Annotated in this window: 53 protein-coding genes (2 of these 53 only partly in view); 43 read left to right on the top strand and 10 right to left on the bottom strand. The window is 65.8% G+C overall.

Features of this window, described 5'->3' with window-relative positions:
- The 7 genes in view from RDV64_RS05395 to RDV64_RS05365 are tightly spaced (at most 51 nt apart) and all read left to right on the top strand, a layout consistent with a single transcriptional unit that may run on beyond the window.
- Positions 1-817, top strand: the 3' portion of a protein-coding gene (locus RDV64_RS05395; RefSeq protein ID WP_309198253.1) for an ABC transporter substrate-binding protein. Its footprint begins 434 nt before the window's first position; only the last 817 of its 1,251 coding nucleotides appear in the window; the start codon falls outside the window, past its left edge; its stop codon occupies positions 815-817.
- Between the two features lie 51 nt (positions 818-868).
- A complete protein-coding gene (locus RDV64_RS05390) occupies positions 869-1,807 on the top strand; it encodes an alpha/beta hydrolase (protein ID WP_309198252.1) in 939 nt (312 codons plus the stop codon).
- A complete protein-coding gene (locus tag RDV64_RS05385) occupies positions 1,807-2,523 on the top strand; it encodes an ABC transporter ATP-binding protein (RefSeq protein ID WP_309198251.1) in 717 nt (238 codons plus the stop codon). Before RDV64_RS05390 ends, RDV64_RS05385 begins: the two co-directional genes overlap by 1 nt.
- The gene (locus RDV64_RS05380) at positions 2,516-3,298 is read left to right on the top strand and encodes an ABC transporter ATP-binding protein (RefSeq protein ID WP_309198250.1); all 783 of its coding nucleotides are present in this window, start codon (positions 2,516-2,518) and stop codon (positions 3,296-3,298) included. The genes RDV64_RS05385 and RDV64_RS05380 overlap by 8 nt, the downstream gene beginning before the upstream one ends.
- On the top strand, positions 3,298-4,230 hold the full coding sequence (locus RDV64_RS05375) for a branched-chain amino acid ABC transporter permease (protein WP_309198249.1): 933 nt from the start codon (positions 3,298-3,300) through the stop codon (positions 4,228-4,230). The genes RDV64_RS05380 and RDV64_RS05375 overlap by 1 nt, the downstream gene beginning before the upstream one ends.
- Positions 4,227-6,257 (top strand): hypothetical protein, encoded by a 2,031-nt coding sequence (locus RDV64_RS05370; RefSeq protein WP_309198248.1) that lies wholly within the window; start codon positions 4,227-4,229, stop codon positions 6,255-6,257. Before RDV64_RS05375 ends, RDV64_RS05370 begins: the two co-directional genes overlap by 4 nt.
- Positions 6,254-7,711, top strand: coding sequence for a 2-hydroxymuconic semialdehyde dehydrogenase (locus RDV64_RS05365; RefSeq protein ID WP_309198247.1), 1,458 nt, complete (start codon positions 6,254-6,256; stop codon positions 7,709-7,711). Before RDV64_RS05370 ends, RDV64_RS05365 begins: the two co-directional genes overlap by 4 nt.
- 59 nt (positions 7,712-7,770) lie before the next feature.
- Here RDV64_RS05365 and RDV64_RS05360 read toward each other — a convergent pair whose 3' ends face one another.
- Positions 7,771-8,691 carry a rhodanese-related sulfurtransferase gene (locus RDV64_RS05360; protein ID WP_309198246.1) on the bottom strand — a complete coding sequence of 307 codons (921 nt, stop codon included), beginning with the start codon at positions 8,689-8,691 and terminating at the stop codon, positions 7,771-7,773.
- A gap of 418 nt (positions 8,692-9,109) precedes the next feature.
- On the opposite strand from RDV64_RS05360, the gene RDV64_RS05355 reads away from it, so the two are divergent.
- From RDV64_RS05355 to RDV64_RS05295, 13 genes are all read left to right on the top strand, one after another.
- The gene (locus RDV64_RS05355; protein ID WP_309198245.1) at positions 9,110-10,357 is read left to right on the top strand and encodes an NAD(P)/FAD-dependent oxidoreductase; all 1,248 of its coding nucleotides are present in this window, start codon (positions 9,110-9,112) and stop codon (positions 10,355-10,357) included.
- 28 nt (positions 10,358-10,385) lie between these two features.
- A complete protein-coding gene (locus RDV64_RS05350; RefSeq protein ID WP_309198244.1) occupies positions 10,386-10,832 on the top strand; it encodes a type II 3-dehydroquinate dehydratase in 447 nt (148 codons plus the stop codon).
- On the top strand, positions 10,829-11,764 hold the full coding sequence (locus RDV64_RS05345) for a glyoxylate/hydroxypyruvate reductase A (RefSeq protein WP_309198243.1): 936 nt from the start codon (positions 10,829-10,831) through the stop codon (positions 11,762-11,764). Before RDV64_RS05350 ends, RDV64_RS05345 begins: the two co-directional genes overlap by 4 nt.
- 72 nt (positions 11,765-11,836) lie before the next feature.
- Positions 11,837-12,862: an ABC transporter substrate-binding protein gene (locus tag RDV64_RS05340; RefSeq protein ID WP_309198242.1), complete on the top strand. Its 1,026-nt coding sequence runs from the start codon at positions 11,837-11,839 to the stop codon at positions 12,860-12,862.
- A 67-nt stretch (positions 12,863-12,929) separates the two neighbouring features.
- Positions 12,930-13,781, top strand: coding sequence for an ABC transporter permease (locus tag RDV64_RS05335; protein ID WP_309198241.1), 852 nt, complete (start codon positions 12,930-12,932; stop codon positions 13,779-13,781).
- A gap of 1 nt (position 13,782) precedes the next feature.
- A complete protein-coding gene (locus RDV64_RS05330) occupies positions 13,783-14,592 on the top strand; it encodes an ABC transporter permease (RefSeq protein ID WP_309198240.1) in 810 nt (269 codons plus the stop codon).
- Positions 14,582-15,706 (top strand): ABC transporter ATP-binding protein, encoded by a 1,125-nt coding sequence (locus RDV64_RS05325; RefSeq protein WP_309198239.1) that lies wholly within the window; start codon positions 14,582-14,584, stop codon positions 15,704-15,706. Before RDV64_RS05330 ends, RDV64_RS05325 begins: the two co-directional genes overlap by 11 nt.
- Complete coding sequence (locus tag RDV64_RS05320) at positions 15,703-16,689, top strand: NAD(P)H-quinone oxidoreductase (RefSeq protein ID WP_309198238.1); 987 nt, start codon at positions 15,703-15,705, stop codon at positions 16,687-16,689. Before RDV64_RS05325 ends, RDV64_RS05320 begins: the two co-directional genes overlap by 4 nt.
- Before the next feature lie 33 nt (positions 16,690-16,722).
- A complete protein-coding gene (locus tag RDV64_RS05315; RefSeq protein WP_309198237.1) occupies positions 16,723-17,139 on the top strand; it encodes a RidA family protein in 417 nt (138 codons plus the stop codon).
- Positions 17,140-17,194: 55 nt separating this feature from the next.
- Positions 17,195-17,869 (top strand): DUF1028 domain-containing protein, encoded by a 675-nt coding sequence (locus RDV64_RS05310; protein ID WP_309198236.1) that lies wholly within the window; start codon positions 17,195-17,197, stop codon positions 17,867-17,869.
- Between the two features lie 52 nt (positions 17,870-17,921).
- Positions 17,922-18,848: a LysR family transcriptional regulator gene (locus tag RDV64_RS05305; protein ID WP_309198235.1), complete on the top strand. Its 927-nt coding sequence runs from the start codon at positions 17,922-17,924 to the stop codon at positions 18,846-18,848.
- A gap of 3 nt (positions 18,849-18,851) precedes the next feature.
- Positions 18,852-20,039 (top strand): acetylornithine deacetylase, encoded by a 1,188-nt coding sequence (gene argE / locus RDV64_RS05300; RefSeq protein WP_309198234.1) that lies wholly within the window; start codon positions 18,852-18,854, stop codon positions 20,037-20,039.
- Between the two features lie 54 nt (positions 20,040-20,093).
- Complete coding sequence (locus RDV64_RS05295; RefSeq protein ID WP_309198233.1) at positions 20,094-21,182, top strand: mandelate racemase/muconate lactonizing enzyme family protein; 1,089 nt, start codon at positions 20,094-20,096, stop codon at positions 21,180-21,182.
- Positions 21,183-21,199: 17 nt separating this feature from the next.
- Here RDV64_RS05295 and RDV64_RS05290 read toward each other — a convergent pair whose 3' ends face one another.
- Genes RDV64_RS05290 through RDV64_RS05275 form a run of 4 tightly spaced genes read right to left on the bottom strand, consistent with a single transcriptional unit; the run spans position 21,200 to position 24,793 of the window.
- Positions 21,200-22,477, bottom strand: a complete 1,278-nt coding sequence (locus RDV64_RS05290; protein WP_309198232.1) for a TRAP transporter large permease — start codon at positions 22,475-22,477, stop codon at positions 21,200-21,202.
- Positions 22,474-23,022, bottom strand: a complete 549-nt coding sequence (locus tag RDV64_RS05285) for a TRAP transporter small permease (protein ID WP_309198231.1) — start codon at positions 23,020-23,022, stop codon at positions 22,474-22,476. The genes RDV64_RS05290 and RDV64_RS05285 overlap by 4 nt, the downstream gene beginning before the upstream one ends.
- On the bottom strand, positions 23,019-23,804 hold the full coding sequence (locus RDV64_RS05280; protein WP_309198230.1) for an Asp/Glu racemase: 786 nt from the start codon (positions 23,802-23,804) through the stop codon (positions 23,019-23,021). The genes RDV64_RS05285 and RDV64_RS05280 overlap by 4 nt, the downstream gene beginning before the upstream one ends.
- Positions 23,805-23,809: 5 nt before the next feature.
- Positions 23,810-24,793 (bottom strand): TRAP transporter substrate-binding protein, encoded by a 984-nt coding sequence (locus RDV64_RS05275; protein ID WP_309198229.1) that lies wholly within the window; start codon positions 24,791-24,793, stop codon positions 23,810-23,812.
- 387 nt (positions 24,794-25,180) lie between these two features.
- On the opposite strand from RDV64_RS05275, the gene RDV64_RS05270 reads away from it, so the two are divergent.
- From RDV64_RS05270 to RDV64_RS05235, 8 genes are all read left to right on the top strand, one after another.
- A complete protein-coding gene (locus RDV64_RS05270; protein WP_309198228.1) occupies positions 25,181-26,113 on the top strand; it encodes a LysR family transcriptional regulator in 933 nt (310 codons plus the stop codon).
- 87 nt (positions 26,114-26,200) lie between these two features.
- On the top strand, positions 26,201-26,521 hold the full coding sequence (locus tag RDV64_RS05265; protein ID WP_309198227.1) for a metal-sensing transcriptional repressor: 321 nt from the start codon (positions 26,201-26,203) through the stop codon (positions 26,519-26,521).
- Position 26,522: 1 nt separating this feature from the next.
- Positions 26,523-27,908: an MFS transporter gene (locus RDV64_RS05260; protein ID WP_309198226.1), complete on the top strand. Its 1,386-nt coding sequence runs from the start codon at positions 26,523-26,525 to the stop codon at positions 27,906-27,908.
- A gap of 264 nt (positions 27,909-28,172) precedes the next feature.
- Positions 28,173-28,982, top strand: coding sequence for a DUF2092 domain-containing protein (locus RDV64_RS05255; protein WP_309199435.1), 810 nt, complete (start codon positions 28,173-28,175; stop codon positions 28,980-28,982).
- Complete coding sequence (locus tag RDV64_RS05250; protein WP_309198225.1) at positions 28,982-29,206, top strand: hypothetical protein; 225 nt, start codon at positions 28,982-28,984, stop codon at positions 29,204-29,206. Before RDV64_RS05255 ends, RDV64_RS05250 begins: the two co-directional genes overlap by 1 nt.
- A 366-nt stretch (positions 29,207-29,572) precedes the next feature.
- Entirely contained in the window at positions 29,573-31,186 is a 1,614-nt protein-coding gene (locus tag RDV64_RS05245; protein ID WP_309198224.1) for a sulfatase-like hydrolase/transferase, read from the top strand.
- Positions 31,187-31,423: 237 nt separating this feature from the next.
- The gene (locus RDV64_RS05240) at positions 31,424-32,149 is read left to right on the top strand and encodes a transporter (protein ID WP_309198223.1); all 726 of its coding nucleotides are present in this window, start codon (positions 31,424-31,426) and stop codon (positions 32,147-32,149) included.
- Between the two features lie 208 nt (positions 32,150-32,357).
- Positions 32,358-33,410, top strand: coding sequence for an AraC family transcriptional regulator ligand-binding domain-containing protein (locus RDV64_RS05235; RefSeq protein WP_309198222.1), 1,053 nt, complete (start codon positions 32,358-32,360; stop codon positions 33,408-33,410).
- Between the two features lie 11 nt (positions 33,411-33,421).
- Here RDV64_RS05235 and RDV64_RS05230 read toward each other — a convergent pair whose 3' ends face one another.
- Entirely contained in the window at positions 33,422-35,356 is a 1,935-nt protein-coding gene (locus tag RDV64_RS05230) for a mechanosensitive ion channel family protein (RefSeq protein WP_309198221.1), read from the bottom strand.
- Between the two features lie 264 nt (positions 35,357-35,620).
- On the opposite strand from RDV64_RS05230, the gene RDV64_RS05225 reads away from it, so the two are divergent.
- The 5 genes from RDV64_RS05225 (at position 35,621) to RDV64_RS05205 (ending at position 42,370) form a co-directional block, all read left to right on the top strand.
- Positions 35,621-37,564: a cytochrome c3 family protein gene (locus tag RDV64_RS05225; protein ID WP_309198220.1), complete on the top strand. Its 1,944-nt coding sequence runs from the start codon at positions 35,621-35,623 to the stop codon at positions 37,562-37,564.
- Positions 37,565-37,712: 148 nt separating this feature from the next.
- Complete coding sequence (locus RDV64_RS05220; RefSeq protein WP_309198219.1) at positions 37,713-38,555, top strand: hypothetical protein; 843 nt, start codon at positions 37,713-37,715, stop codon at positions 38,553-38,555.
- A 71-nt stretch (positions 38,556-38,626) separates the two neighbouring features.
- Positions 38,627-39,622: an HAD family hydrolase gene (locus RDV64_RS05215; RefSeq protein WP_309198218.1), complete on the top strand. Its 996-nt coding sequence runs from the start codon at positions 38,627-38,629 to the stop codon at positions 39,620-39,622.
- 514 nt (positions 39,623-40,136) lie between these two features.
- Positions 40,137-41,345: a mandelate racemase/muconate lactonizing enzyme family protein gene (locus tag RDV64_RS05210; RefSeq protein WP_309199434.1), complete on the top strand. Its 1,209-nt coding sequence runs from the start codon at positions 40,137-40,139 to the stop codon at positions 41,343-41,345.
- Between the two features lie 2 nt (positions 41,346-41,347).
- The gene (locus tag RDV64_RS05205; RefSeq protein ID WP_309198217.1) at positions 41,348-42,370 is read left to right on the top strand and encodes a beta-propeller fold lactonase family protein; all 1,023 of its coding nucleotides are present in this window, start codon (positions 41,348-41,350) and stop codon (positions 42,368-42,370) included.
- Between the two features lie 82 nt (positions 42,371-42,452).
- Here the strand turns inward: RDV64_RS05205 and RDV64_RS05200 are convergent, their stop codons facing one another.
- Positions 42,453-43,577: a zinc-binding dehydrogenase gene (locus tag RDV64_RS05200; RefSeq protein WP_309198215.1), complete on the bottom strand. Its 1,125-nt coding sequence runs from the start codon at positions 43,575-43,577 to the stop codon at positions 42,453-42,455.
- A 212-nt stretch (positions 43,578-43,789) separates the two neighbouring features.
- On the opposite strand from RDV64_RS05200, the gene RDV64_RS05195 reads away from it, so the two are divergent.
- The 10 genes from RDV64_RS05195 to RDV64_RS05150 all read left to right on the top strand — a co-directional run bounded on the left by RDV64_RS05195 (position 43,790) and on the right by RDV64_RS05150 (position 53,728).
- On the top strand, positions 43,790-44,749 hold the full coding sequence (locus RDV64_RS05195; RefSeq protein WP_309198214.1) for a cyclase family protein: 960 nt from the start codon (positions 43,790-43,792) through the stop codon (positions 44,747-44,749).
- A gap of 11 nt (positions 44,750-44,760) precedes the next feature.
- Positions 44,761-46,044: an ABC transporter substrate-binding protein gene (locus RDV64_RS05190; RefSeq protein ID WP_309198213.1), complete on the top strand. Its 1,284-nt coding sequence runs from the start codon at positions 44,761-44,763 to the stop codon at positions 46,042-46,044.
- A 53-nt stretch (positions 46,045-46,097) separates the two neighbouring features.
- Positions 46,098-47,003, top strand: a complete 906-nt coding sequence (locus RDV64_RS05185; RefSeq protein WP_309198212.1) for a branched-chain amino acid ABC transporter permease — start codon at positions 46,098-46,100, stop codon at positions 47,001-47,003.
- A gap of 1 nt (position 47,004) precedes the next feature.
- Positions 47,005-47,979, top strand: coding sequence for a branched-chain amino acid ABC transporter permease (locus RDV64_RS05180; RefSeq protein WP_309198211.1), 975 nt, complete (start codon positions 47,005-47,007; stop codon positions 47,977-47,979).
- Positions 47,976-48,725, top strand: coding sequence for an ABC transporter ATP-binding protein (locus RDV64_RS05175; RefSeq protein WP_309198210.1), 750 nt, complete (start codon positions 47,976-47,978; stop codon positions 48,723-48,725). The genes RDV64_RS05180 and RDV64_RS05175 overlap by 4 nt, the downstream gene beginning before the upstream one ends.
- Positions 48,725-49,402: an ATP-binding cassette domain-containing protein gene (locus tag RDV64_RS05170; protein WP_309198209.1), complete on the top strand. Its 678-nt coding sequence runs from the start codon at positions 48,725-48,727 to the stop codon at positions 49,400-49,402. Before RDV64_RS05175 ends, RDV64_RS05170 begins: the two co-directional genes overlap by 1 nt.
- A gap of 114 nt (positions 49,403-49,516) precedes the next feature.
- Positions 49,517-50,263: an SDR family oxidoreductase gene (locus tag RDV64_RS05165; RefSeq protein WP_309198208.1), complete on the top strand. Its 747-nt coding sequence runs from the start codon at positions 49,517-49,519 to the stop codon at positions 50,261-50,263.
- A gap of 128 nt (positions 50,264-50,391) precedes the next feature.
- Positions 50,392-51,564 (top strand): acyl-CoA dehydrogenase family protein, encoded by a 1,173-nt coding sequence (locus RDV64_RS05160; protein WP_309198207.1) that lies wholly within the window; start codon positions 50,392-50,394, stop codon positions 51,562-51,564.
- Positions 51,561-52,895 (top strand): MmgE/PrpD family protein, encoded by a 1,335-nt coding sequence (locus tag RDV64_RS05155; protein ID WP_309198206.1) that lies wholly within the window; start codon positions 51,561-51,563, stop codon positions 52,893-52,895. The genes RDV64_RS05160 and RDV64_RS05155 overlap by 4 nt, the downstream gene beginning before the upstream one ends.
- Complete coding sequence (locus RDV64_RS05150; protein WP_309198205.1) at positions 52,892-53,728, top strand: MaoC family dehydratase N-terminal domain-containing protein; 837 nt, start codon at positions 52,892-52,894, stop codon at positions 53,726-53,728. Before RDV64_RS05155 ends, RDV64_RS05150 begins: the two co-directional genes overlap by 4 nt.
- A gap of 10 nt (positions 53,729-53,738) precedes the next feature.
- On the opposite strand, the gene RDV64_RS05145 is transcribed toward RDV64_RS05150, so the two are convergent.
- From RDV64_RS05145 to RDV64_RS05135, 3 genes are all read right to left on the bottom strand, one after another.
- The gene (locus RDV64_RS05145) at positions 53,739-54,671 is read right to left on the bottom strand and encodes a LysR family transcriptional regulator (protein ID WP_309198204.1); all 933 of its coding nucleotides are present in this window, start codon (positions 54,669-54,671) and stop codon (positions 53,739-53,741) included.
- 82 nt (positions 54,672-54,753) lie between these two features.
- Entirely contained in the window at positions 54,754-56,241 is a 1,488-nt protein-coding gene (locus RDV64_RS05140; RefSeq protein ID WP_309198203.1) for a fumarate hydratase, read from the bottom strand.
- A protein-coding gene (locus RDV64_RS05135; protein WP_309198202.1) for a CoA ester lyase crosses the window boundary here: on the bottom strand, positions 56,238-56,712 show its 3' portion. The gene runs 332 nt beyond the window's last position; only the last 475 of its 807 coding nucleotides appear in the window; its start codon lies beyond the right edge, outside the window — the gene reads right to left on this strand; its stop codon occupies positions 56,238-56,240. Before RDV64_RS05135 ends, RDV64_RS05140 begins: the two co-directional genes overlap by 4 nt.

Here is a 56,712-nt window from a genome sequence, read left to right as displayed (position 1 = left end):
GCCGAAAGAATACAAGTACACGCACCACTTCTTCTTTTCGGTGCCGGATCTCGTCAAGAACCACATCGGCATGATCAAGGCGCTGCCGGGCGACTTCAACGGCCGCATCGGCTACCTCTACCCCAACGACCCGGACGGCGTGGTGTTCGCCTCCCTGTTCGACCCCGCCTACAAGGGCGAGGGCTGGAGCCCGGTCGACCCGGGCCGCTTCGAGCAGGGCCTGCCGGACTTCTCGGCGATCATCAACCAGTTCAAGCGCAACCGCGTGGAAGTCGTCACCGGCGTCCTCGCCCCGCCCGACCTGCAGAACTATTTGCAGCAGGCTGCGCAGGCCGGCTTCAAGCCGAAGATGTACATCATCGACAAGGGCACGGGTTATCCGGAGCCGATGCGCGCACTGGGCGATTTCGGCATCGACATCCTGTCGGTGAACTTCTGGTCCCCCGCTTTCCCCGGCACGTCGAAATATGGCGACTATGACGGCGCCGCGCTGGTGGAAGCCTACGAAAGCCAGAACCCCGGCAAGATGTACTCGCCGCCGCTCGCCTGGTCCGACGCCTCCTGGGACGTGCTGTTCGACGCGCTCCAGCGTGCCGGCACCACCGATCGCGACGCACTCCTCAAGGCGATCCACGAGACCGACCTCGACACTGTCGTCGGCAACATCAAGTTCAACGACCAGAACTTCGGTGTGTCCCCGCTCGGCGGCGCGCAGTGGCAGAAGGACGAAGACGGCAACCTCGTGAAGCAGAACGTCTTCAACGAAGTCTACCCGGAGGTGAAGATCACCGGCGAGATGAAGCTCTACCAGCAATAAGGCTGAAGGAGACGGGGTTCGCCCCGTCTCCCCCTCCGACCGCGACAGGCCATGACAGCGCTCTACCGTAACTTCACCACGCAGCGTGATCTGGACGCCGCTTACGATGTCGAGGCCGCCGTGCCCGACTTCATGGCCTACGCGCGCCAGTTCGTGACGGGTTCGGCCGAGTTTCGCGCGCGCACAAGGTGCAGACTCGGCGTGCGCTACGGGCCGACGGTGGACGAATACGCCGATATCTTTCCGGCGGATCGCCGCGGGGCGCCGATCCTCATCTTCATCCATGGCGGGTTCTGGCGGTCGCTTTCGGCGGGCGACTTCTCGTTCTGCGCCGAAGGCCCGCAGCGCGCCGGGATCACCACCGTCGTCGCCAACTACACGCTGGCGCCGAAGGCCACCATGGGCGAGATCATCCGCCAGATGCGCGCGCTGGTGGCATGGACCTTCCGCCATGCCAAAGACATCGGTGGCAATGAGAGCGAAATCTACGTCTGTGGCCATTCCGCAGGCGGGCATCTGACCGCCGAGATGATGCTGACCGACTGGGCGCGCGACTACGGCCTGCCCCCCGGGCTCATCCGCGGTGGCATCCCCATCAGCGGCCTGTTCGACCTCGAACCCATCAAACTCCTCTCCTTCGTCCAGCCCGATCTGCGGCTGACGGACGGTGACGTTGCCGCCCACAGCCCTGCCGCCCATGTGCGAGGTGGCCAGCCGCCAACGCTCCTCACCTATGGCTCCGACGAGCCGTCCGAGTTCCTGCGCCAGTCGGACGAGTTTCTTGCCGCGTGGCGGAAGGCTGGCAACCGCGCGAGCTTTCTCCCCCAGCTCGGCCGCAACCATTTCACTGCCATTACCGAGCTTGCCGATCCCGCAAGCACGCTCTGCCGTGCGATCTTCGACTTCATGGGCCACACGCCGCGCCGGGTTCCGACCGGATGCCGCAGCGCGGTGCCGAGCGTTGCCAGCCTCATGCGAACCGCATCCTGATGGCGGCGCTGCTGGCAGCAGAAGGTCTGCACAAGGCGTTCGGCGCCGTGAAGATCGCGGCCGATATCTCCTTCACCGTGGCCGAGGGCGAGGTGGTCGGCATCATCGGCCCGAACGGCGCGGGAAAAACCACGCTGTTCGGCCTCCTCTCAGGCAACGTGCCGCTCGACAAGGGCCGCATCCGCTTCGACGGACTGGACGTGACGGGCCTTCCCAACCATGCCAGAGCGCGCGCCGGGATCGCTCGCACCTACCAGGTGCCCCGCCCGTTCACCCACATGACGGTTGCGGAGAACCTGCGCGTTGCGGCCATTTTCGGCGGCGATCTCGACGAGGCGGAATGCGACGACTGGGTGGCGCAGGTGCTCGCCTTCACCGGCCTCACCACGCGCGCACCGCTTCTGGCGGGCCGGCTGGGGCTGCTCGACCGCAAGCGGCATGAGCTTGCCCGCGCGCTCGCCACCCGCCCCAGCCTTCTCCTCATCGACGAGGTGGCAGCGGGCCTGACGGACGGCGAGGTGGACGACTTCATCGCACTGGTCGGCCGCATCAAGGGCGCGGGCATCACCGTGGTCTGGATCGAGCACGTCATGAAGACGATGTTGAAGGCGACCGACCGGCTGATCGCGCTTGCCGGCGGCGAGATCATTGCGGAAGGCGCGCCGGACGTGGTGATCGCCGACCCCGGCGTACGGCGGGTGTATCTCGGTGCGTAAGGGGAGCCTTTTTGCCAAACCCGGACGCGGCGGCCGCGTCCCGATGCTCACCGTGGAGGGGCTCAGCGCCTGGTACGGCGAGCTGAAGGCGCTGCACGAGCTGAGTTTCAGCGTCAATTCGGGCGAGGTGCTGGCGATCATCGGCGCCAACGGGGCCGGCAAGTCGACGCTCCTGCGCTCAATCGTCGGCATGATGAACCGCGGCCGCACCGCCCACATCGAGGGGATGATCGAGTTTCAGGGCCGCCGGCTCGACAAGCTCCGCACCGAGCGGATCGTTGAAACCGGCGTGACCATGGTGCCGGAGGGCCGCAAGCTCTTTCCGCGGATGACGGTGGCCGACAACCTCATGGTCGGCGCCCACCTGCCGCGCGTGCGCGAGGCGGCCCGCGAGCGGATTGTGGAAATGTTCGAGTTCTTTCCGCGTCTTGCCGAGCGGCGGGACCAGCTCGTCAGCCAGATGTCGGGCGGTGAGCAGCAGATGGTGGCGATTGCCCGCGCGCTGATGTCCTCGCCGCAGTTGGTCCTCTTCGACGAACTGTCGCTCGGCCTCGCGCCCATCATCGTCGACGACATCTACGCCAAGGTGCGCGAGGTGAATGCCGCCGGCGTCACCTGCGTCGTCATCGAGCAGGACATGCGCCGGGCGCTTGCCGTCGCCGACCACGTTCTCGTCATGCTGGAGGGCCGCGTCGTGCTGGACGGATCGCCGGGCTCGCTCGCCGAGGAAGACATTGTCGCGGCCTATTTCGGCTCCAAGAAGGGCGGGCACTGATGGAGCCGCTCCCCTTCAACGAAGCGCTGTACTGGACCTTCATCGACATCGCCAACGCGCTTTTGACCGGCACCATGATCGGCGGCTACTACGCGATGCTGGCGTTCGGCCTCGCGCTGTCGTTCGGCGTGATGCGGCTCGTCAACCTCGCGCACGGCGAGTTTCTGGTGGTCGGCGCGTATCTGTCCTCGGTCATCTTGCAGGTGGTGCCGGTGCCGCCGTTTCTGGTGCTGATCGTGGTGGTGCCGATCATGTTCTGCATCGGCTACGGCCTGCAGCGGTTTCTCCTCAACCGCGTGTCGGTGCAGGCAATGGAGCGGCGCGGCATGTCGGCCAATTTCGGGCTGATGGCGCCGATCCTCGTCACCTTCGGTCTCGGCATCTTCATCTCGCACCTGCTCCTCGCGATCTTCGCGTCCGACGCGATGAGCATCAAGAACGGTCTCGCCTTCTCCGCCATCCGGCTGACGCAGGACCTGTCGATCTCGACCTTGCGCCTCATCTTCTTCTTCGTCGCCATCGCGACGCTTATCGTCCTCACGCTGTTCCTCAAACGCACGCTCACCGGCCGCGCGATCCGCGCCGCGGCAGACGACCCCGAATATGCCGCCCTCATGGGCATCCGAACCGACCACATCTTCGCGGTGGCGCTCGGCATCTCGCTGGCGATCTCGGGGCTCGCGGGCTTCATGATCGGGATGACGCGCACCTTCCAGCCGTTCGACGGGCCGCAGTTCATCCTGATTGCGTTTGGCGTCGTCATCATCGGCGGCCTCAACTCGCTGCCGGGGAGCCTGATCGGCGGCATCCTGCTTGGTGTCACGCAGGTGCTGGCAGGCACCTATTTCGGGCCGTCGGCGCAGCTTGTGGGCGGCTACATGCTGGTGCTCGGCGTGCTCGCCTTCTTCCGCGAGGGGCTGTTTTCGAAATGATTGGCCGCACGCTCAATACCCTGTTCGAACCCCGCGTCGGACGCTGGCTCCTTGCGGCGCTGCTCGTCTTCCTCATCGCCATGCCGTGGCTGCTGGGCGAAGCCGGCCAGTACTACACCGTGCTCCTGATGACGGTGTTCATCTTCGCCGTGCTAGGCCACTCGTGGAACCTCCTTGCCGGTTTCTGCGGCCTCCTCTCCTTCGGCACGCAGCTTTACGTCGGCCTCTCCGGCTTCACGGTGGCGATCCTCAGCTATTATTTCGGCGCGTCGGTCTGGTTCGGGATGCTGATGGGCGGCGTGGTTGCGGCGCTGTTCGCGTGGCTCCTGGCGGCACCCGTGTCGGACCGCAAGGGACAGCGCAGCACGTGGATCGGCATCGCGGTGGGCGTTGCGTTGTGGGTGATCTACGAGATCGTGATCGCGCAGGTGCCGGCGGCGGACGTGTTCGGCGGGGCCTACATTCGCCGGGTCATCATCCTGTTCGGCCTGTTCCTCTACGCGCTGCCGCTCCTCAAGCTGGAGGGTGCCTATTTTGCGGTTGCAACGTGGCTGATTGCGGCGGCTGTCGCCTCCATCTTCAACGAATGGCGTGTCGTGGGCGCGGGCGGGGGGATGACAATCGCCTCCGACACCACCATCACCCAGCGCTACTATGCGGCGCTCATTCTGGTGGTGCTGGCGACGGCGGTGGTGTGGTGGCTCCTGAAAAGCCGCTACGGGCTGGCGCTGACGGCGGTGCGCGACGACAACGAGGCCGCATCCTCCATCGGCATCGACATTCGCCGCGTGAAGACGATGGTCTTCGTCATCTCCGCGCCGATGGCCGCCATGGCCGCAGGGCTTTACTATATCGACCAGGTGACGATCACGCCGCCGGATGCGTTCCACATCCGCTGGTCGGCCTATGTGGTGTTCATTGTGGTTGCCGGCGGCATGGGCACGCTGGAAGGGCCGCTGATCGGCGCGGTGCTGTTCGTCATTGTCCAGCGCATTCTGGTGGGCGTGTGGGGCGGCGGCGAGCTGACGCTCGGCATCGCGGCGGTGGCGCTGATCCTCATCCTGCCGCGCGGCATTGCCGGTTTCATCGCGGATCGCCGCAACGCTGCACGGGTCGCGCAGCCGGGGGACGGCGACGCGCCGGGGGCAGGTGCGGACATCGAGGCAGCGCCCGCCCCGCCTGCTGCACGGCAAAAGCGCACTGGCCCCGGCGGCGTTGCAGCCGCACTCCTGCTGCCGGCAAGCCCGCTCCCCTATCTGAAGCCCGAGGCCAAGCCGTGGGCGGCTCTGGCGCGGGCAAGCCGTGCCGCGTCCGGGCGCATCGGTGCAGCCAGCCCCGATGCCATCGTGCTGATGGTGAACGGCTGGACCACCGCCAGCGGCGTGCCGCTGATGGCGCAGTCTCGCCTCAAGGGCGCGCGCACCGATGACACGTTCCACGCCTTCGGCCCCATCGATTACGACCTGCGCATCGACCGGGACCTTGCCCGCGCCATCGCTGGCAGCAGCGCAGGCCGCAATGCCGCTGCGCATCTGGTGGATGACACCCACTACGCCGTGGATATGGGCATCATCCTCGCCGCAAAATGGCTCGCCGCAGGATCAACGCCTTTTGTGGTGATCGGCCGCCCCGCAACGGCGGACGCCGCACCGCTGGGCGCGGCTGTTGCCGCTGCGGCACGGGCGGCAGGCAAGCGGATCGCCGTGGTGGGCGTCGGCGCACTCTCCGTGCCGCCCACAGCGCCGGAGGCGAACGCCGCGCACGATGCGATCGACACGGCCGCCAGCGATACATTCAACCGCCGGGTGCTGGGCCTGATGGAAGCCGGCCGCACCGGCGCGCTCGCAAGCCTTGCGCCCGACGCCGGGGTGCGCGTTGACGGGGACGGCGCGCACATCGCGTTTCTTGCCGGTGCCGTGGAGGGCCGCGCGCTGGGGGCCGACATTCTCGCCTATGGCGCAACCATGGGGGCAGGCGCCGCCGTGGCAGCCTTCCGGTTGGCGCCGGGCAACGGAGATAAAGCGTGAGCGACATCCTCAACTTCATCGACGGTGCGTATGTGGCTGGCGGCGGCCGCTGGTTCGACGTGGTGAACCCCGCCACTGGCCAGCCCCACGCCCGTGCCTCTGAAGCCGCCGAGGCCGACGTGGACCGCGCCGTTGCCGCCGCCCGCCGCGCGATGGCAGGCCCCTGGGGCCGCACGAGCGAGGCGGACCGCACCGCCATGCTGAACGCCATTGCCGACGAGATCGACCGCCGCGCCGAAGATTTTCTCGCCGCCGAAATTGCCGACACGGGCAAGCCGCTGAGCCTTGCCGGCACCGTCGATATCCCGCGCGGCGCCGCCAACTTCCGCATCTTCGCCAAGATGATCGGCGCGGAGGCGGAGCGTCTTTACGAAATGGCGACGCCGGACGGCGCAGGGGCGCTGAACTACGCCATCCGCCGCCCCAAAGGCGTTGTCGCCGTCATCAGCCCGTGGAACCTGCCGCTTCTCCTGATGACGTGGAAGGTGGCGCCAGCCTTGGCGTGCGGGAACGCCGTCGTCTGCAAGCCGAGCGAGGAGACGCCCTCCACCTGCGCGCTTCTGGGCGAAGTGATGCGCGCGGTTGGCCTGCCGGACGGGGTGTTCAACGTGGTCCACGGCTTCGGGCCGGGGAGCGCAGGCGCTTTCCTCACCGCCCATCCGGATGTCGACGCGATCACCTTCACCGGCGAAACGCGCACCGGCGAGGCGATCATGAAGGCGGCCGCGGTCGGCACGCGCGACATCTCGTCAGAACTCGGCGGCAAGAATGCCGGCGTGATCTTTGCCGATTGCGACCTTGAGGCCGCGATCGAAGGCACGGCGCGCTCCACCTTCACCAATTGCGGGCAGGTGTGCCTGTGCACTGAGCGGCTTTACGTGGAGCGGCCGATCTTCGACGCATTTGTGGCCGGGCTGAAGGCGAAGGCAGAGGCGCTGGTGCCCGGCGCCCCTTTCGACAGCGCCACCACAATCGGCCCGCTGATCAGCGCCGAACACCGCACCAAGGTCATGGGATATTTTGAGACCGCTGCGGCGGACGGCGCCACGGTTGTCACCGGCGGCAGTGCCTTTGCGCTCCCCGGCGACCACGAAGGCGGCTTCTTTGTGCGGCCGACGCTCTGGACCGGCCTTGCCGAGGACAGCGCTGCGGTGCGCGAGGAAGTGTTCGGCCCGGTGGCCCACATCGCCCCGTTCGACAGCGAGGCGGAGGCGATCGCCCTTGCCAACGACACCCGCTACGGACTTGCAGCCACGCTGTGGACGCGGGATCTGTCGCGCGCGCACCGGGTTGGAGCGGCGTTGGAGGCGGGCATCATCTGGGTGAACACCTGGAACCTGCGGGACCTGCGCACGGCCTTTGGCGGTGCAAAGCAGAGCGGCATCGGCCGAGAGGGCGGCGCCTACTCGTTCGATTTCTATTCAGAGACGCGGAATATCTGCATCAAGCTGTAGGGGTGCGCTCGGGCAGGCCGCGCCGGATCAGGCGGAGAGCGGTGTGCCGTTCTCAGAGCCTATGCCCCGGACGGGTCGCGGGGCGGGCCAAGGTGGGAGCCGCCCCGCGCCTGCGCCAGTTCGGTCTGGCGCTGGCGCTCTCGGAAGCGGGCGCGGTCGCTCTCGGTGTAAGACTCCGCACAATGATGACAGGCGACGCCCTCCTCGAAGTCGGGATGGGCGCGGTCCTCTTCGCTGAGCGGATGACCGCACGCGCGGCACAGGGCAAATGGCATCGCCTCCAGCCCGTGGCCGAGGGCAACCCGTTCGTCGAAGACGAAGCAGGCGCCGCGCCAGTCGCTTTCCGCCTCCGGCACCGTTTCGAGATATTTCAGGATGCCGCCCTTCAGATGGTAGACGTCCTCCACGCCGCGCGATTTGAGAAACGCCGTCGATTTTTCGCACCGGATCCCCCCGGTGCAGAACATTGCAATGCGCTTGCCGGCAAACTCGGCGTGGTTTGCGTCCCACCAGGCGGGAAAGTCGCGGAAACGCCGGGTTCCGGGGTCGACCGCGCCAGCAAAGGTGCCGATGTCCACCTCGTAGGCGTTGCGCGTGTCGATGACGGCAACATCGGGCTCCCGGATCAACGCGTTCCAGTCCTCGGGCGGCACATAGGAGCCGCCGGTTTCGGTGTTCAGCGAAGGTTGTCCCATCGTGACGATTTCAGCCTTCACACGCACCTTCAGCCGCGCAAACGGCATCTCGGCCGCCGCGGATTCCTTCCAGCTCAGTGTGCCGAAACCGGGTTCGCGGCGGACGGCGTCGATGACGGCACGGACCCCATCCGCGGTCCCGGCGATGGTGCCGTTGACCCCCTCGCCGGCGAGGATCAGCGAGCCCTTGACCGCAGCGGCTTCCGCCTCGGCGCGAAGCGTTGCGGCAAGTGCTTCGGGGTCAGGGACCCTCGCGAAATGATAAAGTGCAGCGACGGTGATCATGGCCGATCAGGTACAAACTCGCAGCGCCGCGCACAAGCGATCCCGCAGCAGGATTTTCCGCCCAGAACGGCGCGCATACGGTTCAGTGCTCCTGCGCGGCAGGCATTGATCCCTCCGCGTTTGCGGCCGGCATGAGAACTTCCGGCGTGGCGCCGCTGATCCCATCAAAGGATGCCGCTATCAGTTGGAAAAGGAAGAACCCGGAGGAGGATCGCTTCTGCATCGAGGCAAGCGACGGGCAAACGCGCATTTTTCCTGCGCCTTGATAAGGAATTTACTTCTTTCCTCCTGAGGCCGAAGCCCGCACTTTTCGTTTAGCGAAAATTCGATGGCAGCAACCGCAGTCCTCAGCGCCGAGCGTGCAGCAGAGGGGGGCCGCGTTTGCGCCGTGGCGAGACTCCCAATCCAGGACGTGAAAATGACTGCCGAAAAGACTGACACGCTTATCGTCGGTGCAGGTCAGGCCGGGATTGCGATGAGCGAACACCTGACGGCGATGGATATTCCCCACATCGTCCTGGAGCGCAGGCGCGTCGCGGAAAGCTGGCGGTCGCAGCGCTGGGATTCCCTCGTCGCCAACGGCCCCGCCTGGCACGACCGCTTCCCGAACCTCGAGTTCGACGACGTGGGGCCAGACACTTTTCCGCCGAAGGAGCGCATGGCGCGCTACTTCGAGGACTACGCCGGAATGATCGACGCGCCGATCCGCACCAACGTCGAAGTCAAGCGCGTCAGCCGGTGCGAAGGCCGTCCGGGTTTCATCGTGGAGACGTCAAAGGGCGAGATCGAGGCGCAGCGTGTGGTGGCCGCCACCGGCCCGTTCCAGGTTCCGTCCTATCCGCAGATCGTTCCGGAAGACGCGGGCTTCGATCAGATCCACTCGTCAAGCTACCGCAACCCGGATGCGCTGGCAGACGGCGCCGTCCTCGTCGTCGGCGGTGGCGCATCGGGCTGCCAGATTGCCGAGGAACTGCGGCGCGCCGGTCGCGAGGTCTATCTGTCGATCGGTGAGCATTATCGCCCGCCGCGGTCCTATCGCAACCGCGACTATGTCTGGTGGCTGGGCGTTCTGGGCAAGTGGGACGAGATCAAGACAACCCCGAAGAAGCACATCGCCTTCGCGGTCAGCGGCTATGATGGCGGCCGCACGGTCGATTTCCGCCGGCTCGGCCACGCCGGCATCACCGTCCTTGGCATGACCGTTGCCTACGATGACGGCGTGCTCCAGATCGCCGACGACCTCATCGAAAACATCAAGTTCGGCGACGAAGCCTATCTCGACGTTCTGCGCGAGGCCGACGCCTATGTGGAGCGTAACGGCATCGACCTGCCGCCGGAGCCGGAGGCCTGGACCATCGAGCCGGACCCGGACTGCGTGAAGAACCCGCTCCACGAACTGGATCTGGCGAAAGCCAACGTGAAAACGATCATCTGGGCGACCGGCTTCAAGTTCGACTTCAGCTGGCTTCAGGTGAATGCGTTCCACGAGGACGGAACGCCGTTTCACAAACGCGGCATTTCTGCCGAGACCGGGATCTACTTTCTCGGCCTGCCCGAACTCACCAACCGCGCATCGTCGTTCATCTACGGCTGTTGGTACGACGCAAAGTATATCGCGACCCACATCGGGGTTCAGCGCGCCTACGTCGCCTACGAAAAGGCCTAGTCCGCACTCACACCCAAGGATCACTTGCATGAAGCAGGTCATGTTCCTCAACGGTCCGAATGCCAACCTTTATGGCCTCGACCGCAGCGGCACCTACGGGAGCGACAGCTTTCCCCAGATCGAGGCGGCCTGCCTTGCGCGCGCCGCCGAGCTTGGCTTTGCGCTCGACTTTCGCCAGTCGAACCATGAAGGCGTGCTGATCGACTGGATCCAGGAGGCGCGGCAGAGCTGCGCCGGCCTTTTGATCAACGCCGCGGGGCTGACCTACACCTCGATCCCGATCCTCGATGCGCTGCTCTCCTTCGATGGCCCGATCATCGAGTGCCACATGAGCAACATCTGGAAGCGCGAGCCCTTCCGCCACCATTCATTCATCTCCAAGGCTGCAACCGGCGTGGTCGCCGGCCTCGGCCTCAGGGGCTATCTCCTCGGTCTCGCCGCAATGGGCGAACTGATCGACGAGCCCGCCCAATGACGGACACGCTCGTTTTCTACAGCGAACCGGACCCGTTCGAGGTCTGGCGGGACGCGCTTCTGCCGCATCTGGGCGACCATGTGCGGATCGAGAAGGCGGGGGCCGTCACCGACCCCGAAGCGGTTCGCTTTGCGCTGGTGTGGATGCCGCCTGCGGGGTTCTTTGCCGGCTACCGGAACCTCGAGCTGGTCATCAACCTTGGCGCCGGGGTGGACCGGCTTGTCGCGCGGGACGATCTGCCCGACGTGCCGATCACGCGCCTGTCGGACCCCGAGATGGGCCGGATGATGGCCGGCTTCGTGCTCTTCTCGGTTCTGCGCCATGCCCGCGACATTCCGAACTTCCAGGCGGCGCAGACCCGGCGCGAGTGGGCCTACAAGCACCCGCGTGGCGCAAGCGAGACCACAGTCGCAGTCCTCGGCCTTGGCGAACTCGGCGCGCTGGCCGCAACCGAAATTGCGCGGCAGGGCTACGACACCCACGGCTGGGCGACACGGCCGAAAGATCTTGAAGGGGTGACGGTCCACACCGGCGACGATGCTCTCGGCGGGCTTCTCGCCATCGCCGACATCGTGGTCTGCATGCTGCCGCTCACATCCGGCACCGGCAACCTCATGGACGAGGCGGCCTTCGCGGCGATGAAGCCGGGCGCCGCATTCGTCAACGTGTCGCGCGGCGCTGTGGTGGACGAGCCGGCACTCGTGGAGGCGCTTCGGTCGGGGCACCTTTCCGGCGCAACACTCGACGTCTTCGCCGCCGAACCGCTTCCCGCAGACAGCCCGCTGTGGACGCTCCCCGGCGTGCTGATCACGCCGCACCTCGCCTCGGTCGCACTGCCGAAAAGCGCCGCGCCGCAAATCGCCGCCAACATCCGCGCCGTTCAGACCGGCGGCGAAGTCATCAATCAGGTCTCCCGGGTGCGCGGTTACTAGGCCGTGACTGGCGCACAGGCGGCAAGCCGCTGGAATGCCGCATCAAACTCGTCAACCAGAAGGATACTGCGAATGAAACGTCTCCTCGCTACCGCTGCCGCGCTTACGCTCCTTGCGCAGGCCGCATCCGCCGAAACCCTCGTCGTCTCAAGCTGGGGCGGCAGTTTCCGCGACCTGATTGCCGACACCATCGGCAAGAAGTTCACCGAAGACACCGGCGTCGAGGTCGAGTTCATCACCGGCGGCACCATCGACCGGCTGAACCAGGCCAAGCTGAGCCGCGACAACTCCGAAAGCGACGTGACCTTCACCACGTCCCACATCGGCTGGCTCTACCGCAATGACGGGCTGTTCGAAGACCTCGACCTGTCGAAGATCCCGAACGCCGCAAACCTTGTCGAGCAGGCCAAGATCAGCCCCTCGCACATCGGCGCCTGGGCCTACGTCTACACCATCGGCTACCTGCCGGACATGGTGCCCGAAGGCATCACCTTCGAGAGCTGGAACGACCTGTGGTCGCCCGAGCTGAAGGACATGATCGCAGCGCCCGACTTCGACCCGTCGCACATCATCGCCGTTGCAGCCAAGCTCGATGGCGTCAGCATCGAGAACTGGAAAGAGGCGACCGGCAAGCTCCTGGCGCTGAAGCCGAACTTCAAGGCGTTCTACACCAACGACGCCAACTCGCAGCAGCTGCTGGCAACCGGCGAGACCCCGGTGCAGATCCTCCTGTCGATGAATGCCTACTACATGCAGTCGCAGGGCCTCGACGTGCAGCTTGCGATCCCGAAGGAAGGCGCTGTCCTCGGCGTTGACACCATGGGCATCACCACCGGCACCGACAAGGAAGAGCTTGCCTACAAGTTCCTCAACGCCGCGCTCGACCCCGAGGTCCAGGCCAGGATCGCCGAGATCAAGAAGGGCAGCCCGGTTGTCTCCAATGTCGAGCTGCCGGCAGAGCTTGCGGCGCTGCCCGGCATCTTCACGACGCCCGAGCAGTGGGAAAGCCAGACCCTTATCATCCCGCACGAGCTGCGCGCGAAGATGACCGCCGAATGGCGCCAGTGGTTCACGGAAAACATGATCTCCGGCAACTGAGCACAACCCGTCCCGGCGGCACCCCCGCCGGGACACCCCGTCCGCAATTTCAGGAGCACCCGACGCGATGTCGAAGCGCCCTTTCCTTGGCTGGTTCGCCTCGCCGTCGATCCTGATCGCGGTGGCGATTGCGGCGTCGTTCCTCGCCATCGTGCAGTACAGCCTGCGCGCCCACATTGCGGGCGAACTCGACCCCGGCGGCTATACGCTGGAAAATTTCACGACACTGTGGAAGGCGGTCTACGGTCAGGCCTTCGTCACCACGGTGATGCTCTGCTTCTGGACAGCGCTGTTCACGCTCCTCATCGGCTACCCGCTGGCCTATGCGATGGTCCGTGCCAAGTCCGCCACGCTGCGCAGCGCCATCCTCCTGATTTCGCTCACTCCGCTCTTTCTGGGCGAGATCGTGCGCACCTATTCGTGGATGATCGTGCTCGGGAACCGCGGTTTCGTGAACACCGTCCTGACATCGGTGGGCCTCATCGACCGGCCGATCAGCTTCATGTTCACGGTGACGGGCGTGGTGATCGCGCTGGTGCACTTCACCTTGCCGATTGTGGTGGTGATGCTGGCCGCCGCGCTCTCTCACATCGACCGCAACCTCGAACGCGCCGCCACCTCGCTTGGCGCCGGGCGCATCCGCACCTTCCTCACCGTCACGCTGCCGCTTTCGATCCCCGGCATCGTGGCGGCGACCTCGACCGCGTTCGCGTGGACCTTTTCGGCCTTTGCCACGCCGCAGATGATCGGCGGCGGCAAGGTGCAGACCATATCGACCATGGTCTACCAGGTCGGTTTTGCCTCGTTCAACTTCCCGCTCGCGGCCTCGCTGTCGCTGGTCGGGCTGCTGTTCACGGTCGCCGTGCTCACCGTTTTCAACACCGGCATCCATCGCCTCGAAAAGATCGGAGCCCACTGACGTGAAAAAGACCTTTCTCGACCATGTGCTCGACTGGGCCGGCCGGATCGCGATCACCGCAATCCTGGGCTTCGTCCTCTTGCCGTTCGTGGTGGTCGCCATCGCGTCCTTCAACGACAGCGCCATCTTGTCCTTTCCGCCGAAGGACTGGTCGCTGCGCTGGTACGCCAACGTCTTCGAATATCGCGATTTCGCCGAGGGCTTCGTCAACTCGCTGAAGGTTGCCGCCATCGGCGCGACCATCGGACTGGTCGCGGGTGCCGGCTTCGCCTATGTGCTCGACCGCTACGACTTCGCGCTGAAAGGCCTCCTCAACGGCGTGCTGATGTCGCCGCTCATCATCCCCAACTTCACCATCGGACTTGGGCTTCTGATCCTGTCGGCCGCAGCGTCCCTGCCGCGCTCGCTCTGGCTGGTGGTGACGGTTCACGTCATCATCGTGCTGCCGTTCGTGGTGCGCTCGGTTTATGTCTCGCTGCGCAACTTCGATCGCCGGTTCGAGTATGCCGCCGAAAGCCTCGGCGGCACGCCGCGGCACATCTTGTTCACCATCACGCTGCCGCTTCTTTTGCCGGGGCTCGTCTCGGGCGGAATGTTCGCCGCGATCCTGTCGTTCAACGAGTTCACCGCATCGCTCTTCGTGGTGAACCAGAGCACCCAGACGCTGCCGGTCGCCATGTACAATTACGTGCGCGAATACGCCGACCCGACGCTGGCGGCAGTGTCCGTCCTCTACGTCGTTGTGGTCGCCGCAACGCTCATTGTCGTCCACAAATTCTTCCGCCTCGAAAAGGTTCTCAATGTCGAGTGAAATCGCGCACGAGATGCCGCAAGCATCCGAGGAGTCGCCCGCCGTCAAGATCGACGGCGTCGCGAAGTCGTTTTCCGGCGCGGTGGCGCTCGAACCGGTGTGGCTGAAGATCCGCCGCGGCGAGTTCCTGACGCTGCTCGGCCCGTCGGGCTGCGGGAAGACGACGCTCCTCAACCTGATTTCGGGCTTTCTGGAGGCTGATCGGGGCGAGCTTTTCATCGGCGATGAGCTGGTCACGCAGGTGCCGCCGCACCGCCGCGAGATCGGCATCGTGTTCCAGAACTATGCGCTCTTCCCGCACATGAACGTGGCGCAGAACGTCGCCTACGGCCTCAGGACGCGACGGGTTCCGCGCGCTGAAACCGCCGAACGGGTGCGCGAGGCGCTGGCGCTGGTCAAGCTGCAGGATTTTGCGGACCGCCGGCCGAAACAGCTTTCGGGCGGGCAGCAGCAGCGCGTTGCGCTGGCGCGTGCACTGGTGATCCGCCCGCGCGTGCTGTTGCTGGACGAACCGTTCTCCGCGCTCGACCGCAACCTGCGCACCGCGATGCAGGTGGAGCTGAAGGAGATCCAGTCCCGCCTCGGCCTCACCACCGTTTTCGTGACCCACGACCAGAGCGAGGCGCTCAGCCTGTCGGACAGGATTGCGGTGATGTCGCGTGGCCAGATCCGCCAGATCGGCACGCCGAGCGAAATCTACGACCACCCGCAAAGCCACTTCGTCTCGCAGTTCGTCGGCGACGCCAACATGTTTCGGGCGACACGCCAGCCTGCCGCCGGAACCGCGGTGGCCGTGGACGTCGGCGGTACGTCCTACGGTTTCACGCCCTACCAGAACGATCTTCCCGCCGCCGGTCCCGTGACGCTCTTCGTCCGCCCCGAGCAATGCCGCCTGACTGCGGCAGGTGAGGGCGGCGCCGTCCCCGCGACCGTGGCGCTGTCGGTCTACCAGGGGAGTTACGCCGAGCTTCATCTGGAATGTGCGGCTGCCGAGGAAGGCCGCGTCATGCTGCGTGTTCCCGCCAGCGAGGCGCTTGCAGCCGGTACGTCCGTCGGCATCCACCTGCCCGAAAACGGCGCAGCCATCTTCGCCCCCGAAGGAGACGCCGCATGAGCCAGACCATGAAGGCCGTCATCGCCGCCTCCGCCGGTGGACCCGAGGTCCTGAGCGTGGTCGAGCGTCCGTTGCCCGCGCCCGGTCCCGGCGAAGTGCTGATCCGCGTCGCCGCAGCGGGGGTGAACCGCCCCGACGTCATGCAGCGCGCAGGCGCCCTGCCGGCGCCGGCCGATGCCTCCGACATCCTCGGCCTCGAAGTCGCGGGTCACGTCGAGGCGGTGGGGGAGGGCGCTGGCGGGCTCACGGTTGGCAGCACGGTCATGGCGCTGGTGAAGTGCGGCGGCTATGCCGAAGCGGTGGTTGCCAAGGCCGACCAGTGCCTGCCGGTGCCAGACGGGATCAGCCTCACCGAGGCGGCGGTCCTGCCCGAAGGCCTCTTCACCATCTGGCACAACCTTTTCGATCGCGGCCGCCTTGGCGCCGGTGATCGCGTCCTGATCGAAGGCGGTGCCAGCGGCATCGGCACCCTTGCCTTGCAACTGGCCCTCGCCAGGGGCGCGAAGGTCATCGTCACCGCGGGCGGGCCGGAAAAATGCGCTGCGCTCGAAGCGATGGGTGTTGACGCCATCGACTACCGCGAGGCCGACATTGCCGCCGAAGTGATGCGGCTGACCGATGAGCGCGGCGTCGACGTGGTGCTCGACATCCTCGGCGGTGACGCAATCAACCGGCATCTCGCCTGTATGGCCCCCGGCGGCCGTCACATCGGCCTTGCTTTCATGACGGGCATGGTCGCGCCGGTGGATCTCGGCCTTCTGATGCGCAAGGGCCTGTGGCTGAGTTCGTCCACGCTGCGCCCGAAGAGCGATGCCGAAAAGGCCGCAATTGCGACAGACGTGCGGTCGCACCTGCTGCCGCTGATCGGCCCCGGCAAGGTGCGTCCGGTGATGTCCGAAACCTTCCCGCTGGCGGGTGCCGCCGCCGCACACACGTTGCTGGAGAGCGGGCGCAATCTCGGCAAGATCGCCCTCATCGCCTGAACCGGCCCCTCCATTTCACACGAAAGTCGATCCATGGCGCATCTCCGTCACCGCAAGTTCAACACCCGCGACACCTACCCGGAGCAAAAACTCGACAACGATCTGGCGCAGGCCGTGGTCGCCAGAGGCGGCACCACCATCTTCCTGCGCGGCCAGTGCCCGCAGGATCTCGATACGGCGGAAAACATCACGGGCAACGACCCGGTCGAGCAGACCCACAAGGTGATGCGCAACATCCGCCAGCTGGTCGAGGAATGCGGCGGACAGATGGAGCATGTCACCAAGCTTGTGGTCTACCTCACGGACGTTCGCCACCGCGAGGCGGTCTACCGCACGATGGGCGAATACATCAAAGGCGTGCACCCGGTCTGCACCGGTCTCGTGGTGGTCGCGCTGGCGCGGCCGGAATGGCTGGTCGAGATCGACGCCACCGCCGTGATCCCCGACTGATCCCCCCACCGCACCTGACAAGGCGGCGCAGACCGCAATCCTCCCGGGAGTTCTCATGACGTTTTCCATCATCGGCCACTGCACCGACACCGGCATGTTCGGCGTCGCTATCTCGTCTTCGTCGCCTGCGGTGGCGGCGCGTTGTTCGTTCGCCCGTGCGGGCGTTGGCGCGGTGGCAACGCAGAACGTCACCGACCCGCGCCTCGGCCCCCATGCGCTCGACCTGATGGAGCGCGGCGCAAGCCCGTCCGAAGCGCTGGCGATCATCGAGCGGAGCGGCCAGCACATGGCCTACAGGCAGGTCCTTGCCGTAGGCCGCACGGGAGAGAGCGCGATCTACTCCGGCGGCAACGTGCTTGGCCTGTGGTCCGAAACGGAGGGGCAGGACTGCGCCGCGGCCGGCAACCTTCTGGCCGACGCCGCGGTGCCGGAAAAGATGGTTCAGCATTTCGGATCGGCGAAGGGCCACCTCGGGGCGCGCCTTCTCGGGGCGCTTCAGGCGGGGCTGGACGCTGGCGGCGAGGCCGGGCCGGTCCATTCGGCCGGTCTCCTGTTGGTCGACAAGCAGAGCTGGCCGCTGGCGGAATTGCGGATCGACTGGACGCAGGACTGCCCGATTGCGGCCCTTGCTGCGGCATGGACCGTCTACGAGCCGCAGATGGACGCCTACGTCACGCGCGCGCTCGATCCGCGGGAGGCCCCGTCCTATGGCGTTCCCGGCGACCAGTGACTAATCTGTGCAGGCGCTCGGCTCCACCGCCCATCCGGCTCAAGGTCGCTCCATGCCCCTCAGGTTCACGTTGCGACAACTGGAATATTTCATCGCCGTCGGTGAGGCCGGCAGCATCGCTCTGGCGTCCGACAAGGTGAACGTGACGGCGCCTTCCATGTCATCGGCCATTGCGCAGCTCGAAGCCGGGTTCGGGGTCCAGCTTTTCACCCGGCGGCACTCGCAGGGCTCGGTCCTGACCCCCACCGGAGAGCGGTTCCTCGAACAGGCGCGCGAGGTTCTGAAGGCGGCCGCCGCGCTCAACGACATGGCGAACATCTACACCGGCAGCGTCCGCGGTTCGCTGCGGGTTGGCTGCATGCGCACGTTCGTCCAGCTGATGGTGCCGCAGCTGCGCCGCAGTTTTGAGGAAAAATACGCCGACGTCGATTTCGCCCAGGTGGAGCTGGATCAGGCGCAGATCTTCGAGGCACTGGGATCGGCCCGGATCGACCTTGCGCTCACCTATGATCTGTCGCTGACCAGCGACATCGACTTTCAGCCGCTTCAGTCGCTGCCGCCCTTCGTGATGGTCGACGAGGCGCATCCGCTCGCCGGGCGCAAACAGGTGACTGTCGAGGACCTGACCGATCACGCCATGGTCCTGCTCGACCTGCCGCACAGCGCCGACTATTTCCTGTCGCTGTTCCGGACCCTCGGGCGCCGCCCGCGGATTGCCGAACGCACCGGCGGAATCTCCATCCAGCGCAGCCTGGTCGCCAACGGGTTCGGCTTTGGCATATCGAACATGCGCACGGTCTCTCAATCGTCGATGGACGGCAAACCGCTGAAATTCATCCCGCTGACAACCGACGTGCCGCCGCTTCGGCTCGGCATTGCGATGGCGCGCGCCGCGCACGTCTCGCGCACGATCCAGGCCTTCATCGACCACTGCCATGAAGCCGCCGACGCCGGCAAACTCCCCGGCCTCGTGAGCTGAACCATGCCCCCGATCCCCGACGTTGCCGACATTCTCGCCCGCCTCGTGGCGTTCCCCACCATCTCGCGCCAGTCGAACCTTGCGCTTCTGGGCATGGTGGAGGGCTTGCTCGCCCCAGCCGGCGTTCGACTGGAGCGGTTCCACAGCGAAGATGGCACCCGCGCCAACCTGTGGGCCAGTCTCGGCCCCGCGGGATCGGGCGGGGTGGTTCTCTCCGGCCATTGCGATGTTGTCCCCGTCGAGGGACAGGACTGGACCGGCGATCCCTTCGCGCTCCGTGCGGAGGGGGACAGGCTGTTCGGTCGCGGCACCGCCGACATGAAGGGCTTTCTGGCGGTGGCGATCCACGCGATGCTCCGTGCAGCGTCACGGCCGCTCGCCCTGCCGCTTCATCTGGCGATTTCCTATGATGAGGAAATCGGCTGCCTCGGTGTGCGCGGGATGCTCGACGTGCTTGGCACCCGGCCCGAGCATCCGGCGCTTTGCATCATCGGCGAGCCGACGGGGATGCGCATTGCCAACGGCCACAAGGGCAAGCGCGCCCTGCGGGCCTGTTGTCACGGGCAGGAAGGCCATTCGGCCATGGCGCCCGACGCGCTCAACGCGCTTCATCTGGGAGCAGCGTTCATCGCGCGCCTTCAGGACCGGCAGGACCAGCTCAAGGCCACCGGCGCGCGCGACGATGCGTATGACATCCCTTACTCGACCGTCCACGTCGGGATCATGCACGGCGGTACCGCGCTCAACATCGTCCCCAACCGCTGCGATCTCGAATTCGAGATCCGCAACGTTGCCGCCGAAGATCCCGACGCGATCCTCGCCGGCATTTTTGAAGACGCCGAAGCCGTCGCAGCGCCCCACCGCAACCGCTTTGCGGATGCGCGGATCGAGGTCGAGGCGGTCTCCGGCTATCCCGGCCTCCAAACCGCGGCAGACAGCCCCGCGGTGGCGCTCCTGCAATCGCTCCTGGGGCGCAACGATCCCCTCATCAAGGTCGCTTTCGGGACCGAGGGCGGCCTGTTTCAGGAGGCGCTGGACGTCCCGGTGCTGGTTTGCGGTCCGGGTCACATGGCGCAGGGCCACAAGCCGGACGAGTTTGTCAGCGTGGACCAGCTTGCCGAGTGCGAGAGGCTCCTCTTTGCAATCACCGATGCCCTGGAAGAGGGCGGAACACCGGCCCTCGCCTCCTGAACCGGGCAAGACGCCTGCGTCCGGCTGAAAATCCAACACCTTGGAGAACCACCCATGAAGATTACCGACGTTTCGGTCAGCACGCACCGTTTTGACACTGTGCTGCCGGTGGTGGATCGGCCGGGCCCGTCCGAGGTGCGCGTGATCTGCACGATTTCCACCGACACTGGCCTCACAGGCACCGGGATGACGGCGCGCTTTCTGCCTGCGGCCGTGGCGGCGGCGATCCAAAGCCACCTCGGCCCGGCCATTGTCGGCCTCGACCCGTGCCGGCCGGCCATGGTGACGGGCCGCCTGATGCCGCTCGTCTCAGAGCGCGGCATCGCCAATGGCGTCAACCGCGCGGCGCTGTCGTGCATCGATCTGGCGCTCTGGGATATTACCGGCAAGGCGCTTGGCGCGCGGGTCTCGGACCTCTTCGGCGGCTTCGCCGACGATGCACCCGCCTACGTTACCTGCGGCTTCCCGAACCTTGATCGTGACGAGCAGGCGGCGCTCTGCAAGGCGATGGTGGGGGAAGGGTACGGGACCATCAAGATGGTGGTGGGGCACAAGGACGGACTTGCCGAGGACGTCGCGCGCATCCGTGCGATCCGGGCGGCGGTGGGCGAGGGCGTCGGCATCGCGATCGACGCCAACGAGAAGTTCTCCTACGCCACCGCACTTCGCCTGTGCCAGATGCTGGATGGCGAACCCATCGCCTGGTTCGAGGATCCCGTCTTCAACAACGACGCGCGCGATCTCGGCCGGCTGCGCGCTGCGACCGGCATTGCCGTCGGCGCGGGCCAGATGGATGGCCACGCGCGCCGCTTCCGCGAGTTTGCCGAGCACGACGCACTCGACCTCTACATGCCCAACAGCATGTACAATGGCGGGATGAGCGAGACGCAGCGCGTCGCGGCGCTCGCCAACGTCAACGAGCGGCCGCTGTCGGATGCAGGCGGCGGGGGCATCTATTGCCTCCACCACATGACGGCGTTTCCGGGTGCAACCCTTGCCGAGGTCCATCTCGGCACGCTTCATCTGGAGCGCCAGCTCTTCACCGAAGCGCCGCGCGTTGAAGGCGGGCGATCGGCCCTGCCCGACGGTCCCGGTTTTGGCGTGACCCTCGATGCGGACGTGCTGCGCGGCACGCTGATCTAGGAGCAATTCCCCCCGCGTCAGTCGAGGACGCGGGGGAGCCAGAGTGCGAAGCCGGGCTGAGCGGCAAGCAGCAGAAGCAGCGCGATGGTGGCAACGAGGAAGGGCGTGTTGGCCCGCAGGGCGGACATCACGTCCACCCTGGCGATCTTCGCCGCCACCACCAGGGAGAGCGCAACGGGCGGCGTCACCTGGCCGATCACCACCGTGACCACGATGAGAATGCCGAAGTGGAGAAGATCCACATCCAGCGCGATCAGCGTCGGCAGGAGGATCGGCACGATCACCGGGATCAGCGGATCGAGGAACATGCCCGCAATCAGCGCGACGAGAAGGAGCGCACACAGCGTCAGGAACGGGCTGTCTGCGATATTTGCGGTATCGATCAGGGCGGTGAGTTCGGCCGGCACCTTGGCAAGCGACAGCGCCCAGCCGAGGGCTGCCGAGATTCCGACCACCAGCATGATCTCGCCCGTCAGGATGACCGTGTCGACAGCTGCCTTGTAAAGCCGCGCGAAGGTGAGCTGGCGGTAGAGCGGGCCGGCGAGGATGATCCCGTAGGCGACGGCGAATGCTCCGGCCTCCGACGGCGTGAACACGCCGAGGACGAGCCCGGACAGGATGATCGCCGGCATGCCGAGCGGCGGGATTGCAGACCGCCCCGCCCGCAGCGCGGTCCGGATCTCGAACGGTGCGCCGCGCTCGAAGCGGCCGCCGCGGGCCATCACCGCCACCACGCCCATGAAGACGAGGGCAAGGAGCAGTCCCGGCACCACACCGGCCAGAAAGAGCGAGGAGAGCGAGACCCCGGTGACGGCCGAATAAAGGATCATCGGCGAACTTGGCGGCAGTAGCGGGCCGATGCCGGAGGAGGACGCCGACAGCGCTGCCGCAAATGCGGGCGGATAGCCGCGCTCCTTCATGGAGGGAATGATGACCGAGCCGGTGCCCGCCAGATCGGCGACCGAGGTGCCGATCATCCCGCCGAAAAGAACGCTGGTCGCCACGTTGACGTGCGCAAGGCCCCCGCGGAAATGGCCGACCAGCGCCGCCGCGAAGGTGAAGAGCCGCGCCGTGATGCCGCCGACATTCATGATCGCACCGGCGAGCACGAACAGCGGCAGGGCGAGGAGGACAAAATCGTCGATCGCCTGGATGGTCTGCTGCGCGAAGGCCAGCTGCCATGCGCCCGTGATGAGGAAGTAACCGGCGGTGATGGAGGCGAGCGAGACCACCAGCGGAACGCCGACGATCACGAGGAGGCACAGGAGTGCCATGGCAAGGCCCGCAAGGATCATCGGAACCTGCGGATCTTGAAAACGGCGACCCCGATGGCAACCAGCGCCATGGCCGCCGCAGCCAGCGGGAGCGCTGCAATGTAGACGCCTTTGGGAAAGCCGAAATAGGGCGTTTTGTCGGTGCCGAAGAGGCCGAAATATTGCCAGCCCACGTTTGCGATGAACGCGAACGTCACGGCCGCCAGCGCGTTGGACGCGACCACGATCGTCTTGCGAACGGGCGGCGCGAATTTTTCCAGAAACGCGGTGGAAGCGATCATCTGCCCGCGCTCCAGCGCCAGATAGGCACCGATCATCACAACCCAGATGAGCAACGTCGCGACAATCTCTTCCGTCCACACCAGCGGACGAGAGAAGAGATAGCGCCCGCACGCGTTGATGAGGACGAGCCCGACGATGAGGCCGAGAGCGAGAACACCGGCCACTTCCACCACTTTGTCGACGAATGCCAGAGGCCCCGGCAAAGCGGGGCGCTCCACATGGTCCCCCTCGCCGACGTGGGCGACCTCGCGCGCGATGTCGTCGTAGGAGGACCCCTTCGTCACAATTCGGACTCCGCCTCGACGTCCGCCATCAGCCGCCCGTAGCCGGGCCGTGCGCCGGCTACGCCCATCACGTTCAAAGCGCCCCACATCGACGCCTGGATGGCCGAGATGACCGGTTTGCCCAGCTCCTCCTCCAGCGCCTTGATGAGCGCGATGGAGCGGAAGTTGGTGCAGGAAATGAACACCGCGTCCGCATCCGGCGTGTCGACGGCCTTGCAAAGCTCCCAGATGTCGTCGAGCGGGACTTCCGCCAGCGCCTGGTCTTCGGTGATCGACAGGAAGCGCCCGTCGGTCACCGGATGGCCGTTGGCGCCGAGCCATGCGGCGCACCGCTCGTGCACTTCCTCGACATAGGGCGTTGCAAGCGCGACCTTGCCGATGCCAAGCGATTCCAGCGCGCGAACGCAGGCGGTTGCCGTCGTCAGCGCCGGGGTGCCGCCGGACCAGCCCTGCATCCGCGCCGTCGTCGCTTCGTCCCAGGCGTTGCCGTGGAGGAAGGACGCGCTGGTGCCGCCGAACAGCACGACATCGACCGGCGCGCCCGCCACAAGACGGATGCTGGTCTCGAACTCAGGCGATTCCACCATCGCGCCAATGTCGTGCACGTTGATCTTGCCGATGCGAATGCGGGAGGTGTGGACCGACACGCCGGGTGCCGCCATCGCCCACATCTCGTTTTCCATCACCACGGACGAGTGGAGGTAGACGAGCCCGATCCGGCCCTTGTCCCCCCACCCGTCGGGCATGAGGCGTGCGGGATCTACGCCTCGCTCGAATGCCATCTCGCTCAGTTCCCTTCGATGGTGGAGGTTGCCTTGTCCATGAAGTCCGGGCCGACAATGCTGCCGATTTCGTCGTAGATCGGCGGCACGGCTTCCTTGAAGGCGGCAAGGTCGATCTCGTTGACTTCCATGCCGGCGGCCTTGAACTCGTCGAGCAGGCTGGCGGTGTTGTCATCCGACTGTGCGCGGGAGGCTTCCTTGGCCGTTTCTGCCGCCGCCATCACGGCGTCCTGCTCTTCGGCGCTGAGGCCGTCCCAGGTCTTCGCATTCATGACGAGCGTGATCGGCGTATAGACGTGGCGCGAGAGGGACAGGTATTTCTGCACCTCGTGGAACGACATTTCGCGGATGGTACCGAAGGGGTTTTCCTGCCCGTCGAGCACACCCTGCTGCATGGCGAGGTAGGCTTCGCCAAGGTTCATCGGCGTGGGGGCAGCGCCCAGCGTTTCGAAGGCCATGATGCGGGTGGAGGAGCCGGGCGTGCGCAGCTTGAGCCCGTCCAGATCCGCCGGCACCACCACAGGGCGCACGTTGTTGGTGATCATCCGGAAGCCGAGTTCGCCAAAGGCGAGAAGCTTCAGGCCGGTGCGCTCGAGCAGGCTCTCGGCGTACATGGCGCCCAGTTCACCGTCGAGCGCGGTGCGTGCCGTCTTTGCGTCGGGGAAGAAGAACGGTGCATCGAAAAGGGCGAAATGATCGTCGATCTCGACCACGTCGGAACCCATCGGCACCACGTCGACCTGGCCGGCGCGGACCAGCTCCATCTGGGCGATTTCGTCGCCAAGAACGCCGCCGTCGAAGATCTCCACGTCGAATGCGCCCGGCGCCTCTTCCTCAAGCGCTTCGGCGAAGGAGCGCAGCATGAAGTTCAGCGGCTCGCCCTGCGGCGTTTCCACCGAAAGGCGGAGCGGTGTCTGCGCTTGCGCGCCAGCCATCCCGAGGGCACCGGCCACCAGGGCGGCCGCGGTAAGGGTCGCAAACTTGCGCATTGATCTCACTCCGTCGTTGGATTGTGTCTGTGCGCGGCCCCAGACCGGAACGAGCTTCCGCGAAGAAGCCTTCGCCGGTTGCCACTCACACCACCGACGCTTCAGCATCTCATTGAAGAATGCAAATGCGACAACGCGCTGAATTCGATGATTTGCGCCGAAACGATGAAGATAATCTCCGTTATCGCTTTTCCTGATGAAGTAGATAGAGTTGATTGGCGCAATAATTACGCAGAAATTGCCTAACAATAGGGCGCGAATTGGGCGTTCGACTGATTGTTGGTCCGAAATCACTGCTAAGTTGAGGCGTTTAGCTGCGTTGGCGCGAAAATTGCTACGGGCGATAGCGTCTGCCAATGGCAAATCGCAACTGGATTGGCGAACCTGATGAACGCGTCCCTGCGCGGGCTGTCCTACATCGTTGCGGCCGCGGAATGCGCCAACGTGTCCGAGGCGGCGCGGCGGCTCAATGTATCGCAACCATCCATTTCCGCTGCCATTTCGCAGTTCGAGGAGAAGTTTGCGGTCCAGATCTTCATCCGCCGGCACGCGCGCGGGGTGATGCTGACCCCGGCCGGCGAGCGTATCGTTCGCGAGGCGCGCATGCTGCTGACCCATGCGCAGGATTTTTCGCAGATGGTCAGCGAGCTGGGCGAAGGGCTGACCGGCGAGGTCGTGGTCGGTGCGTTCCCGAGCCTTGCAATCCGCTACATGCCCCAGCTCCTCGGTTCGCTGGCGGAGCTTCATCCGGGCATTGTGGTCGTGCTGCACGAGGGCGATCAGGACGAGCTCCTCGCGGGCCTCGCCGAAGGCCGGATCGAGGTGGCGCTGTCCTACACGTTGGCGGTCCCGGGCGATGTGACGGTGGAGCCATTGCAGCGTCTCCATCCCCATGCCGTGCTGGCCGCCCGCCACCCCTTGGCAGGGTCGCCCGCAGTGGACCTCAAAGCACTGGCAGGCGAGCCGTTCCTGCTCCTCGATCTGCCCCATTCGCGCGATTATTTCCTGCGCCTTTTCTCCGCGGAGGGGGTGCAGCCACAGATCGCCCACCGCTCTCGCTCCACCGAGCTGTTGCGAGGTCTCGTGGCCCACGGGCGCGGCTACACGCTGCACAACGCACTGCCCGATACGCCCTACACCTACGACGGCGGCCGGGTGTCGATGGTTCCCCTCAGCGGGACCCGCGAGCCGACGGAGGTGGCGATCCTCACGTCGCACCGCGCGCGGCGGCGCCCTGCGGTCTCCGTCCTTCTGGACCATGTGCGGCACTATTTTGGTGAGGAAGGCACAAGGATGCGCAGTGCCCACGCGCTTCCCTAGTGATGCGCGCGCACCGACCGCGGGCGGTCGCTTGAAACCCGCAACCAGGGGCTTCCCATATCCCCCCTGGGGGGATATATCCGCGGCATGAAGAAACAGCCCGCGAACACACCCCTCACTGCCGGCGAGCAGCCCGCCGGGCATCAGCACACGAGCCACCCGCTGGTCATCAAGCGGCTGAAGCGGGCGCACGGGCACCTCGCGGCCGTTGTCGGAATGATCGAGGCGGAGCGGCCTTGTGTGGACATCGCGCAGCAGCTTCATGCGGTGGAAAAGGCACTCAGTCGGGCCCGGCGCGTGTTGATCGAGGATCATATCGACAATTGCCTCGATGCTGCGGTCCGCAGCAGCGGCGAAGGGCAGGGCGCCGATCTGGCCGAGTTCAAAGCAATCACGCGGTACCTCTGAGATGCTGTCCGTTCTCGACAACCGCATTTATCGTCATCTCTTCGCCGCGCAGGTGCTGTCGCTTCTGGGGACGGGGCTGACGACCGTCGCGCTCGGGCTGCTCGCCTACGATCTTGCCGGCGCGGATGCGGGGCGCGTTCTGGGCACCGCGCTCGCACTCAAGATGATCGCCTATGTCGGGATCGCGCCGATTGCGGGTGCGCTCGCCGGCCGTGTGCCGCGCCGCGCCTTCCTTGTCGGACTCGACCTTGCCCGCGCGGCGATGGTCCTTTTTCTGCCATTCGTGACCGAACTCTGGCAGGTCTACGGGCTGGTGTTCGCCTTCCAGGCCTGTTCGGCAGCCTTCACTCCAACCTTTCAGGCCACCATTCCGGAGGTTCTTGCCGACGAACGCGCCTACACAAACGCGCTTTCGTTGTCCCGTCTCGCCTACGATCTGGAATCGCTCGTCTCCCCGATGGTGGCGGGCGCGCTGCTCACGCTGGTGAGCTTCCACTGGCTGTTCGTGGGCAATGCGCTCGGCTTTCTCGCATCCGCGGCGCTGGTCGCGTCCGTTGCGCTGCCCGCGGTGCGCGGCAAGAACTCCGCCAAGCCATTCTTGCGGCGGCTGACGCGCGGCAGCTGGATCTATCTCGCCACGCCCCGGCTACGGGGGCTGCTTGCGCTCAATTTCGCGCTCGCTTCGGCGGGCGCGATGGTGATCGTCAACACCGTCGTTCTGGTGAAGGGCGAACTGGGTGGCAGCGACGGTGACGTCGCGATCGCGTTTGCCGCGTACGGGCTTGGCTCCATGGTTGTGGCGCTCGCATTGCCGCGCCTTCTCTTCGGCGGCCCTCAGGACCAGCCACAATTCGCGCCACGGACGGTGATGCTGGCCGGCAGCGCGATCCTCCCGGTGGCGCTCGTGCTCGCCAGCGCATCGTCCAGCCTCGTGGCCATCTCAGGGTTGTGGGGCGTGATGGGGATCGGCGCATCGCTGATCCAGACGCCGGCGGGGCTGCTGCTGCGCCGTTCGTCCCATGCCGAAGACCGCCCCACGCTCTATGCCGCGCAGTTTGCCCTTTCGCATGCCTGTTGGCTCATCACATACCCTGTGGCCGGTTGGCTTGGATCGAGCTTCGGTCTGGGGCCGACATTCATTGTGATGGCGCTCGGTGCAATTTTCGGCACCGCGGCGGCCGCGGTTCTGTGGCCGCGACACGATCCCGATGTAATCGACCATTTTCACGATGCCGTCGAGCACAGTCACGATTTTGCTGACGACGTTCACCACGGCGCCAGCGCCATCGACCAGCTGTCGACGGACTGGCACCGCCATCGGCCGGTCCGGCACGCCCACCCATTCGTCATCGACGATCACCACCCGGTGTGGCCCGCCGGCCGATAGTTCGGGGACGTGGGCAGCATCCCTCCAGGAGCGGCTGCCGGGTCTCGGGCGCCAACGCAGAACGTCCGCTCATAGCAACGCTTCAGCAGTGGCAGGGTCGCACCCGCCGCGCTGACCGGAGCGGCGGTTTTCTGCGCACCAATTCGAAAAATATCGGCTGCTCGACGCAATATGCAAAGGCATTCGCCCTGCCAGGGCCTTTGGATGATGCTTGCAAACCTGGTTCGATGAATCCGGGTGCATTGTCTGGAACGTGCAAGGCCCATGTCAAAAAGCAGCATAAAACTCCGACCTGCCGCATCGACGATCACAACTGGCGTAATTCTGGCGACCATGTTTGTTGCCGCTGGCAGCCAACCAGTTTTCGCGGAAAGCGCCGAAGCAAAAAAGATCCTGAGAAAGATGTCGGATACGCTGGTGTCTCAGACATCAATCGCCTTTGCGTATGACACGGCGCTCGATGTCGTAACGGACGAGGGGCAGGTCGTCAGCATCGCGTCGTCTGGCGGGGTCGCTTTCGATCGCGACGGTCGTCTTCACGCGACCCGGACCGGTGGCTTTTCCGATGTCGAAATGATGTTCGACGGGACGGATGTGACGGTCGCCGGCAGAAACGCCGACGCCTACGCGACGGCTGAATATTCCGGCAGCGTCGAGCAGTTGCTCGACGTCCTGCATGACCAGTACGGCTTTCCGGTCCCCGGCGCCGACATTCTGGTCGCAGATCCCTATGCGGTGCTGATGGACGGCGTCACCGACGTCAAGGATCTCGGCGCGGGCGTGATCGGCGGCGTGATGTGCGACCACATCGCGCTTCGGACCGAAACTGTCGACTGGCAGATCTTCGTGGCGCAGGGCGACCGCCCCCTGCCGTGCCGGTACGTCATCACGTCGGAGGATATCGAAGGCGCACCGCGCTACCAGATCGATTTCGACGACTGGGCGACCGGCGGCAAGGTCGCCGAAGCCGCCTTCACCTTCGACGCGATGGACGACGCGACGTTGGTCAGCTTCGAAGAACTGCGCGCCCTCGCCAACGAGATTCCGTCCCACTTCAAACTTGGAGACCAGTGATGACCGTCAAGACGCGCGTCAGCCTCTTCGCCTTGTCGATCCTGCTCGTGGCCAGCGTCATGGAGAACGGCACCGGAGTGTCGGTTCCCGGGGTGAGCAGCATTGTCGGGCCAGCTCACGCAATCGTCGGGCGGCCTCTCACGCCGTTGAGCGTCGCAGGCGTGGCGCGCCGTACCACACGGCGCACGATCCGCCGCTGCGCCCGCCGCATGTACGGCTGCTGACCGAGCGGACGGGGACAGCCCTCGGCTCGGTAGCGGCACACTTTATGCGGCGAACTTTCTGTTGGCCGTATTCGGCATCGAAGAATCCGTAACGTTGCCGATCCAGTAAAGCTGTTTCGAGAGAAATGGCCAAAAGTTCCACTCAAGGAGGAATAGATGAGGCACTGTTTATTGCAGAATGATCGGCTTCGTAGCCGAACATCTGGAACGGGTGCAGCCTGGGGCGCGCGGGGTCTTGCCGCTGCGCTTTCACTTGCCGTTCTGGTGCCTGCTGCAGCAATTGCACAGGATGCCGGTAATCCCCGTGGCTCGACGACCGGGCCGACCTCGGCCAAGGGCTTCGACTACCCGGGATTCTCGCTCCACATGAAGGGTGTGAAACCGGCCGACAACATGTACCCCGCGCTGCAGCGTCCCGATCAGGACAAGGCCGCAGTGGCCAAGCTCGAAGCGCTGGAAGCCAAGACCGGCAAGAAGCCGAACATCATGGTCTTCCTGCTCGACGACGTGGGCTGGATGGACATGGGCTTCAACGGCGGTGGTGTCGCCGTCGGCAACGCCACGCCGAACATGGACGAGCTGGCAGAAGACGGCCTCCTGCTCACTTCCGCCTACTCCACCCCCTCCTGCTCACCGAGCCGCGCGACCATCCACACCGGCCAGAACCCGCTGCACCACGGCATCCTGCGGCCGCCGATGTACGGCGAGTCCGGTGGCCTCGACGGTGCGACCACGCTGCCCAAGCTCCTGAAGGACAAGGGTTATACGACCCAAGGCGTCGGCAAGTGGCACATGGGCGAGAACAAGGGTTCGCTGCCGCAGAACGTCGGCTACGACGACTATGTCGGCTTCCTCGGCGTGTCGGACATGTACACCGAGTGGCGCGATATCTACCTGAACCCGGAAATCGCGCTGTCCCCGTCCCGCTTCGACATGATGGTTGAGGACGAGTTCAACCACAACGAAGTCCACTGCACCGCGGCGGACACCGAGAAGTGTGAAGACGGCAAGCTGATCGACCTGGATTACATCAAGGATCTCGACCAGCACTGGAAGGACGTCAGCCTCGACTTCATCGAGAAGCAGAAAGACGCGGACGATCCGTTCTTCCTGTATCACGCCACGCGCGGCTGCCACTTCGACAACTATCCGAGCGACGACTACGCCGGCAAGTCCGCGGCGCACACCGTGTACTCCGACTGCATGGTCGAAATGGACGACGTGTTCGGCTCTCTGGTCGACAAGCTGGAAGAAACCGGCCAGCTCGAAAACACGCTGATCCTGCTGACCTCGGACAACGGTCCGGAATGCGAGATCCCGCCGCATGGCCGCACGCCGTTCCGTGGCTGCAAGGGCTCCAACTGGGAAGGTGGCGTTCGCGTCCCGACCTTCGCCTACTGGAAGGACATGATCCCGGCGCGCCGTTCCGATGGCCTGTTCGATTTCGCCGACATCCTGCCGACCGCCATGTCGATCACCGGCGTCAAGGGCGGCGATATCGGCAAGCTCTTCGACGAGAAGACCTACATCGACGGTGTGGACCAGATGTCGTTCCTTCTTGCAGACGACGGCGAATCCAACCGCCGCAGCCGGCCCTACACCATCAACCAGTACTTCGGCGCGATGCGTATCGACGAGTTCAAGTACATGTTCACTGGCGAGATCCAGGACTCGATCGTGCAGAAGGGTAATTGGGGTGGCTTCAGCGGCACCATCTTCCACGACACCGGCGGCGCCGTCATGTTCAACCTTTACGCCAATCCGCAGGAAGACGTGAACGTCGGCATCCGGCACATTCCGGCCACCGTGCCGCTGATGTCGGCCTCGGGCGACTACATGGCCGAGCTGATGAAGTTCCCGCCGCAGTTCAAGATCGGCTTCGTGGGCAACAACCCGGCGCTCTACAACCTGGCGCCCGAAGTCCGCGGTGGCGTGGAGAAAATGCTCAAGGAACGCGGCGTCGGTCGCCCGACCCCGTAACCGGCATGCCGAATGAAACGCGGCTTCGCTGAACAGCGACCGCGTTTCTGACGCTGCCTTTCATGAGCACGAAAAGCGACGCAGGGCCCTCGAAAGCATGGCCCTGCGTCAAACCTTTTCAGCAACAAAATGACAGGCTCTCAAATGTCTCTGCGTCCGAACCGCCGCTCGCCCCGATCCCTTCTCTCCGTCACAATGCTTTCGGCTGTGGCGGCGCTGCTTTGCAGTTCGCCGGCAATGGCTCAGGACAAGGCCGATGAGCTTGCCAAACAGCTGTCGAACCCCATCGCCAGCCTCGTCAGCGTGCCGTTCCAGTACAACATCGACTTTGGCATCGGTCCCGATGGCGACGGCGTCAGCCAGACGCTCAACATCCAGCCCGTCATCCCGATCCGGATCAACGAGAGCTGGAATCTCATTTCCCGCACGATCGTCCCGGTGAAGTGGGAGACCAACATCTATCCCCGCGACGTGTTCGGCATCGGCGACACCGTGCAAAGCCTGTTTTTATCGCCCACCGCACCAGGGCCGGGTGGCCTGATCTGGGGCGTCGGCCCCGTGTTCAACCTGCCGACGGCCACGGACAAGCTGCTCGGAACCGGGCAATTCGGCATCGGCCCCACAGCAGTCGGACTCATCCAGGAAGGGCGATGGACCTTTGGCACGCTCGCCAACCACATCTGGTCCGTGGACAAGAATGCAGAAGTCAACGCCACCTTCGTGCAGCCATTCGTGGCCTATGCGCTGGGAAGTGGCCAGACGCTGACGCTCGACACCGAAACCACGTACAACTGGAACAGCGAGCAGGCGACGGTGCCGATCAACGCCCAGTACACCAAGGTCTTCACGATCGGAGACCAGCCGGCGAGCTTTCAGGCTGGTGGGCGCGTGTATGTCAACCGCCCGAAATACGGTCCGGACTGGGGCCTGCGCGCCAACTTCTCGCTCTTGTTTCCGAAGTAGGCCGGGCCGGAAACCATCGACCGGCGTGTTGCTGGTGAGCCGGCGTTTCAGCGCGATGCTGGAGCGCCGCGCAACGTTCGGCAAACCGAATCTCTTCTGAAGCCGCCAGTCTCCTGGTGGTTATTTCCCAATATACAAATCTCAAAGGTTATTTTATGCATCATTTCCGGTGAGGGTGATTGTCTGACCGAGCGAAGGAAGATTTTTTTTGGCATTTTCCGTCGATCTCACGCGGGCCAACGGGTTCGGCCCGCTGCCACGCCTTCTTGAGGAACGGGCTGGCGAGCACGCGTTTCTGAAAACGTTCGAGTCGTTGAAAATCCCGTACGCGGTCATTGATTCGCCGCAAATGCCGATCCCGCTCAGCGCGATGGTTGCGCTCTTCGATCGGTCGGCCCGCATCCTCGGCGACCGCGCCTTCGGCCTCGAAGTGGGGCAGATCATGGCCGCGAATGCCTACGGACTCTGGAGGCAGTACGGCGCGACGGCACCTTACCTCGCCACCGCAATCAGACGTCTCTGCGCCACCCTCCCGATGCATCAGACCGGAGCCGGCCTTTCGCTCAATCGGACCGGGGAGCGCTATATCTGGCGGTATTCGATCCGGCCCTTCGAGGCCAGTGTCCAGACGCATGCCGATCACGTCATCGGCCCGATGCTTCTGCTCTGCCGGCAATATCTGGGCCTCGACTGGGAGCCCGAAGCCATCGAGCTCAACTACAAGCGCGATGCGGATGCCGGACTGATCGAGGAGAAGCTGCAGGCTCCTGTTTTTTTTGAAAAGCCCGGCATCGGCATTGTCCTGAAGCCGACCGATCTGTCCGAGCCTCTCAAGACCGCGCTGGCGCAAAACAGACCCCCGATAACGATGCGAGAGGTTGTGGCGGAGGGGGTGATTGCCGATCAGCCGGAGCCGGCGCGGTCGATCGGGGCCCTTGTGGCCCTGCGTCTTCTCGATGGCCGCGCCGACATCGACGGCACGGCCGAGATGGCCGGCCTCAGCGTACAGGGGCTTCAGCGGCGGTTGCGGCAAGGGGGCTTCTCCTACCGCGAGATCGTCAATGTCGCGCGCCAGAAGCGCGCCGAGGCCCTCTTGCAGGACACCGAACTGTCGATGGTCGATATCGCGCTTTCTCTGGGCTACGAAGATCATGCCACCTTCAGCCGCGCATTCCGGCGGCAGGTTGGCTGTCCCCCCTCGACCTACCGGGAGGCCACCAGCCGCACCCGGCAGAATCGGCAACCCTTGCGCGCAGACTGAAGGGGCGACGCTCATGCCGCCTTGGCGGGGTTCGCGATCTGCGACAGGTCCAGATCCTGGCCCGCCAGAGAAACACCCTTTTCCTTGAGAGCCTTCTGCAGCTTTGCGAAGGCGTGGCGGCGAAGCCCGAACTGCTGGCCCGGAACCGCGGTGAACTTGCAGCCGATTTCGTAGCTCCGCCCGGTGATCGAGATCGCACCCTGCGATTTCAGCGGTGCGATGATGCTGTCCTTCAGTTCCGGATTGAGCGCCATCTCCTCGCCCACCTTCTTGACCAGCTTGCGCACCATCTCGACGTCGGTGTCGGCCGGAACACGGAACGAGAACTTCATCACCGCCCAGTCGCGGCTGTTGTTGCGGATGGTCCCCATCTTGGAGAAGGGCACCGTGATGAGCGCGCCGCGCGAGTGGCGCAGCGTTGCCGAACGCAGCGAGATCCGCTCGACCGCGCCGCCGCCGGCATCGGTCTCGATGTATTCTCCGACCCGGAGCGCATCTTCGTAAAGGTAGAACAGCCCGCTGATGATGTCGGTGACGAGGGTCTGGGCGCCAAAGCCGATCGCGAGCCCGAGGACACCGGCCGAAGCGATCAGCGGCGCAATGTTGACGCCGAGCGACGTGAGCGCGGTGAACATCGTCACGAGGATCACCAGCACGAACGAGGCGCCCCGCAGGATGGGCAGGATCGTGTCCATCCTGTCGCCGCCACCGCCACCCATCTCGCCATGCTCGACCGGGGCGGCATCGTCCTCGGCGTCATCGCCATGCGCTTCGCCGAGGATACCGAGGATCGCCCGCCACACGGCAACGCCGACAACGACGATCACGCCTGCTTCCATGATGCGCGGCACGACGGCGGCAAACCCAGTGGCCTCGGTCTCGCCAAAGGGCTGGATCCCCCAGGCGGTGAACAGGAGCGACGCGATGCCGACGATCACCGCGCCCTCCGCAAGCGCGAAGGCGGCAAGGACCATCGGCGTCTTCTCGTTGTCGTCGAGTTCGCTGACCCAGATCCGGATCCCCGCAATCACCAGCGGGGCGAGCACGAGGAGAAACACGGTGGACCCTGCGCCGGACGCAGCAGCTGCGCCCAGAAGGCCCAGGGCGCCGAGGCACTTCACCATCACATCGAGAATGACGAGGATGATGAAGACCGAGACCGTCCGCCGCGCGATGCGTGTCCCCCAGCCCGGCTTCGCCTCGCCATCGCTGGCGAGGGAGCGTCCGATCAGATTGCCGAGCGGTCTGCGGATTGCGGTGAAGAAGAGAACCGTCGCAAGCCCCAGCGCGACCGCGAGCGCGAGGCGCGGAAGCTCGCCGGAGGCATGTGTGCCGACCGCCATGGTGACGAAGCCGCGCAGCGTTCCGATGAGGCCGACCGCGATTGCGATGGCGACACCCGCGCGCTGGACCACCCGCGCCTCAGCGTCGGTAAAGCCCATCAGGCGGCGTTGCGGCGCGGCCGGCGCGGCGTTGACGGAGACAAACAGATAAAGAATGCGCGCGAAAACCACCGCCATGATCACGGCACGGCCGAGAATGCGGGCCTCGCTGTCGAGATGGAGGAGGCGCCCGGCCATGAAGGCCACGACGGTGAAGACCGCAAGCGCGATCAGCCGCGAGGCAACATATCTCGCCGCGCGCGGTGCACGATCGCGCAAGCGCCCGCTGGCGGCGCCGGGCGCGTCCTTGCCAAGGCCCCTCAGCGCCGTGAGACGGACCACCCATTCTGCCACGATTCCCGCCGCGATTGCGGCCAGCATGTAAAGGATCGGGGTAAGGCCGCCGGCCGCTGCAATGGCGCTGGCGAGATCGGCGGGGAAGGATTTCGCCGCCACCACGGCCGCGGCGAACGCATCGTCCAGGCTCGGCGGAGCGGAGGCCGCCGCCGGGGCGACGAACCCCGCCTCGGGGAAAATCGCATGGATCCGTGAAAGTTCTTCCACCGGCGTGTTCGCGGGGACAGTAATGACAATGTCTGACACAGCGCGGTCACGATCCATTTGTTGCTTGAACTGAGAAACTGTTGCCGAATTCTGAGGTCTGCCCTTTGCAATTTGCGTCAGGCCGCTATGGAAGACGCCGGGCGACGTTCGCAAAGGCGGTGACGCAAATTGCCAAGCGCTGAAAAAGCCGCGACATAGATTGCGGGCGATGCTCGGAATCTGGACGCCGCCGCCCGTCATCGAACCGCTCTTGTGAGGTCGCCCGTGTATCGCATCATTCTGCTCGGCCTCTTCGTCGGACTTCTTGCCATCATTGCGGGCGTGGCGTTCGATGGCGTTGCCCAGGAGGTCCCGGCGGCGCGCTATGTCGGGTCGCAAGCATGCGCCGGCTGCCACGAGGATGCTGCGCGCAGCTGGGAAGGCTCCCACCATGCGCTCGCGTGGACGGACCCGTCCGCGGCAACGGTGGTCGCCGATTTCGACGGAACCAGTTTCACCGACGGAGACATGATCGCTCGATTCTCGGTCGGTCCGGACGGCACCCACGAAGTGGACGTGACCGAGGCGGATGGCTCCCGGCGCAATTACCCGGTCCACTCGGTCGTGGGGATCGAGCCGCTCCAGCAATATCTGCTGGAGACCGAGCCCGGCCGGCTGCAAAGTTTCGATGTCGTCTGGGACACTGAGGCCGAGCGCTGGTTTCACCTCTACGCCGGTAGCAATCTCGCGCCGGATGACGGGATGCACTGGACCGGCCCCTACAAGACATGGAACGGCCGCTGCGCAGTCTGCCACGCGACGGGTTACGAGAAGAACTACGATCCGCTGACCAAGATGTTCGCGTCAAAACAGGTCGAGAAGGGTGTCGGCTGCGAGGCGTGTCACGGGCCGGGCAGCATCCATGTCGCCTCGGCTTCGGGCGAGGGTGCCGCCGGCGACCTGCCCAACGCCGGCCTGCCCGTCGATACCAGCGACCCGGCGGCCGCCATCGAGCAATGTGCGGGCTGCCACTCGCGCCGCGAGCCTCTGGCTGCGGGAACGCCGCCGCCCGGCACCCCCTTCGACGACGCCTACAACCTCTCCCTTCTCCTCCCCGGCCTTTACCATGCCGATGGGCAGACGCTGGACGAGGTCTACGTCTACGGCTCGTTCCTCCAGTCGAAAATGTATGCCAAGGGCGTGACGTGTACCAATTGCCACGAGCCGCACGCGGCGCGTCTGAAGGCGGCCGGCAATGCCGTTTGCACCCAGTGCCACAACCCGGCCGGCAATCCGGAATTCCCCTCCATCGTGCCGGCGGACTACGACAGCCCCGCGCACACCCATCACGAGGCGGGGACACCGGGGGCGGCGTGCAAGAGCTGCCACATGGTCGAGCGCGTCTACATGGGCAACGACTGGCGGGCCGATCATTCCTTCCGCATCCCGCGGCCTGATCTCGCCGGCATGACCGGTGCGCCAGACGCCTGCACGACCTGTCATGCCGACCGTGATCCGGCGTGGGCAGCTGGTCAGATCGCCGCTTGGTTTCCGGGTAGCGACAACCGCGGCGCGCACTACGGCACGACCCTCGCGGCCGGCCAGGCCGATCCCGCGCAGGCCTCCGCGGCGCTCCTCAGCCTTGCGCAGAACAGCGAGATGCCCGGCGTCGTGCGCGGCACGGCGCTCTGGCTCCTCGCACGCTCCGGCATCGCCGAAGCGGCGCCGCGGTCCGCCGCGTTGCTGGCCGACCCCGATGCGCTGGTGCGCGCCGCGGCCACCGAGGTGCAGCGGTTGGCCGCGCCTGCCGAACGCGTCAGTCGCCTGACCCCCCTTCTTGACGACACCCGGCGGAACGTACGGATCGCCGCTGCACGCGCCCTGGCAGGCATCCCGGCAGAGACCATCCCGCAAGCAGCGCGCGACGCGCTGGCGCGGGCGGACGGCGAGTGGAAAAGCGCAGTCGCAAGCCGGCTCGACTTCCCCGAGACGCAGCTTCAGCGCGCCGGCATCGCGTTGACCAACCGCGAATTCGAAGCCGCGCGCGACGCTTTCCGGGAGGTCGTCACCATGGATCCGCAGCGCGTGGAGGCCTGGGTGATGCTCGTCCGGATTGCGGCTGCGATGGGCGAAATCCCAGTCGCACGGGAAACGCTGCGCGATGCGCTCTATGCCAACCCTGCCGACCCGAACCTTGGCGCGTTGCGCCGGCAGTATGGCCCTCTTTGAGGTATAAATGTCGCGAAAACGAGCAATTTCGTGGTGCAATGTTTGATTGACGCAATTTGACAAGCCGTCCGGAGAGACGTCCCGCTACCCTCATCTCCACCGGATGCAAAAAACTGCTCTATTTCCGCAACGACGGGGAGGGATCGCGATGCGCTTCACACAAGACGGTCGGACGGCGCCTGCCGCCAATGGGCGGGGCGCGTTTTCGAGGCGCGGCAGCGCGATGGCGTTCGCCTTGATCCTTGGCATGCTTGCCGGCGCACCCGCCGATGCTGCCGATGTGCTCGTTGAACCCGTGCCGGAAGCCAAGCCGCCTGCGCCGGAATGGTCATTCGACGTGACGCCCTATTTCTGGATGGCGAGCCTTTCGGGCACCGCCTCTGCATTCGGTGCGCCGCCTGTCGATGTGGACATGCGTTTCGGCGACATCCTGAAAGACCTTCACATGTCGGTCATGCTCGCCTCACAGGCGCGCCGCGGCCGGTTCAGCCTGTCGACGGACCTGATCTACATCAGCATGTCGAGCGGCGCCTCGACGCCGTTCCAGGTTCTTGCCGATCGCGCCGATCTCAAGGTGAAGACGCTGGAGATGACCGCCCTTGCGGGGTACGCCGTCGTCGACGATGAGAGGGTTCAGATCGACCTCGTCGGCGGCCCACGCCTTTGGCACGTTGAAGACACCATCGCGTTGAAGGGCGGCCTCCTCAATGGCCGCTCCTTCAGCGACCAGGCGACCTGGGTCGACGCGATGGCCGGTGTCAGGGGGCGCTTCGCGCTGACCGAGCGCATCCACCTGACCGGCACGGCGCTGGCCGGCGGCGGCTCGTCTGCCTTCGCGTGGGATGTCCTCGGCGGGCTGAGCTACGATGTCGGCGATAATTTCTCCGCGACGATCGGCTATCGCGGCCTTGGCGTCGACTATGACGACGACGGGTTCGAGTTCGACATGAAGATGCACGGACCCATGATCGGCGCCACGCTGCGCTTCTGACCGCTTCTGCGAACGCCACCGCGCCCGCACCGAGCGTCGTGCGATAACAACAAGATTGAGGAGGTGCCGGCATGGCATTCCAACTTTCGGCGATGCGAGCGATCGCGGCTGCGGCGGTTCTCGCATTCTCCTTCCCCGCCCTGGCGGCGGACGATCCGCTTCCCTCCTGGAACGATGGCCCCAACAAGCAGGCGATCCTCGAGTTCGTGGGCGCCGTCACCACCGATGGCGGGCCGGACTATGTTGCTCCCGAAGACCGCGTCGCGACATTCGACAATGACGGGACGTTGTGGAGCGAGCAGCCGATGTACGTTCAGCTCCAGTTCGCACTGGACCGGGTGAAGGCACTGGCGCCCCAGCACCCCGAGTGGAAGACGACCGAGCCGTTCAAGTCCGTTCTTGCGGGCGATGTCGCCGGGATTGCTGCCAGCGGCAAGAAAGGCGTGCTCGAAATCATCGGCGCGACCCATTCGGGCATGACGACGGATGAATTCGCGTCGATCGTCTCGGACTGGATCAAGACGGCGAAGAACCCGAAAACCGGCAAGCTTGCCACCGAGATGATCTTTCAGCCGATGCTGGAGCTGGTGAATTACCTCAAGGACAATGAGTTCGAGGTCTTCATCGTCTCGGGCGGCGGGATTGCCTTCATGCGTCCGTGGACAGAAGCGGTCTACGGCATCGGGCCGCGGAACGTCGTCGGATCGTCGGTGAAGCTGAAATACGTGGCGGGCGATGCAGGTCCGTCGCTCCAGCGTCTGGATGCGGTGGATTTTGTTGATGACGGGCCGGGAAAGCCGGTCGGGATCCAGAACCACATCGGCAAGCGGCCGATTGCAGCGTTCGGCAATTCCGACGGTGATTTCGAGATGCTGGCCTGGACCACGGGCGGCGAGGGCCGGCGGCTCGGCATGATCGTCCACCACGACGATGCCGCCCGCGAGTTCGCCTACGACCGCGACTCCCATTTCGGCAAACTCTCCAAGGCGCTCGACGCGGCCCCCACCGAAGGCTGGCACCTCATCAGCATGAAGAACGACTGGACGAAGGTGTTTCCCGCCGAGTGAGCGGCGTCCTGCGCGCCGAACGCAGAAGCGGAGCCCGTATGGCGGTGTTCCGCTCATGGGGCAGGTCAGCCCGAAGCCTGTAAACAGGCAGCATCATCGAAGGTCGTCCAGGCCCAACCGGAATGACGCTCGATCGCGCGGCGTTTGGGGCGAGTAACCCTCGTCCCGCGCAGAGGTCGCCGCCATCGACTTCGGTCCTGAAGTCTCGCGCCTGATTGCCGAAGAACGTCAGGTGGCGCCCTGGTCGTTTGCGATGCCCGCCGGCCCAGCCGCGCTGATCCGGGTCCCGGTGATCGTCCGCGGCACCGGCGCAACTGCGAGCCTGCGCACGCCAATCCTCGACCTTCAGGCGCGGCTCGGCCTCAGCTTCATCCCGACCAGCCATGACGTTGCGGTGATCCGCTGTTTCTGCAACCGCCTCGCGGTCATGTATCGTGGAAGGATCGTCGAACCCGGCGATGCCGAGGCTGTCTGCACTGCCGATACCAAGAAAAAAAAACCTGAGGGCGCTCCTGTGAAAATTACCGAGATCAAGACTTATCTGATGCAGGTTGGCGGGCGGCCGGGCCTTGCCACCGCTGAGGGCTCCTTTCGCGGCTCGCGCAACTGGTTGTTCGTCAGGATCGAGACCGACGAGGGTGTTTCCGGCATCGGCGAATGCTCGGGCTGGCCTCGGGTGATTGAAAGGGCGGTGCAGGATTTCGCCCACCTCCTCGTCGGCGAGGACCCGCGCGACATCGACCGCCTGTGGCATCGCCTATACATCGGCGCGATGGGGCACGGCATGACCGGCACCGTCGGCGGCGGTGCGCTGACCGGCATCGAAATGGCGTTGTGGGACATCAAGGGGAAAGTGCTGGGTCAGCCGGTCTGGAACCTGCTCGGCGGCCGTTTCCGCGACACCATCCCCGTCTACGGTCATGCCACGACGCCGGAACGGGCGCGCGAACTGATTGATCGCGGCTACAAAGCGGCAAAGGTCAGCTTCACGGGCGCTGTGAATCTCGATCTCGTCGCCTCTATCCGCGACGCGGTGGGGCCGGACGTCGATCTGATGGTCGACGCGCACGGCCCGTCCTGGATGACCACCCGCGATGCGATCCTCGTGGGCCGCGAACTGGAACCGCTCGACCTCCTGTTTTACGAAGATCCGGTCGCCCCGGAAAATCTCGATGCGCTGGCGAAGGTGCGCGATGCGGTCGATATTCCGCTGGCAGCGGGTGAGCGGGTCAGCACGATCTGGGGGATCCGGCCCTACATCGACCGGCAGCTCGTCGACGTGATCCAGCCCGACACGGGGCGCGCCGGCGGCATCACGCAGATGCGCAAGATGGCGGCGATGGCCGAAGCCCAGTTCATCACCATGGCGCCGCACTCCGGCTCGCTGGGGCCGGTGGCGGAATTCGCCGCGCTGCACGTGATGGCGACCATTCCGAATGCCCTGATGCTGGAGCGGATCGAGTTCGACTGGTCCGGTCGGTATGAGGTCGTGTCGCCGGTACTGAAGGCTGTGAATGGTGCCTTGCCGGTGCCGGATGCTCCGGGCCTCGGCGTCGAGCTGGTGGAAGAAGAGATCGAGAAATATCCGAGTGCACGGAACGTCACCGATGTACCGAAGAACGAAGGCGCCTACGAAGAGGGCACCTTTGATGAATGCGTTTATTTTCAAACCCGCGGTCGCCGCCGATCCCGCCTGCGGCTGAAGCGGACGGGAGAGCACTAGAGATGGCTTCGCAACAGACCACACAGCCGCACGAGACCGACCTCCTCGTCATCGCCCTGTCAGGCGAGGGAGCGCTGGCATTGTGCGATTTCGACACGGCGACCGGCGCACTCACACTGCGAGGCAAGGTCGGGCTGCCGGGCGTCGAAGGCGGTTGCGGCGGCATGCCGATGGCGGCCGACGCGGCGAAGCGCCATGTTTATGTGGCGTGGCGGGGGGAGGACCCGCAGCTGTTCAGCTTTGCGCTCGACAGGGAGTCGCGCGAGCTTGGTTTCGTTGCCACATCCAGCCTGCCCGCCAGCATGTGCTGGCTGTCGATGGCATCGTGCGGGGAGCGCCTTCTCACCGCATCCTTTCCGGGAAGTGCCATTGCGATCAGCCCGGTCGGTGCCGGCGGCGACGCTGGCGAGCCGATCATGGCCGACCAGGCGATGCATGCGCACTGCCTCGTCGAAGCGCCGAATGGCCTCGTCTACACGGCAAGTCTGCGCGGCGACTTCATCCAGATCTACGCGTTCGACGATACGCGCAGCGCGTTGCGGCCGGTGGCGCGTCAAGACGTGCCGGCGGGGTCCGGTCCAAGGCACATCGCGTTCACCGCTGACGGCTCTTTCGCCTATCTGGTGTCCGAATTTGCCGGCCGGGTGACCCGTTTTGCCGTGTCGCCCGACACGGGCGCCCTGACGGCAGAGCAAAGCGTCGACCTCTTGCCAAAGGGGCAGGACGCCTGGGCGGCAGAGGTGCGTCTCGCGCCGGCGGAGGCCGTGCTTTATGTGTCGGAGCGCAACTCGTCGCAGATCTTCGGCTTTGGCCTCGACGGTCACCGGGAGATCCGGCCGATATGCGCAGAACCTGCGCCCGAATGCCCGCGCGCCTTCGGGTTCGATGCGTCTGGCCGCTATCTGGTGGTTCTGGGCGAAGAAAGCGGGGAAGCGCGGACCTACCGGATGCAGCCGGACGGCGCGCTGGAGGCGGCCTCGCAGCTCGAAGTGGGCAAGGGGCCGAGCTGGATCCTGCCCGTGTGAGGCGACCACACTGCAACCCGTCAATCGATCGGCAGAGAGATGAACGCGTGCGCTCATCTCCCTGCCGGGATGGCGCGCAGCCTCAGTCGAACTCGACGACCTGGCGGATTGCGGTGCCGTCGTTGAGGCGGTCCATCGCGATGTTGATGTCCGGCAGCTTCAGGCGGTGGGTGAGCATCTTCTCGACCGGCAGCTTGCCCTGGGCGTGGAGGGAGAACATCCGCGGCAGGTCGCGTTGCGGGACGCAGGAGCCGATGTAGCTGCCCTTCAGTGAGCGCTCCTCGGCGACGAGTTTCAGCGCGTTCAGCGACATGCGCGCGTCCGGGTGGGGGAGGCCGGCGGTCACCGTCGTCCCGCCGCGGCAGGTGCAGTCGTAGGCCGTTTCCAGCGCCTTGACCGAGCCGGCAAGTTCGATGGCGGTGTCGACGCCGCCGCCGGTGAGTTCGCGGACCGCCTCGGCGGTGTGGGCATCCGCCTTCACGGTGTGGGTGGCGCCCATCGACATCGCGGCGTCCATCTTCGATTCGAACGGGTCGATGGCGATGATTTCTCCTGCGCCCGCAGCCGCCGCGCCAAGAACCGCAGCAAGGCCGACACCGCCGAGCCCGAACACGGCGACCTTGGACCCCGGCATCACGCGCGCCGTGTTGAACACTGCCCCCGCGCCCGTCAGCATCGCGCAGGAGAACAGGGCCGAGATGTGGGCCGGCAGGTCGACCTCGCACTTCACCAGCGACTGGCGGACCATCACGGCATGGCTTGCAAAGCTCGAAATGCCGACATGGTGGTGAACGGTCTCGCCATCCATCGACAGCCGCCGGTGCCCTGTCATCAGTTCGCCAACGCCGTGGTGTTTTGCAGCCTTGGTGCACAGCGCCGGCCGCCCCTGCGCGCAGAACGAGCAGGTCCCGCAGCCGGGCGCAAAGATGCACACCACATGATCGCCCGGCGCCAGATCGTCGATGCCCGCACCCACGGCCTCGACAAAGCCCGACGCCTCGTGCCCCAGAACCATCGGCACCGGCCTTGGCCGCACGCCGTTGATGACCGACAGGTCGGAGTGGCAAACGCCAGCTGCGCCGAGGCGCACCAGCACTTCGCCGGGTCCGGGGCCATCGAGGTCAACTTCGCGCACGGTCAGCGCTTTTGCGGCCTCGAAATCCTTCTCGATGTTGCCACGCTCAAGTACCGCCGCCTTGATCTTCATCGTCTTTTTCTCCGTCGGCCCGTCGATTCAGCCGTTTCCCGTTCCGCCCGTGCGGCGCTCCAAACGTGAGACTACGCCGTCTCTTGCCAGCGTCGTCCGTAACAGCCGGCCCCATAGGACGCGCCTATGTCCGCGATTGGCTGACAATATTAGCCGGCATGTCGAGCGGTCACATAACCTCACTTCAAAGAAAAAATTAAAGGGAGGACTGAATGAAACACTCAGGACGACTGTGTGCGATACTTCTGGCGAGCGCGACAAGCACCGCGGCGCTTGCGCAAAGCCCGGTCCCCGAGATTCCGCCCGCCAAGTATGGTGCGGACGACGAGATCGGCTCCGCCAACCTGATGACACCCGAGCGCGTGAAGGACGCAGCCGGCCTCGTGACCGATGGCAAGGTCTACTCGCTTGGGATGATCGTTGGCGCTGACACGCCGGCCTTTCCGCCGCGCTCCTTGTCGGTGACCATTCTGCAGCCCGGCCAGAACGGCAACACCGGGCTCGGCGAGAACCGCTTCACCTACAATGACGACATCTTCATGGGCTGGCTCGGCATCGGCCCGCAGATCGACGGTCTCGGCCACGCCGGTGTCGATCACCACTATTATGGCGGCCGCACCTATGACGACTTCGCCAAGCCAGACGGCCTGACCGAACTCGGCCTCGACAAGCTTCCCGGCCTCGTCGGCCGCGGCGTCATGCTCGACATGACCAAGCACTTCGGCGTGGACATGGTGGAGGGCGGCACACCCTACACCGAGGAAGACATCAAGGCAGCCGCAGAGGCACAGGGCGTGGAGATCCGCGAGGGCGACGTCGTCCTCTTCCACTCCAACTGGATGGACCTCCTCGAAGGCGACAATGCGGACCCCGCAAAGTTCGGCTCCGTCGAGCCGGGCGTCGGCGTTTCCGGCGCGGAGTATCTGGCCGGCCTCAACGTGATGGCCGTCGGTGCCGACACGTGGGGCATGGAAGTCGTGCCGCCGGAAGAAGACGGGATCCTGTTCAAGGCCCATCAGATCCTGCAGCCGGTCAACGGCATCTACATTCTTGAGAACATGGACACCCGCGAACTCGCAGCCGACGGCGTGAACGAGTTCCTGTTCGTGCTCGGGCAGGCGCGTCTGAAGGGCGCCGTCCAGATGATCATCAACCCCATTGCGATCCGCTGAAGGTGCCCCGCATGAAAAAGATTGCTCTCGCATCGCTTTTTGCAGCGATCCCGTTCGCCGTCTCAGCCGCTGAAAAGCCGGAAACGCTGAAGATCGGCATGACAACGTTCCTCACCGGCCCGGCGTCCGTCTTCGGCGTCCCCGGCCAGAACGCGGCCGAAATCCTCGTGAAGAACATCAACGAGAATGGCGGCATCGCCGGCGTTCCGATCGAGATCTCCTTCATCGACGAAGGCGCCGGCGCCGAAGCGCTGACGTCCGAGTATCGCCGTCTGGTGGATGAGGGCGCCGAGGTGATGATGGCCTCCATCTCGTCCGGCAACTGCATGACGCTGGCGCCGCTGGCCGAAGACCTTCAGGTGCCGAACCTGATGTGGGACTGCGGCACGCAGCGCATCTTCGAGGAGGCGGATTACAAATACGTCTTCCGCACGCAGGCGAATGCCGCGCCGGAAATGCTGGCCACCGTCGTCTATCTCCTGAAGACCAACCCGGACTTCAAGACCATCGCGGTGGTGAACCAGGACTACGCATGGGGCCGCGATTCGTGGGAGATCTTCTCCACCGCGCTGAAGGCGATGAAGCCTGATGTCGAGGTTCTGGGCGAATTCTTCCCGAAGTTCGGCTCGCCCGACTTCTCCACCGAGATCTCCCGCCTTCAGGCGATGCGGCCGGACGTCATTCTCTCCACCTCGTGGGGCGGCGACCTCGACACGTTCGTCCAGCAGGCCTTCCAGCGCGGCCTCATGAACACCTCCACGTTCGTGCTGCCGCTGGCCGAATCCTCGCTTGAGCGGCTCGGCAACGCGCTGCCGGCTGGCCATATCGTCGGCGGTCGCGGTGACCACTATTTCCTGCACCCCGAACGCCGGGACGACGAAGACTTCAAGGCATTCATGGAAGAGTACACCGAGAAGACCGGGCAGGTTTCGGTCTACCCGGTGTTCCACGCCTCGCAGGCCTTTGCCGCGCTGGAAGCGGCCTACGAGAAAGCCATTGCGGACAACGACGTCGAGTGGCCGTCCGAGGAGCAGCTCCTTGCTGCATTCGAGGGACTTGAGTTCCAGGGCCTCGGCCGTTCGGTGACGATCCGCGAGGACCACCAGGGCGTCGAGGACCAGCTCCTCGGCACCTCGGCGCAGAACGGAGACTACCCGTTCGCAACGCTGTCGAACATCATGATCTTCGACGGCGATGACCTCACCACGCCGGTCGGCGAGAACTCTGTCGAATGGATCGGTGGCCTCGACGCCTCCTTCGCCGACAGCGTCGCCGTCGACACCTTCGAGAAGTGACAACCGGGCGGGGAGAGGCGTGACCTCTCCCCGCCTACCGGAATGTGACCCCGATGGACCTCACGATTTTCCTGCTCGCCGTGTTCGATGGCGTCGCCTATGCAGCGCTCGTCTTCATCGTAGCGCTCGGCCTCACGCTGATCTTCGGCGTGATGCGCATCCTCAACGTCGCCCATGGCTCGCTCTATGCCATCGGCGCCTATGTGACCGTGTCGCTCGTCGCGTGGGCGGTCGCGGCAGGGGCAGCGCCGGTGCTGGCGTTCCCGCTGATGATTGTCTCCGCCATCCTCGTCGGTGTCGCGCTCGGCGGGCCGATCGAGTGGCTGTTGCTGCGGCGGATCTACGACAAGCCGGAAGTGCTCCAGCTGCTTGTCACCTTCGCGGTGTTCATGATCCTGGAAGACGTGCAGCGCCTCGTCTGGGGCACGCAGCCCTACTTCCAGTCCACCGCGCTGATGACGCTGGGCAATGTCACCGTCTTCGGTGTCACCTACACGGTCTATCAGCTCATCCTGCTGCCGCTGATCGCGCTCGTCCTCCTTATCGGGATGCGCGTCTTCCTGCGCCACACCGTCGTCGGCAAGCTGATCCTCGCCACGACAGAGGACCGCGAGGCGGCGCAATCAATCGGCATCGACGCCGACAAGGTGTTCCTTCTCACCTTCGTCCTGGGGGCGGTGCTCGCCGGCCTCGGCGGTGCGCTGGCGTCGCCCACAACCTCCATCCTGCCGGGCATGGGCGCGGACATGATCGTCCTCTCCTTTGCGGTCGTCGCCACCGCGGGGCTTGGCCAGATCGAGGGCGCGGCGCTGACCGCGCTGATGCTCGGACTCGGCCGCTCGTTTGCGGTGTATCTGTGGCCGGAAGTCTCCGTGCTCGTTCCCTACGTCATCATGATCGTGGTGCTCTCGTTCCGCCCGCAGGGGCTGTTCAGCACCCCGGCCGCCCGGAAGATCTGATATGGCCGAAATGACAACCCCCTCCGCGCCGGCCTCGCAGGTTCGCGCCCTTCCGCTGGTGCTGCTCGTCCTGGCCGTGGCCGCGCTCGCCGCAGTGCCGTTCGCGCTGCCGTCGATGCAGCTTCTCGTCAACTTCGCGCTTGCCAAGGGGATCGCGGTGCTGGGCGTCACCGTTCTCTTGCGTGCAGGGCAGGTGTCGTTCGGCCATGCGCTGTTCTTCGGCATCTCCGCCTATTGCGGCGCGTTCCTGATTGCCTCCTGGCCGGGGGCGGATCTGGTCGTCCTCATCGTCGTCGGCGCGCTCGGCGCGACGGTGTCGGGCCTCATCGTCGGCCTCTTCGTGGTGCGTTACCGGGGCATCTTCTTCGGGATGCTCAACCTTGCCTTCTCGATGATCTTCTGGTCGATCCTCGAAAAATTCTACCACATCACCGGCGGGGCGGATGGCATTCGCCTGCCGCGGCCGACCGTGCTCGGCCTGTCGCTGGAGCGAGGGCCGTTCGAGCTGGTGGTTTACTACCTCGCCATCGCGCTGATGCTGGGGCTTGGCTGGTTCACCATCCGCTGGTTCGCCTCCCCCGTCGGCCACCTGTTTCAGACGATCAAGACCAACGAGACGCGGCTGGAATATCTCGGCGTGTCGCCCAAGCGGGCCCTCCTGTCGGGCTATCTGCTGTCGGCTGCGCTGTGCGGCGTCGGCGGCGCGCTGATGGGGATCACCCAGGGTGTCGTCACGCCGGAATATGTCTGGTGGGTGCGCTCGGCCGAAATGGTGTTCATCGCGGTTCTGGGCGGTGCGGGCTCGGTGCCGGGCGCATTCATCGGCGCGCTGATCTACGAGACGGTGCGGATCTACGCTTCCGCGCTTGCCGGGGACGTATGGCAGGCGATCCTGGGCGCGTTCCTTCTCGTCATCATCCTGTTCGCGCCGGGCGGCATCGTCGGCATTGCGCGCCGGATCGGAGGCCGCTCGTGACCGCGCCGCTGCTGGAAACCCGCAACCTCGTCATCCAGTTCGGCGGCGTGATTGCCGCCAACGATGTCTCGCTGATCATCGAGGCGGGGAAGAACCTTGCCATCATCGGGCCGAACGGGGCGGGCAAGACCACCTTCCTCAACATCTGCACCGGCTGGCTGAAGCCCAAGAGCGGCACGGTGCTGTTCGAGGGCAAGGACATCACCAAGCTGCCGCCGCGGGCGATCGTGCACCGCGGCGTCGCCCGCGCCTTCCAGATCCCGCAGCTTTTCACCGAGCACACGGCGCTGGAAAACCTTCTCATTGCCGTCGCCGCACGCGACAACCTGCGCAACCCGATCGTCGACCTCCACCGGATCCCGGAGCGCGCCGAGATGCTCCACCTCCTCGAGATGGTGAACTGCGCGGACGTGGCGGACCGGACGGTGGTCGAGCTTTCGGAGGGGCAGCGCAAGCTGATCGACATTGCCGTGGCGCTTGCGCTGAAGCCGCGCCTTCTCCTGATGGATGAGCCGACGTCCGGCGTCGCGTCCTCGCAAAAGCACGAGATCATGGAGATTTTGGTCAAGGCGCTGGCGGAAGCCAACGTCACCTCCGTCTTCGTCGAGCACGACATGGGCATCGTCGAAACCCATGCCGACGAGGTCGCCGTCTGGAATTCCGGCAACGTGCAGCTTCGCGGCACACCGGCGGAGGTCTTGTCCCATCCCGATGTGATCCGCGACGTGATCGGGGAGAGCGTCTGATGCTGGAAGTCCGCAACGTTCACGCCTTCATCGGCATCATCGAGATCCTGCGTGACCTCAACGTGTCCATCCAGGAGGCTGAAACGGTCGCCCTCATCGGCCGCAACGGCGCCGGCAAGACCACCTTCCTGCGCACCCTAATGGGGTTCACCAAGGTGACCGGCGATATCCTGTTCGACGGCAAGCCGATCACGGCGCTGGCCGCGCCAAAGCGCCCCGGCCTCGGCATCGGTTACGCGCCGGAGGACCGCCGGCTGTTCTCGGCCTTCACCGTGGAGGAAAATCTGCTGCTGCCGGCGCAGGCTGCGGGTCTGTCGAAGGACGAGACGACGCGCCGCATCGGCCGGGTCTACGAGATCCTGCCGGAGCTGAAGGAGATGATCGGGCGTCCGGCGGGCAACGTGTCGGGCGGGCAGGGCAAGATGGTCGCGCTCGGCCGTGCGCTGATGTCCGGCACCCGGCTCATCATGCTGGACGAACCGTTCCAGGGCCTCGCCCCGGCGCTTGCCCAGCGTTACGCCGAGGCGCTGCGGCGCCTGCGCGATCACGACCGCACCGTCGCGCTCCTCATCACCGAATCCAACCCTTCGCTGCTCAAGGGGTTTGCCGACCGCACGCTGGTCATCGAGCGCGGTGAGATTTCCGCCGCCGCCACGTCGCCGGAAGAACACGCATGAACGCTCGCGCCGCCGTGCCCCGGCGAAGGGGGGGCATCGCCCCGGACGGATTTTCCCGCGTGAAAACCGTCCCCCTCAACCAGGGCTAACGCTCGCTTCAACTGGAGTAGACCCATGAGAATGTCCGGCAAGGTCGCCCTCGTCACGGGTGCCGCCTCAGGCTTCGGCAAGGCCATCGCCGAAACCTATGTGCGCGAAGGCGCCAAGGTCGCTGTCGTCGATCTCAATGCCGAGGGCGCCGAGGCGGTCGCGGCCGCGCTCGGTGACGCCGCCATCGCCGTCACCTGCGACGTGGCGAAGGCGGATGACATCGACGCCGCGGTCAAGGCCACGACCGACGCGTTCGGCCGCCTCGACGTGGCGGTCAACAACGCCGGGTGGACCAACCCCAACCGGCCACTGCTGGAGACCGACGAAGCCACCTTCCGCAAGATCTTCGACATCAACGTCCTGTCGATTTTCCACATGACGAAGACCTGCGTGCCGCTGTGGCGCGAGCAGGGCTCGGGCGTGATGATCAATGTCGGCTCCACCGCGGGCATCCGTCCGCGGCCGGGGCTCACGTGGTACAATTCGTCCAAGGGCGCGGTGAACCTGATGACGCGTTCCCTGGCGGTGGAGCTTGCACCGGTCATCCGCGTCAACGGCATCGCCCCGGTGATGGGGGCCACCGGCCTCCTTGAGAGCTTCATGGGGGTGCCAGACACGCCCGAGAACCGGGCAAAATTCATCGCGACCATCCCCATGGGCCGCCTGTCGGAACCGAGGGACATTGCCAACGCGGCGCTCTATCTCGCCTCCGAGGAGGCCGAGTTCATCACCGGCGTCATCCTCGAAGTGGATGGCGGCCGCACCATCTGAGCGGCGCGGCGCCTCGCCGCCATAGGCCGACTTTATGGAGCCCAGTGGCCGCGCCTCTTTGCGGGGGCCGCGCCCGTCCGGGACAATCGCCGACGACGTGACAACGGAGAATTCGAAGTAAAATGCGGGTGTTCGATCCGACCGCCGACTATGCCGAAATCCGCGAGGGCGTGAAGCGCGTTTGCGATGAATTCCCGATGAGCTACTGGCGCGAGCTGGACGCCAGGAGGGAGTACCCGAAGGCATTCGTCGATGCGCTGATCCGCGAGGGCTACCTCGCCGCGATGATCCCGGAGGAGTATGGCGGCTCCAGCCTGCCGCTGACCGCCGGCGCTGTAATCCTGGAGGAAATCCACCGCAACGGCGCCAACGCGGGCGCCTGCCACGCGCAGATGTACACGATGGGCACGGTGCTGCGGCACGGATCGGACGAGCAGAAGGCGCACTACCTGCCGAAGATCGCTGACGGGAGTTTGCGCCTCCAGGCCTTCGGCGTCACCGAGCCGACCTCCGGCACCGACACGCTGGCGCTGAAGACGACGGCAAGGCGGGAGGGCGACGAGTACGTCATCAACGGCTCGAAGATCTGGATCAGCCGCGCCGAGCATTCCGACCTGATGGTGCTTCTGGCCCGCACCACGCCGCGCGATCAGGCCGAAAAACGGACCGACGGCCTGTCGGTGTTCCTCATCGACCTCACGGCGCTGCGCGGCAACGGCGTCGAGATCCGCCCGATCCGCACGATGATCAACCACGCGACGACCGAGATCTTCTTCGACAATGCGCGCATTCCGGCATCTGCGCTGATCGGCGAGGAGGGGAAGGGCTTCCGCTACATCCTCTCCGGCATGAATGCCGAGCGGATCCTGATTGCGGCGGAGTGCATCGGCGACGCGAAGTGGTTCATCGAAACCGGCTCGGCCTACGCCAAGGAGCGCGAGGTCTTCGGCACCCCGATCGGCCAGAACCAGGGCATCCAGTTTCCGCTCGCCCGCGCTTACGCGCACATGCTGGCAGCCGAAGCCATCGTCTACCGTGCCGCAAATCTCTATGATGAGGGCGAAACGCCGGGCGTGGAGGCCAACGCCGCCAAGATGCTTGCCGCGGACGCCTCGTGGGAGGCAGCCGAGGCGTGCCTGCAGACCCACGGCGGCTTCGGCTTTGCCGAAGAGTATGACGTGGAGCGCAAATTCCGCGAGGCGCGGCTTTATCAGGTGGCGCCAATCTCGACCAACCTCATCCTGTGCTTCCTTGCAGAGCAGGTGCTGGGCATGCCGAAATCCTACGGTCCGCGCAAATGAGCACGACACGACCGTCCGCTGCGATCATCGACCGGATGATCGACCTTGCCGCGCGCCCGCCCGCATCGTTGCCGGCGGACGCGCTGGCAATGGCCCGCGCCTCGCTGACGGACTGGCTGGTGTGCGGCCGCGCTGCCGTCGACGAGCCGGTGGCCCAGAAGCTGCGCGCCTTCGCAGCGCAGGAGGGTGACGGCGGCCCCGCCTCGCTGTTCGGCGGCAAAATGGCACCGGCGCGCACGGCGGCGCTCGTCAACGGCGCCACCAGCCACGCGCTCGACTATGACGACACCCATTTCGACCATGTCGGCCACCTCTCCGTCGGGATCTACCCGGCGGCATTGGCAGCGGGCGAGGCGGCGGATGCCTCGGCGGGCGCCGTGGTGGACGCTTTCCTTGTAGGCGCAGAGGCCGCCATTCGCCTGGGCTGTGTGCTCGGCGCGCAGCACTACAACCGCGGCTTCCACCAGACGGCGACGGCCGGTGCGTTCGGCGCCACCATGGCTGCCGCCCGGCTCGGCGGTCTCAGCCGCAGTAAGGTGCGTGCCGCGCTCGGCCTTTGCGCCACCCGCGCCTCGGGCCTCAAGTCGCAGTTCGGGACGATGGGCAAACCGCTGAATGCCGGCATCGCCGCCTCCAACGGTGTCGAGGCGGCGGCGCTTGCTGCACTCGGTGTCACCTCCGCCGATGACGGCGTGCTGGGCGCGCAGGGCTTCGTTCCCACCCACGCCGATGCGCCGGATGAAGCCGCCTTTGGCGAAGACGACGGCTTTCGCTTCCTCACCAACTCCTACAAGTTCCACGCATGCTGCCACGGCACCCACGCGATGATCGAGGCGCTTGCCGAGGCCCGCGATGCGCACGGGCTGACCCTTTCGGACGTCGCCTCCCTCCGCGTTGCCACCAACCCGCGCTGGCTGCGGGTTTGCGACATCAAGGCGCCGCGCACGGGGCTGGAGGTAAAGTTCAGCTATGTCTGGCTCGCGGGCATGGTGCTTGCCGGCATGAGGACGGGCGACGACAGGATCTACGCCGATGCCCTCGCCGGTGACGCCTTGCTCGCCGCATTCGCCGACCGCGTGGAGGTGGTGGCGGACGAGGGAGTAAGCGATCAGCAGGCCGCGGTCACGCTGCACCTCACCTCCGGCAAGGCGGTTGAGGCCTCCCACGACCTTGCCGCGCCGATACTGCCTGAGGTGCTCGCCGCCCGCATTGCCGCCAAGGCCCGCGCCGTGCTCCCGCGCGAGGCGGAGGCACTGCTCGCGCTCACCGGCCGGCTGGGCGGCGTTTCGGCCCGCGACCTCGGCGCATTCGTGCGTTCCGGGCAGCTGTGACGGACCTTTCTCCGGACGTCGCCGCCTGGATCGGCCGTACTCGCGAGGCGAGCGACGTGCTGACAGGGCGCCTTGTTGCCGAGTACCGCGTCACGCTCGGCACCATGGGCACCGCTGCGGCGGGGGCCGTGCCGCCCGGCGCACAATGGCTGTTGGCGCCAGACACCCTGCCGCGCGAAGAACTTGGCCGCGATGGCCATCCGCGCCCCGGTCTCGTCGTCCCGAAACTGCCGCTGCCGCGCCGGATGTGGGCCGGCGGCGAGGTCCGCACTGCCGCAGGGTTCGCGGCGGGCGAGCAGGTCAGCCGCCGCTCCACCGTTGCCGATGTCGCCTTCAAGGAGGGCCGCAGCGGCCGCCTGGGTTTCGTCACGGTGAACCACGTCTACGCTGTCGGCGGCGACGAGCGGCTCACCGAACGGCAGGACATCGTCTACCGCGAGGATCCGGCGGGACCGGCCCCAACGCCCGCGCCCGGCGAGGACTGGTCCGTCGTCGCGGCCCGGCACATCACGCCGGACCCGACGCTCCTCTTCCGCTACTCCGCGCTGACCTTCAACGGCCACCGCATCCACTACGATGCGCCCTACGCAACCAGCGTCGAGGGATACGACGGCCTTGTCGTCCACGGTCCGTTGCAGGCGACGTGGATGCAGTGCCTCGCCGCAGAAATGTTCGGCGCCGCCGCGTCAATCTTCCGCTATCGCGGGGTATCGCCGCTTACCGCCACTCGTCCAGTCACTGTGGAGGCGCGCGAGACGGACGGCGGTCTGGAATTGCGCGTGCGGCGCGATGAGGACGGCGTCGTCACGATGCAGGCGACGGCCACGCGCTGAAAGGCCATCATCAGACCAGCGTTCCCTCCCATATCCCGCGGCTGACCAACTCCCGCGCGACCTTCAGCGTGACCTGCTCGACCGCACGCGAAGCGCGGCTCATGACGCGGGCGGGGTTGTTCACGAGGTGCACCGGGCGCGTCATGACGGGGTCGACGATGCGCGCCCGGACCAGCTCACCGCGCGCGACATAATCCTGCGCGGCGACGGGCGCGAAGATCGTGTAACCCGAGCCCCGCGCCACCAGCTCCTTGATCTGCGTCATCGCGTCCATCTCGACCACGACGTTGAGGCGAACGCCGTGCTGGATGCAGAAGTTCGCAATCAGGCGCCCGAGGCCGAGCTCGCTCGACGGGAGCACCATGTCGAGCGCTTCCATCGCCTTCAGCGGCACGTCGGTGCCGGGCGGGGTGTCGAACGGCCAGGCGTCGGGCGCGGCATAGAAGCAAAGCTCCTCGTCGAGGACATGGGTGGCGCGAAAGTGGCCCACCTCGTCGAGGTCGTAGAGGAAGCAAAGCTCGACCGTGCCGTCCTGCAGCCAGTTCTTGAGGTAGCCGCTCATCGCCTCGATTGCGCGCAGGCGCACGTCCGGCAGCTCCAGCCGCACCGTCTCGGCCAGCGGCACCGACATCACCATCGAGCATGACGGTGGCATCCCGAACGAGACGCGGCCGCGGATGTGGCCGCCAAGTTCGCGCATCTCGTGGAGGCAAAGGTCGAGGCTCTCGCAGATCTTGCGCGCGTGCTCGACGAGAAGCTCGCCCTCCTCGGTCAGCAGCGTGCCGCGGGAGGACCGCTCGACCAGCTGAACGCCGAGTTCGGCCTCCATGCGTTTGACGTGCTGCGACAGCGAGGGCTGCGCGACGCCGAGCGCGTTGGCGGCGGCGGTGATGGACCTCGCCTCGGCGATGGCGAGGAAATAGCGCAGATGCCTGACGTCCACGCCGCTCCCCCATGCCCCGCCGCATTCAACAGAGCCATAGGATAGATCTATGTCGCGCGATCCGGCAATGCGCGGCGCGGCGTCAGCCGGCACGCGCCCATCGCGCGGGGCCGAGGGTGTGGATGGATGCGCCGCGCATGTCGACCGCGACCGTGACCGGCATGTCCTCGACGCGAATGGCGTAGATCGCCTCCATGCCGAGGTCCTGATAGGCGACCGGCTTGGCCGCCTTGATGGCCTTGGAGACGAGATAGGCCGCGCCGCCGACAGCAATGAGGTAGACCGCGCCGTTGTCGCGGATCGCCTCGATTGCCGCCGGTCCGCGCTCCGCCTTGCCGATCATCAGCTTGAGCCCGGTGCCTTCCAGCAGCGGACGGGTGAACTTGTCCATCCGCGTGGATGTCGTCGGGCCTGCCGGGCCGATGACCTCGTCGCCGACAGGATCGACCGGGCCAACATAATAAATCGCGCGGCCGGCGAGGTCGACGGGGAGGGGGTCGCCGCGCCCCAGCGCGTCGACCATCCGCCGGTGCGCTGCGTCGCGTCCGGTGAAGAGGTGCCCGGAGAGGAGCAGCGTGTCGCCGGGCGCAAGCGAGGCGAGCGTCGCCTCATCAAGATTGTCGAGGTCGAGCGGCCGGCCGGCAGCGTCGCCCGCGCCGATCTCGGGCCACGCCGAGAGCGACGGCGGGGTGAAGGTGGCCGGCCCGCTGCCGTCCAGCGTGAAGTGGACGTGCCGCGTCGCGGCGCAGTTCGGGATCAGCGCCACCGGCAGCGAGGCTGCATGCGTCGGGAATGTCGCAACCTTGACGTCGAGCACCGTGGTCAGCCCGCCGAGGCCTTGCGCGCCGATGCCGAGCGCGTTGAGACGGTCGACAAGTTCGAGCCGCAGTTCTTCCTCGGCGGAGCGGGCGCCGCGTGCGCGAAGATCGGTAATGTCGATCGGGTCGTTCAGGACCTTCTTGGCCATGGCCATCGCCTTGTCGACGCTGCCGCCGACGCCGAGGCCGATGATGCCGGGCGGGCACCAGCCGGCGCCCAGCGTCTTCACCGTATCCACCACCCAGTCGGCCACCGAATCGGAGGGATTGAGGACGGCAAATTTCGTCTTGTTCTCCGACCCGCCACCCTTCGCCGAAACCGTGACGGAGACGCGGTCTCCGGCGACAAGCTCGGTCTGGATCATCGCGGGCGTGTTGTCGCCGGTGTTCCTGCGCGCGCCCAACGGGTCGGAAACGACGGAGGCGCGCAGCGGGTTGGCTTCGAGGAGATAGGCCCGGCGCGCGGCCTCGTCGGCCATCTCCTGCACGGAGCGACGCCATGCGGTGGGCGCCTCGACCCCGACTTCGAGGAAGACGTTAACGCTGCCGGTGTCCTGGCAAAGCGGGCGTTTGCCCACGGCCGCCATCCGCGAGTTGACGAGGATCTGGCGGATCGCCTCCTTTGCCGACGGGCTCTCCTCGCGCGCCCACGCATCCGCCATCGCGGCCACGAAGTCGGCCGGGTGGTAGTAGGAGATGAATTGCAGTGCTTCGGCGATGGAAGAGACGAGGTGGTCTTCGGTAATCGTCATGCGGTCTCCCCCGCGCGCGCCAGAATCTGCCGGGCGCGCTTGATGACCGGGGCGTCGACCATCGCCCCGTCGACCTTCACCGCGCCGGTGTTGGACCCGATCGCCGCCAGAATGCGGCGCGCCCAGTCGACCTCGTCAGCGGACGGGGCGAAACCGCGCCGCGCCGGCTCGATCTGCGCCGGATGGATGATGAGTTTGCCGGCAAAGCCCATCGTCACCGCATGGCGGCAATCGCCAAGGAGCGCATCCTCGTCGCCAATGGCGGTGGTGACGCCGTCGATGGGCGCGGGGCGGCCGGCAAGACGTGCTGCGAGGACGAGGGCGGAGCGGGCCATCAGCAGCGCCTCGCGCTCGTGGCCGCAGCCGACATCGGCGGCATAGTCGATGGAGCCGAAGGCGAGGCGCGCGCAAGCGGCCGCCACCTCGTCCGCCGCACGCACGCCGCGACCGGACTCGATCAGGCCGACCACG

This window comes from Acuticoccus sp. MNP-M23, from assembly GCF_031195445.1.
Classification (GTDB): Bacteria; Pseudomonadota; Alphaproteobacteria; order Rhizobiales; family Amorphaceae; genus Acuticoccus.
Note: the sequence above shows the minus strand (reverse complement) of the source record. Positions and strands in the feature narration are given on the sequence as shown.

What these genes read in the sequence shown, in the direction of transcription:
- RDV64_RS05390 (WP_309198252.1), top strand. Translation starts at nt 869, where the DNA reads ATGACAGCGCTCTACCGTAACTTCACCACGCAGCGTGATCTGGACGCC.
- RDV64_RS05385 (WP_309198251.1), top strand. Translation starts at nt 1,807, where the DNA reads ATGGCGGCGCTGCTGGCAGCAGAAGGTCTGCACAAGGCGTTCGGCGCC.
- RDV64_RS05375 (WP_309198249.1), top strand. Translation starts at nt 3,298, where the DNA reads ATGGAGCCGCTCCCCTTCAACGAAGCGCTGTACTGGACCTTCATCGAC.
- RDV64_RS05370 (WP_309198248.1), top strand. Translation starts at nt 4,227, where the DNA reads ATGATTGGCCGCACGCTCAATACCCTGTTCGAACCCCGCGTCGGACGC.
- RDV64_RS05360 (WP_309198246.1), bottom strand. Translation starts at nt 8,691, where the DNA reads ATGATCACCGTCGCTGCACTTTATCATTTCGCGAGGGTCCCTGACCCC.
- RDV64_RS05355 (WP_309198245.1), top strand. Translation starts at nt 9,110, where the DNA reads ATGACTGCCGAAAAGACTGACACGCTTATCGTCGGTGCAGGTCAGGCC.
- RDV64_RS05350 (WP_309198244.1), top strand. Translation starts at nt 10,386, where the DNA reads ATGAAGCAGGTCATGTTCCTCAACGGTCCGAATGCCAACCTTTATGGC.
- RDV64_RS05345 (WP_309198243.1), top strand. Translation starts at nt 10,829, where the DNA reads ATGACGGACACGCTCGTTTTCTACAGCGAACCGGACCCGTTCGAGGTC.
- RDV64_RS05340 (WP_309198242.1), top strand. Translation starts at nt 11,837, where the DNA reads ATGAAACGTCTCCTCGCTACCGCTGCCGCGCTTACGCTCCTTGCGCAG.
- RDV64_RS05335 (WP_309198241.1), top strand. Translation starts at nt 12,930, where the DNA reads ATGTCGAAGCGCCCTTTCCTTGGCTGGTTCGCCTCGCCGTCGATCCTG.
- RDV64_RS05325 (WP_309198239.1), top strand. Translation starts at nt 14,582, where the DNA reads ATGTCGAGTGAAATCGCGCACGAGATGCCGCAAGCATCCGAGGAGTCG.
- RDV64_RS05320 (WP_309198238.1), top strand. Translation starts at nt 15,703, where the DNA reads ATGAGCCAGACCATGAAGGCCGTCATCGCCGCCTCCGCCGGTGGACCC.
- RDV64_RS05315 (WP_309198237.1), top strand. Translation starts at nt 16,723, where the DNA reads ATGGCGCATCTCCGTCACCGCAAGTTCAACACCCGCGACACCTACCCG.
- RDV64_RS05310 (WP_309198236.1), top strand. Translation starts at nt 17,195, where the DNA reads ATGACGTTTTCCATCATCGGCCACTGCACCGACACCGGCATGTTCGGC.
- RDV64_RS05305 (WP_309198235.1), top strand. Translation starts at nt 17,922, where the DNA reads ATGCCCCTCAGGTTCACGTTGCGACAACTGGAATATTTCATCGCCGTC.
- argE (WP_309198234.1), top strand. Translation starts at nt 18,852, where the DNA reads ATGCCCCCGATCCCCGACGTTGCCGACATTCTCGCCCGCCTCGTGGCG.
- RDV64_RS05295 (WP_309198233.1), top strand. Translation starts at nt 20,094, where the DNA reads ATGAAGATTACCGACGTTTCGGTCAGCACGCACCGTTTTGACACTGTG.
- RDV64_RS05290 (WP_309198232.1), bottom strand. Translation starts at nt 22,477, where the DNA reads ATGATCCTTGCGGGCCTTGCCATGGCACTCCTGTGCCTCCTCGTGATC.
- RDV64_RS05280 (WP_309198230.1), bottom strand. Translation starts at nt 23,804, where the DNA reads ATGGCATTCGAGCGAGGCGTAGATCCCGCACGCCTCATGCCCGACGGG.
- RDV64_RS05275 (WP_309198229.1), bottom strand. Translation starts at nt 24,793, where the DNA reads ATGCGCAAGTTTGCGACCCTTACCGCGGCCGCCCTGGTGGCCGGTGCC.
- RDV64_RS05270 (WP_309198228.1), top strand. Translation starts at nt 25,181, where the DNA reads ATGAACGCGTCCCTGCGCGGGCTGTCCTACATCGTTGCGGCCGCGGAA.
- RDV64_RS05265 (WP_309198227.1), top strand. Translation starts at nt 26,201, where the DNA reads ATGAAGAAACAGCCCGCGAACACACCCCTCACTGCCGGCGAGCAGCCC.
- RDV64_RS05260 (WP_309198226.1), top strand. Translation starts at nt 26,523, where the DNA reads ATGCTGTCCGTTCTCGACAACCGCATTTATCGTCATCTCTTCGCCGCG.
- RDV64_RS05255 (WP_309199435.1), top strand. Translation starts at nt 28,173, where the DNA reads ATGTCAAAAAGCAGCATAAAACTCCGACCTGCCGCATCGACGATCACA.
- RDV64_RS05250 (WP_309198225.1), top strand. Translation starts at nt 28,982, where the DNA reads ATGACCGTCAAGACGCGCGTCAGCCTCTTCGCCTTGTCGATCCTGCTC.
- RDV64_RS05245 (WP_309198224.1), top strand. Translation starts at nt 29,573, where the DNA reads ATGAAGGGTGTGAAACCGGCCGACAACATGTACCCCGCGCTGCAGCGT.
- RDV64_RS05240 (WP_309198223.1), top strand. Translation starts at nt 31,424, where the DNA reads ATGGCTCAGGACAAGGCCGATGAGCTTGCCAAACAGCTGTCGAACCCC.
- RDV64_RS05220 (WP_309198219.1), top strand. Translation starts at nt 37,713, where the DNA reads ATGCGCTTCACACAAGACGGTCGGACGGCGCCTGCCGCCAATGGGCGG.
- RDV64_RS05215 (WP_309198218.1), top strand. Translation starts at nt 38,627, where the DNA reads ATGGCATTCCAACTTTCGGCGATGCGAGCGATCGCGGCTGCGGCGGTT.
- RDV64_RS05205 (WP_309198217.1), top strand. Translation starts at nt 41,348, where the DNA reads ATGGCTTCGCAACAGACCACACAGCCGCACGAGACCGACCTCCTCGTC.
- RDV64_RS05200 (WP_309198215.1), bottom strand. Translation starts at nt 43,577, where the DNA reads ATGAAGATCAAGGCGGCGGTACTTGAGCGTGGCAACATCGAGAAGGAT.
- RDV64_RS05195 (WP_309198214.1), top strand. Translation starts at nt 43,790, where the DNA reads ATGAAACACTCAGGACGACTGTGTGCGATACTTCTGGCGAGCGCGACA.
- RDV64_RS05190 (WP_309198213.1), top strand. Translation starts at nt 44,761, where the DNA reads ATGAAAAAGATTGCTCTCGCATCGCTTTTTGCAGCGATCCCGTTCGCC.
- RDV64_RS05185 (WP_309198212.1), top strand. Translation starts at nt 46,098, where the DNA reads ATGGACCTCACGATTTTCCTGCTCGCCGTGTTCGATGGCGTCGCCTAT.
- RDV64_RS05180 (WP_309198211.1), top strand. Translation starts at nt 47,005, where the DNA reads ATGGCCGAAATGACAACCCCCTCCGCGCCGGCCTCGCAGGTTCGCGCC.
- RDV64_RS05170 (WP_309198209.1), top strand. Translation starts at nt 48,725, where the DNA reads ATGCTGGAAGTCCGCAACGTTCACGCCTTCATCGGCATCATCGAGATC.
- RDV64_RS05165 (WP_309198208.1), top strand. Translation starts at nt 49,517, where the DNA reads ATGAGAATGTCCGGCAAGGTCGCCCTCGTCACGGGTGCCGCCTCAGGC.
- RDV64_RS05155 (WP_309198206.1), top strand. Translation starts at nt 51,561, where the DNA reads ATGAGCACGACACGACCGTCCGCTGCGATCATCGACCGGATGATCGAC.
- RDV64_RS05140 (WP_309198203.1), bottom strand. Translation starts at nt 56,241, where the DNA reads ATGACGATTACCGAAGACCACCTCGTCTCTTCCATCGCCGAAGCACTG.